Genomic DNA, 54336 nt, shown 5'->3' on the forward strand with positions numbered 1-54336 from the left:
CCGATCCGCCGCGGATCGGCGGAGAACCGAAACTATAGCCCGGTCGAGTCGGAAGACGGAGAGTGAAATGTCGTGGTATCTCCTGTTGCTCGCCGGACTGTTCGAAATCGGCTGGGCGGTCGGACTCGAGTACTCCGACGGACTCACGAAACCGTGGCCCACGCTCGGAACCGTCGTTTCCCTCGTTATCAGTATGGTTCTGCTGGCACAGGCCGTCAAGGACCTCCCCGTGGGCACGGCCTACGCAGTGTGGACGGGCGTCGGTGCCGTCGGAACCGCGTCGCTCGGGATCGTCCTGTTCGACGAACCGGCGACGCTCGCTCGGGTGGCGTGTATCGGCGTGATCGTCGTCGGTATCGTCGGTCTCCACCTCGCGTCCGGCGGCCACTGACCCGTTGCCGGCGCAGTCTGTGCGCCGAATTTCGGGGCCGATACGTTCTCGCGCGGTTCCGCGCTCCCGCTCGGCGTTCCACGATCTCGAGTCCGCCGCTCGCGCCGACCCCCGTTCGAACGGAGCCGTGACCGTTCGTCCGTTCTAGAGCTCTTTTCCCGTGGTATGAGTACCCATCTCTCGCAGGGAACCGCTTTATTCCCGCAGCTATGGGAGGGAGTCCCGAACCGACATGGTGTCACAGCACAGTACGGTCCCGACGGCGAGACGGGGTGAGCGGGCGCGATGACCGCAGACGAGGAGGGCGGTCCCGAGGACGAGCCGTTTCACCCCTTCGGGGAGGCCGCCGAGGAGGAGTACCGGGCCATGCTCGAGGAAACCGACTACGACGCGGATCTCGGGATGGCGATGGCCGAGGACGCCCTGCGGGTCACCAAGGGGGAGCTCTCGGAGGCCGAGTTCCACGAACGGTACCACGAGGACGTCCTCGCGGAGTTCGGCGAGGACGAGCGCCCGACCAAGGAGGCCTACGAGAACGCGATGGGGGAGGCGAAGGGGACGCTCGGGGGGATGCTCGAGCGCTTCGCGGGCGACGGAACGGGATCGCGCCGCGAGACCATGAAGAAGATGGGCGTCGGTGCGGCTGCGGTCGGCCTGGGCGCGTGGGGGACCGCCGAGGGCGGCGACGAGCCCGATCCCGCCCCGGCCGTGGCGGAGGAGGAAGCCGAGGACGAGGAGGGAACCCAGTGGGGGATGACCCTGGATCTCGAAGTCTGCGACGGGTGTCTCTCCTGCGTGGTCGCGTGCAACCAGGAGCACAACTGGAACGAGGGGGCGAACTGGATGTACATCCTCGCGTACGACGACGGCACCGTCGAGTCGCCCGATACCGACGACTTCGAGGACACGCGCGATTTCAACATGCTGATCCGCCCCTGTCAGCACTGCACGGACGCCCCCTGTGAGAAGGTCTGTCCGACCACGGCCCGTCACACCCGCGAGGAGGGCGGGCTCGTGCTCACCGACTACGACGTCTGCATCGGCTGTCGGTACTGCCAGGTCGCCTGTCCCTACGGGGTCAACTACTTCCAGTGGTCGGAACCCGAGGTCGACGCTCCATCGGAGGATCTCGGGGAGGACATGATGTACGACGAGCGCGGGCGCTGGGTCAGCGGCCGCGGACCGCGCGGGGTGATGGAGAAGTGCATCTTCGACCCGGCCCGCCAGGACGGCAACCGGGGCGAGGAGTTCGTCGGTCGCACGGCCTGCGAGGACGCCTGCCCGCCGGGCGCCATCCAGTTCGGCGACATGAACGACCCCGAGAGCGATCCCCAGCGCTACGCCGAGAACGTTCCCCTCGCACGCGCACTCGAGGCCGATCCGGACGACGAGGAGCTCCAGGAGGCGATCGCGGTCCTCGAGGGCGACCAGGAGCCCGCCGAGGAGGAGGGCGGCGACGGACTGACCGAGGACGAGGCCGAGCAGCTCCTGCGGGGCGAGTACGGGGACGCCGAGTCGACGTTCAAGCTCCTCGAGGACTACAACACCGATCCGAACGTCCTCTACATCGGCAACGAGCCCGGACCGGAAGCCGAGCAGGTCCCGGGGCCGGTCGCCTACGAGGACGTCGGCCAGCTCGACGTCCGCAAAGACGCCCTCGACGACGGGACGTTCGGCGGCTCCGACCTGTCGCTGTGAGCGACGACGGCCCCTCGCGGTCTCCGGTGCGATCGAGATAACCTACCTTCATACCGCTCGAGCGCGATCGCCCGGTATGGAGCTCCGTCAGCGACTCGTCGTCGGGACGCTCTGGATCGGCGTCGCGGCGCTGATCGCGTCGACGCTGTTTCCGATCTCGTCGATCTCGGTCGGTGCGGCGGCCCGGCTGTTCGTCGTCGTCCTCGCGCTCTTTCTCGCGGGCATCTACCTGTTCGACCCCTGGGGCGTGCTCGATCGACAGCCGTTTCACTGAGCCCCGGATCGGAACGGAGCCGGAAAATCGGAACCGGAGTCAGTCGTCAGCGGGCGCGAGCGGCTGCGCGTCCCGCCCGAGCAACCGATCGAGCGCGTCGACCATCGCCTCGACGCTCGCGCGCGTGATGTCGGCCTCGCTCCGGGCGACGGTCACCGAGCGGTCGTTTCGGACCATCGTCACCTCGACGGTGACGACGGCGTCGGTCCCGCCGGTAACGGCGTCGACGTGGTAGGACTCGAGTTCGGCGTCGGCCATCGACCCGAGCGCCTCCCGAACCGCGGAGACGGCGGCGTCGACGGGTCCGGAGCCGGTGCCGCTGGCGACCCGTTCCTCGCCCTCGACCTCGAGGCGAATGCTCGCGGTGGGGACGGCGCCGCCGCTGGTGGCGTTCAGATCCAGCAGTTCGACGACCCGCTCGCGGTCGTCGCCCGTGACGTCCTCGGCGATGGCGAGCAGGTCGGCGTCCGTAACGCGGCGACCCCGGTCGCCGAGCTCGGTGACGCGGGTCGCGATCTCGGCGACCTCGTCGGGGTCGGCCTCGACCGCGTGTTCCTCGAGGGTCGCCGCCACGCCGGCCCGGCCCGTGTGCTTGCCAAGCGCGAGCCGTCGCTCGCGTCCGACCGTCTCGGGCGCGTAGGGCTCGTACATCTTGTCGTCCTTGAGGGTACCGTCGGTGTGGATCCCGCTCTCGTGGGTGAAGGCGTTCTCGCCGATGACGGCCTTGTTCGGCGCCAGCGGCACGCCCGTCGCCCGCGAAACGCGCTGTGCGAGGTCGTACAGCTCCTCGAGTTCGACCGTCTCGACGCCGTAGACGTGCTCGAGCGCGATCGCGACCTCCTCCAGGGCGACGTTGCCGGCCCGTTCGCCGAGCCCGTTGACGGTGCAATGGACCAGATCGGCGCCAGCCGACACCGCCGAGACCGCGTTCGCGACGCCCAGTCCCAGATCGTCGTGGGTGTGGGCGCTGACGGGACCCAGTTCGGCGAGCCGGGAGACTGCCTCGGCGGTACGCTCGGGACCGGTGTGGCCGACGGTGTCGGCGAAGCAGGTTCGGTCGGCGCCGGCCTCGAGGGCGGCGCCCATCAGCTCCTCGAGGTAGTCCAGGTCGGCCCGGGAGCCGTCCTCGCCGATGACCTCGACCCAGAGGTCGTGGTCGGTGGCGTACTCGACGAGCTCCGCGGTCTTCGCGAGGTTGTCCTCGCGGGAGGTGCCGACCTTCCCCTCGACGTGGCGGTCGCTGGCGGGGACGACGATATGGACGCCGTCGACGTCGCACTCGAGCGCGAGGTCGACGTCGCCTTTCATCCCGCGACAGAAGCTCGTCACGCGAGCGTCGAGATCGAGGTCGGTCACCCGCGAGATCGCCTGTCGCTCGCCCGCGCCCGTACAGGCGCTGCCGGCCTCGATGACGGCGACGCCGGCTCGCTCGAGCCCGCGGGCGATCTCGACCTTCTCGTCGGGCGACAGGGAGACACCCGGGGCTTGTTCGCCGTCGCGAAGCGTCGTATCGAGAAGGCGCACTGTACGGTCGGCTGCGATCGTCTGCTCCGGAGTCGTAGTCACGAAGGAAGGGCTATCTCGGCCCTGGAATTTCGCGCCCAGCCGGGTTGCCCCGACTTCCTCTATCCTCGGACTCCGGCGTTGAGAACGAATCTCGTGCCATCGTATCCCGACCTATTCCGACGGGGCGACTTAACCTCGCCGGTGTCGGCATCTTCTGCGGCCGAACGCGCTCGAGGTGGAAAGGTTACGTCCGCTCGAGAACCAGCTCGTCGCCGGGTTCGACGCCGTCGGCCGCCCCCGCGGGTAGCTCGAGCAGCAGGTCGGCCCGCTCGCGGGCGATCCCCCGCCAGGGCCGCAGGCGCTCGACGCGCCGTACGACGCCCTCTTCGACCCAGATCACGTCCAGCGGCACGAACACGAACAACATGTGGACGTCGCGGGGCCGCGCCGACCCGAACCGGAAGGCGAGCGCGTACCCCTCGGGCAGCGAACGGCGGAAGGTGAGTCCCCGGAGCTGAGCCAGCGCGGAGTCGGCCGTCTCCACGGTCGCGGCCAGTCGGCGGGCGACGCCGGATTTCGGGTAGTGGCGCAGTTGCACGCCCTCGAGTGCCCGCCGAGACGGGAAAAGCTTCCCGCGGAACTCGAGCGGTGAGTTCGAATGGGCGAGGGGTTGAAACGTCGCGCTCGCCAACGGGACGGCGATGGAGAAAACGCCGCGAGGAACGTCCGTCGGCGTCGACGACCCCTACGCGTTCGCCGGCGTCTGCGACCGCTGTACCGACGACGGACGGTGTCGGTACGCCTTCGAACGGTCCGACGACGACCCGGAGTTCGCCCGCGAGCGGGCGGCCGAGGAGTACGCCTGTCCCGTCCACGATCCCGACCGCGAGGAGACGCCGGCCGACTGCCCGCACTTCCGGTCGCGAAACCGCGATCGGGAGTGTGTGCGCTGCGGTCTCGAGGAGAAACGGCTCGCTCACGACGACGAGCGCCCACTGCTCGAGGAACACCACCTCTCGTACGCCGACGGGAACGAGTCGGCGAGCGAGGAGAGCGACGAGCTCTCCCACGAGATCACGGTCTACCTCTGTCGGTGGTGTCACTCGAAGGTCCACAACTCGTGGGCCCGGATCACCGACGACGTTGCACCAGAGCCGCAGGCGATCGCCGAGCTCGAGGGCCGACGCAGCCGCGAGCGAACGGAGCTGGGGTTCGAGTCCGCGGCGACCCGCTACGGGGACGACGCGTAGCCGTCGCTGCCGACCGGGACGCGGACTCCGCGAGGATCCGAGACGCGTAGCCGTCGGACGCGTCAGTTCTTCGGGAGGATGTCGCCGACCCGTCGGGGCTCGCCCTGCAGGTTCGGCTGGTCGGCGACGATTTTGAGTACCTCGTGGTCGGTCACGTCGTAGTAGGACTTCTCCGTGGCCTCCTCGATGAGTTCGCGCTCGAGGCGGAACTCGGTCCCTTCGTACACGACATCGACACCCTCGTCGTCGAACGCAAGCGTCGTCATGGCCGACCGTAGGCGATCCCCCGATAAAAACCGGACGGCTGTGCTCGCGCGGTCGACGACCGTCGCCGCGCCCGCCGTCGAATCGCGCGAGGTTTATTAGCCGGCGCTCACATTGGTTGCGAACGTGGCGTTTCGCAGAGATCCGCTCGACGAACTCGTCGTTCCCGACGGGACCGAAGCCAAGGAGGTCGCCCTCGAGACCGACGGGGACGTGCTGGTCGGCGCCCGCTCGTCCGTCGAGTTCGGCGTCCGCGGCCGGAACGTCCTCGCGGGCGAGAGCGTCGAGTTCGGCGGGGACATCGAGGCCGAGGGCGACTGTCGGCTCGACATGTGGTGTGACGTCGCCGAAAACGTCCTGGTCGGCCAGGACGCCTACATCGGCGAACGCGTCCACATCGGCGGCGAGATGAAAGTCGCCGGCGACTTAGACATCGGCGACGACGTCGAGATCGACGAGGGGTTCGAGGCCAACGGCTGGATCGTCATCCGGAACCCGATGCCGACGATCGTCTTCCTCTTTGTCTATCTCAAACAGCTCCTGTTGATCGGCGAGGAAGACGCCGCCCAGCGGCTCGTCTCCGAGTTCGTCGACGAGGACGAGGACGAGGAGGAGCCGACCGCCAAACCGCTGATCGTCCCCCGCAACGCGACGGTGAGCGACGACGCCTGGCGGGTCTCGACGCCCGCGACGATCGGCGACGGCTGTCGGCTCCACGGCAACATCCGCGCCGAGTCGATCGACGTCGGCGAGGACTGCAACGTCTTCGGCAGTCTGCGGGCCCGCGAGGACGTCTCGGTCGGCGAGGGGACCCGCATCCACGGCGATCTGACGACCCGCAGCGGCGACGTCACCGTCGAGCCCGGGGCTCGAGTCCTCGGCGACGTCTCCTGTAGCGACCTCGACCTCGGCCCCGGCGCCGAGGTCGACGGCTCGATCCGCGCCGACGGCGAGATCACGATGCGGACGACCGAGCGCGACCTCGAGTAGGACGCGTTCCCGGGCCGTACGGATGCGTTCTCGACCGCCGGCTCGTCCGAGCGAGATCGACTCGGTCGCCTGGGGCGGCGAGTCGAACCGTCCCGACGGTTTTCGGCCCGCTCGGCCATCCGTGCCCCGCGTATCGATCGCGCACCCGATCGTTCTCTCTCACGGCGATTTTCACCCGCATCCTTAATAGTGTCAGCTCCGTTAGAACCACTCGAGTATGGTTCGCGTGAGCAACTACCAAAGAGGGGTGAGATCGTGCGATCGATCGTGTTGACGAAGGGTGTGCCGGACTTCTCGGAGGGTGCAGTCTCCTTCGACGAGGACGGCCACCTCGAGCGGGGGAAGACGCCGACGGTGATGAACCCCAACGACGCGTTCGCGCTCGAGGCGGCCCTCCAGACGCGGGTGCGCCACGGCGGCCACGTCAGCGCGATGAGCATGGGGCCGCCCGGGTACGGCGACGTCCTGCGGGAGGCGATGGAGTCGGTGTACGCCGACGATACCTATCTGCTCTCCGACCGGGAGCTCGCCGCCTCCGACACCTGGGCGACGGCGATCACCGTCAGTTCGGGGGTCGAGAAGTACCGCGAGGAGGTCGCCGACGTCGACCTCGTCTTCGCGGGCTTCAAGACCGCCGACGGGGAGACCGGCCAGACCGGACCCCAGACCTGCTGGGCGCTCGAGTGGCCGATCGTCACCCACGTCATTGCGCTCGACATCGACCCGGACGAGCGCCGACTGCGGGCGAAGCGCCTCGTCGAGGGCGACGTCGACGAGATCGAGACCGTCGAGGCGCCCCTGCCCTGCATGGTCGTCACCGATCCGGAGTTCGAACCGACCTATCGGAAGGCCGCCCACCGGCTGACCCACAAGGAGCTTCGGGCCGAAACCCAGGAACGGGCCGCCGACCACGACGAGCACCTGACGACGTGGGATCACGTCGACTTGAACCTCGATCCCGACTACATCGGGCTCGACGGCTCGCCGACGATCGTCTCCTCGGTCGACCCGATCCCGAAGGCGCCCTCCGAGCGGGAGGCGACGATGATCGATCCCGACGACGGCGCGGCGATGGAGCCCGTCCTCGAGGAACTACAACCGTTCGCGGGAGGTGACTGACGATGGCGCTCGATCCGAACGAGTACACGGCCGACGAACTGGGCGAGGAACTCGAGACGCTCGAGGACGTCGAGGAACTGCAAGCGGTGCTGGAAGCCGAACAGGCGGGCAAGGACCGCAAGACCGCCCGCGAGGCGCTCCACCGTCGCCTCGAGGAACTCGGCGAGACGGGTATCGGCGAGGGCGTCGAAGAGGGGACCGAGACGGAAGGCGAGTACGAGGAGACGAAAGAGGAGGTCGGCGACGAGGCGGAGGGCGAAGAGGTAGACGAGATCGACGATGACGGCGGAGACGCGGACGGAGCCGACGAATCGGCGACCGAGGACGACGGCGACGGAGACGAGTCGGGGGGAGAGGAGGACGCGGACGACGAGCTCTCGCATCCGACGCGGGACAAGAAACACGTCCGGGCGCTCGAGGACGGCGAGTACGCCGACGTGTGGGTGTTCTGCGAGACCCAGCAGGGCGAATTGCTCGAGGTCTCGCGGGAGATGCTGGGCAAGGCCCGGGAGCTGATGGACGGGTTCGAGGCGGAGTACGGCGAGGACGAGCGCGTCGTCGCCTTCCTGATGGGCGACGACTGCGAGGGACTGGCCGAGGAGTGTGTCGCCTACGGCGCCGACGTCGCGGTCTACCACGACGACGACCGCCTCGAGCGATTCCTGCACGAGCCATACACGGAGATCGCGGCCCACATGGCCCGCGGCGAGGGCACCGTCGAGAGCACCGACTGGCGCGAGTACGACGAGCCCCGCTACATCCTGTTCCCGGCGACGAACAACGGGCGGGACCTCTCGGCGAAGGTCCAGGCCGAACTGGACTCCGGGCTCGCCTCGGACTGTTCGGACCTCTACATCGAGGACGAGGAGGTCTCGAACCCGGTCAAGACCGGCGAGCCGGGCGTCAAGAAGACCTTCGAGAAGGTCCTGCATATGAAGCGGCCCGACTTCTCGGGATTCGAGTACTCGACGATCCTCTGTCTGGATAATCCGGGTCGGGACTTCCACCCGCAGGGAGCCTCGATCATCCCCGGTAGCTTCGACCCGATCGAGGCCGATTACGACCGCGAGGGGCTCGTGATCGAACACGACATGGAGCTCGAGGAGGACTGGTTCCGGGTCGAGATCACCGAGCACGACCGGCTCGAGGCCGGGATCGACCTCGCCGGCCACGACGTGATCGTCTGTCTGGGGCGGGGGATCGCCGACGACCCGACCCGCGGGATGGAACTGGGGCTCGAGCTCGTCGACGCCTTCGAGGACGCCGAACTGGGCATCACGCGGGGGATCGTCACCTCGGCCTACCAGTTCGAGGGCCACGTCGAGGAGTACTCGAAGGAGGAGCGCCAGATCGGCGAGACCGGACAGGTCGTCGCTCCCGAGATCTACATCGCCGCGGGCGTCTCCGGGGCGGTCCAGCACAAGGTCGGGATGGACGAGTCCGACACCGTCGTCGCGATCAACACCGATCCCGACGCGCGGATCCGGGACTTCAGCGACTACTACGTCGAGGGGGACCTCTTCGAGGTCCTCCCCAGACTTACGGCGGCGGTCGAGTCCGGCGAGACGCGACTCGAGGCGGTCGCCGACGGAAGCGGGGGTGAGGACCGATGAGCGCGAACGGGAGCCACGAGAACGAGTACGAACACTACGAGGCGGTCGTCGTCGGCTGCGGTCCCGGCGGAGCCGCCGCCGCAGCAAGACTGGCCGAACACGGCGTCGAGACGCTCGTCCTCGAGCGGGGCGTCGAAGCGGGCGCGAAGAACGTCTCCGGCGGGCTGATCTACGCCGAGGACTCGGCTCCCTACACGATCGACGACCTCTTCGAGGGCTTTCGAGAGGCGGCCGCCGAACGTCCCGTCACCGACTACCGGATCCACAACATCGCCGGGGACAAGGTCAAGACGTACGATCTGACCGACCTCCACGAGCACGACACCGACTGGTGCGACGCCGTGCTCCGCCGGAAGATGGACTCGTGGCTCCAGCGACGGGTCCACGAGAAGACCAGCGAGACGGGCGGGGGCGTCCTGACGAACGTGCGGGTGAACGGCCTCCTCCGAGAAGATAGCGAGGGTCGCGTGCGACCCTCGGAACAGTCGAGCGGGCGAAGCCCGCGAGACGGAGAGATCGTCGGCGTCACCTGCGACGAACTGGACCCGATCGAGGCCGATCTGATCGTCGCCGCAGACGGGGTCAACTCCGAGCTGGCCCGCGAGGCGGGTCTCATGGACTGGGAGGAGCCCGACGAGTGGTTCCAGGGCGTCAAGGCCGTCGTCGATATGGACCCCGACGCGGTCAACCACCGGTTCGGGATCGACGACGACGAGGGCGTCGCCCACCTGTTCTCGGGCGACCTCTTCGAGGACGTTCGCGGCGGGGGCTTTCTCTACACCAACGAGGAGTCGCTGTCGATCGGGACCGTCTTTCACCTCGACAGCCTCGTCGCGGAACAGGCCGAACCCCACGAGCTGCTCGACGCCCTGCTGACCCACCCAGTGCTGGCCCACTGGACCGGCGACGGGTACGACGAGCGCGAGTACGCCGCGAAACTCGTCCCCGACTCGAAGAAGGTCGCCCACCGCGAGCCCTACCGGGATCGCCTGGTGCTGGTCGGGGACGCAGCCGGCCAGATGCAGGCCCAGGGGCCGATCATCAAGGGGATGAACCACGCCGTCACGGCCGGGGCGCTGGCGGCCGACGCCTTCGCGATCACGCGGGGCAACGCCGACCCCGAGGCCGCGGGCCGGCGCTACGCGAAGCTGCTCGAGGACTCGGGGACGATGGCCAAGCTCCGCCCGAAACAGTACGACCTCGCCCGAACCGTCGCCGAGCGCGACGCCGTCACGAACGTCGTGGATGGCGTCCTCGAGTCGCCGATCGGCCGCGTCGCGCTCGGGAACCCGCTGGCCGACCGCGTCCTCGAGCGGGCGTACAACTCGCCGCTTGTGGTGTCGATGCTGCCCGACACCCGCACCGGGTACACGACGGTGCCGACGGTTATCGGCGAGGCCCGCGGGAAGAGTATCCGCTGGAAGAACGACGCCGAGCCCCCCAGCCTCGAGGAACGGATCGGCGACCTCACCTACGACACGGACGTCGGCAACCCCCACATCGAACTGCGCGACGACTCCGCCGAAGCGAGCGGGGCCGCCGTCTACGCCTGCCCCGTCAGCGCCGAGGCGTTCGGCGGGGGCTGTTACCGCACGGAGCAGGTGAAGACGAACGGCGACGAGGAGACGGTCGTCAGCCTCGACACCCAGCCCTGCGTGGAGTGTGGCACCTGCGCGATCGTCGCCGACACCGCCTGGGAACACCCCCGCGGCGGGAAGGGCGTCGAGTTCCGCGAGGGCTGATGAGCCGGTACGGACCCAGGATCGCCGCGCTCGCCCGACGGGCCGAACGCGACCGGGCGGCCCTCGATGGCGCCGATTCGGCCGCCGACCCCGAGGCCGCCCGCGAGTACCTCCGCGAGGGCGCCGGGCGGGCGATCTGGTGGTACGTCGAGGCCCGAACCGGCGGACGGCTCGTCGCGTTCTCGGAAGCCGAGTTCGCGGCCATAGAGCGGGCGATGAACGACTGGCTCGAGTGTTACACGCGGTGTCACGGCGTCGAACTCGAGGCCGACTTTACCGTCCGACAGGCCGCCGAACTGTTGCTCGAGACGCGAAACGTCGTCGACACCGCGCAGTTGCTGACGGGCGTGCCCGAGCGCGAACGGCAGGGGCGAGTCAGTAGATGAGTTCGTCGTCGTTCTCGACCATGTACAGCGTGCGAGCGGCGATGTTGACCGCGTGGTCGCCGACCCGCTCTAGGTCCCGGATCGTCAACAGCAGCCGCGAGACGTCCTGGAGGATCTGCTCGACCTCCTTGGGGGAGTCGAGTTCGCGTTCGATCAGATCCCGGACGACGATCTCGCTGGCTCGCTCGGCGAAACGATCGATCTCGTCGTCGCGCTCGGCGAGTTCCCGGCAGCCGTCGGTGTCCTCGGTGTCGTAGGCGATCATCGCGTCCTCGACCATCTCGAGGGTCAGTTCGCCCATCGCCTGCACGTCGACGTCGGGGAACCGGTCGTGTTCGGCGTCGTGGGTGTACTCGCCGAGATTCACGGCGAGGTCGCCGATCCGTTCGAGGTCGGTGATGATCTTGAACGTCGAGGCGATAAACCGCAGGTCGCTCGCGACGGGCTGCTGGAGCGCCAGCAGCTCGATGCAGTCCTGCTCGAGTTCGAGGTAGAGCTCGTTGACCTCGCTGTCGCCTTCCATCACTTCGGTGGCGAGGTCGGTGTCTTTCTGCTCGAGCGCGGACAGTCCCATGCGAAGCCGCTCCATGACGACCTCGCTCATGTAGAGGACGTCCTCGCGGACCTCCTCGAGTTTCTCCTGGTACGACTTTCTGGCCATGGTGCAGCCACCTGTGCGGGCAAAGATATACCTTGTGCTCGGACGAGCCGGCCGTTCGACGTCCCGCGACGCGCGCTTCGGCTTAGAGCTCGGGTGCGACCTCCCGGCCGAGCCGTTCGATCGACTCGCAGAGCGCGTCCGTCCCGATTCCGGGACAGTACGACCGAAAGATGACGTGGACGTCGTCGCCCAGTCGCTCGCGGTAGGTCGCGAGCTCCTCGCGGACCTGCTCGGGGGTGCCGACGATCGCGTCCTCCCTGAGTTCCGCCTTCTTCTCCTCGGAGAGCCCGTCGCCGACGTCCTCGTCGCCCATCCACTCGGCGTATTTGCGTTGCTGGTAGAAGTAGCCCTCGCGCATCCGCTCCCAAGCTTCCGCCTCGGAGTCGCCGACGAAGCCGTAGCGGATCACGTACGTCGTGAACTCCCCGTCGATCCCCTCCTCCTCGCGGACGCGTCGGATGTCGGCCATCCGGGTCTCGACGTCCTCGAGCGAGAGCATCTCGTTGGCACACCAGCCGTCGGCCATCCGAGCCGCGCGCCTGACGGCGGGCTTGGCGAGCCCGCCGAGGACGATCGGCGGCGCCTCGTCCGGGGTCGGCGTCACCTCGGTCCCGGGATCGACCGCGTGGTAGTCGGGGTCGTACTCGAGCGGACCGGGCTCCCAGGCGTTTCGCAGCACGCGGATCGCGTCCTCTGTCCGGTCGGTTCGTTCGTCCTTGGGCACGCCGAAGTTCTCGAACTCCCGGTCCCAGTAGCCGATCGAGAGCCCGAGAGTCAACCGTCCGCCCGACAGGGCGTCGATCGTCGCGGCGTCCTCCGCGAGCCGGACCGAGTCGTAGAAGGGGGCGAGCCCGACGGCCGACCCGACCGTGATCTCGTCGGTGCGGCCAGCGAGGGCCCCCAGCGTCGGCACGGTCCCCGAGAGGTACCCGTCGTCGGTGAAGTGGTGTTCCGAGGTCCAGACGCTCTCGAGGCCGGCCTGGTCGGCGGTCTCGGCGATCGTCAGGAGGTCGTCGTACACCTCGGTCGTCGATCGGTCGTCGTCCGGGCGCCGCTGGGCGGTCAGCAGTCCGAGTCCGATATCCATACGGACGACGTCGGTCCCGAGGCGTGAAAGCGGGCGGCCTGAATACGGCGGCCCGACGGCCGATCGCGGTCGTCGGAACGGCCGGGTTACGAGCCGTCCTGCTGGTACCGGTTCCGGATGAGGATCGCGACGGAGTTGATCGACAGCAACACGACCAGCAGCGTCACGACGCCCGCGGCGACGACGCCGTACTGGAACTCCGTCTCGGGGTACGACGACCAGTTGTAGATCTGCAGGGGCATCGCGCTCACCTTGCTCAGGAAGCTGTTGGGAACGCCGAAGACGGTCGTCGGGGCCGCGATCATGATCAGCGGCGCGGTTTCGCCGATCGCCCGTCCGAGCGCCAGGATCGTTCCGGTCATGATCCCCGGCATCGCTCGCGGGAGAACGACGTTTCGGATCGTCTGCCACTTCGTCGCGCCCATCCCGTAGGACGCCTGCCGCTGGGAGTCGGGGACCGATCGGATCGCCTCCTGGGCCGAGATGATCACGATCGGGAGGATGAGCAAGGCGACGGTAAACGCCGCGACGAAGATCGTCCCGTAGCCGAGATCCAGCAGAGTGACGAACAGCCCCAGCCCCAGCAGGCCGTAGACGACCGAGGGAACCCCGGCGAGGTTCGCGATGTTGAGTTCGATGAACTTGGTGAGGTAGCCGTCGCCGGCGTACTCCTCGAGGTAGATCGCGGCGCCGACGCCGAGCGGAAACGTGATCAGCGCGATCAGGAGCATGATCGCGATCGAGCCGACCAGCGCCGGCAGGAATCCGGCCTCGTACGGGTCCGGGTGGGGCGGGCTCGTGAGGAAGTCCCAGTCGAGCCAGCCGACGGCGTCGACGGAGACGTTCGCGAGCAGGGCCGCCAGCGAGACGATCCCGACGAGCGTCGCCGCCAGCGCGAGCAGGCGGAAGGCGGTGTCTTTCGTGCGACTGACCCGCCCGAACTCGGAGTCGGCGGCCTCGGACGTATCGGCCGCCATCAGCGGTACACCTCCCGGTAGCGCGACGCGACGAATTCACTGATGAGATTCATGACGAACGTGATGACGAACAGGGTGAGTCCGACCGCGAAGAGGCTCTTGTAGGCGGGGCCCTGGCCGACGAGGTCGCCCGTCCCGATCTGGACCATCGCCGCGGTCATCGTCTGGATCGAGTTCAGGAACAGGCCCGCGGGATCGGTCACGTCGATGAGCCGTGGCGTCTGGCCCGCCGCGATGGCGACGATCATCGTCTCGCCGATCGCCCGCGAGAGCGCGAGGATGAACGACGAGAAGATGCCCGACAGCGCCGCGGGGACCACGACCGAGGTGGAGACGGTGAACTTCGTCGCGCCCAGCCCGTAGCTGGCCTGGCGCAGCGAGTCCGGCACCGCGCTCATCGCGTCCTCGCTGATCGAGGAGACCATCGGAATGATCATGATCCCGACCATGATCGACGCCGAGAGCGCGTTGAACGTCGAAAGGGGAAGAAACGCATCCAGCGCCGGCGTGACGTAGACGAGCGCGAAGTAGCCGTAGACGACCGTCGGAACGCCCGCCAGGACCTCGAGCGCGGGCTTGAGGTACGACCGCTGGCGCTCGGAGGCGTACTCGCTCAGGTAGATCGCCGTCAGCAGTCCGATCGGGAGCGCGACGAGCGCCGCCCCGACCGTGATGACCAGCGTCCCCGAGATCAGGGGCAACACGCCGAACGAGACCGGCTCGTTCGTCGGGCTCCACCGCGTGCCCGTGAGGAACTCGACGAAGGAGACGTCCGAGAAGAAATCGACCGCGTCGACGAGCAGCGTCGCCACGATCGCGACGGTCGTCAGGATCGACAGCAGCGCACACAGCATGAAGAGGTACCGAAACGCCGTTCCGCGGGCGGTTCGGGCCCCGTCGTGGGAGAAGTCCGGCTGGCTCATCCGTTCACCTCCGCGACCTGTTCTTCGAGGCGCTCGAGGTTCTCGTCGCGCTGGTCCTCGGTGATCGGGACGTAGCCGACGTCCGAGACGAGGTCCGTCGCGGCCCGTTCCATGTAGAAGCGAGCGAAGTCACGGACCGCGGAGTCGGCGAGCGACTCCTTGGCGACGTAGATGAAAAGCGGTCGCGAGAGGGGAGTGTACTCGCCGGACATCGCGGTTTCGGTCGACGGCTCGACGCAGCCGTTGCCGTCGTCGATCGAGACCGCCTTGATCGAATCCGGGTTCTCGCTGTAGTAGGAGAACCCGAAGTATCCCATCGCGTACTCCGAGCCCTGAACCCCCTGGACGATCGTTCGGTCGCGCTCGGTCGCGTAGTAGTCGCTCTTGTGGTTGATATCTTCCCCGAGGACCGCCTCGTTGAAGTAGTCGAACGTCCCCGAGGTCGTCGCGGCGCCGTAGAGCTCGAGTTCCTCGTCTGGCCAGTCCTCGTTGATGTCGCTCCAGCGCTCGGCGCCGTCGGCACGCCAGATCTCGCGGAGTTCCTCGACGGTCAGACAGTCGATCCAGTCCGCCTCGGGGTTGACCACGACCGTCAGCGCGTCGGTCGCGACCGTGAACTCGAGCGGCGTGATGTCGTTGTTCCCGCACTGGTCGATCTCGGCGTCGGCGATCTCCCGGCTCGCGTTGTTGACGTCGGTTCGTCCCGCACAGAAGAAGTTCCCGAACCCCCCGCCGGTTCCGGTCTTACTGATCGAGACGTTGACCGTCGGGTGCTCCTCGGAGAACGCGGACCCGATCGCCTCGGTCACGGGGAAGACGGTGCTGCTCCCCGCGATGTTTACCTGGTCGTCCTCCGCGGCGAAGACGCTGCTACACCCCGCCAAACTACTGGAGAGGCCGACACCCGCCGCGGCAAGAAGAGTACGCCGACTGACACCGGTCGGCAGCGACGCCGTGGTTTCTCTCGCCATCACGGGATAGAAGCCGTATCGGAGGTAAGTATACTACTATGATTGCTATATAGAGATATATATCCTCGGTCGGGCGCTCTCGAGCCCCGGTTCTTCTCGGCGGGAGCCGCTACGACGCTACAGAGCGATACGTACTCCGAACGAATCGACGACGGACGGCCTAATCGGTGTTCGGTAACGAATGCCGATCGAAAATATATAGGACGCTCGCGGAACTGGGGGACGAAGGGTCGGAGGGACGCGGTCGGTTCATCGTCGAGTTCGGCGGTTGAACGGCTACGCCGCCCGCGACGCGGCGGCGGTTACCCGAACTTGCCGGTGATGTAGTCCTCGACGCGATCGCTCTCGGGGTTCTCGAAGATCTTGTTGGTGTTGTCGAACTCGACGAGGTTCCCGCCGGTGAGGAAGACGGCCGTCTTGTCGGAGATGCGGGCCGCCTGCTGCATGTTGTGGGTGACGATCGCAACCGTGTACTCCTCGGCGAGGTCCTCGATCAGGTCCTCGATCTTCGAGGTCGCGACCGGGTCCAGCGCCGAGGCCGGCTCGTCCATCAGGATGACCTCCGGGTCCGTGGCGATCGCCCGCGCGATACAGAGTCGCTGCTGTTGTCCGCCCGAGAGGTCGAGTCCGCTCTCGTCGAGCTGGTCCTCGACCTCCTCGAGCAGCGCCGCGCGCTCGAGGGCCGTGTGGACCCTCTCGTCGACGTCGTCGTCTTTCCCCTGGACGCGCAGCCCGTAGGCGACGTTGTCGTAGATGCTCTTCGGGAAGGGGTTGGGCTTCTGGAACACCATGCCGATCTTCCGACGCAGGGCGACGGGGTCGACGTCCTCGTCGTAGATGTTCTTGCCGTGGAAGTAGAGGTCGCCCTCGACCCGGGCCACGTCGATGAGGTCGTTCATTCGGTTGATCGACCGCAGGAACGTCGACTTCCCGCAGCCCGAGGGGCCGATGAGCGCCGTTACCTGCTTCTCGGGGATGTCCATGTTGATCCCGTTCAGGGCTTGCGTGTCGCCGTAGAAAACGTCGAGATCCCGAGCCTCGATGACGGCGTCGTCAACTCGAGGCGATCCCAACGGCCTGTCGGCGCTCGACATGTCGACGTCGGCCGACGACGAAGTCGCCGTCCCCTCGCGCTCCCGACTCTCGACCGCCGTGGATTCGCCGGTGTTCGCAGTCATGCCGGTTGCCTCAGCATTCGGGCTGAGCAAGTTACCTGTTGCGAAACGCCCGTCCGCGGAACCGATCGATGCGAGTTGCGATCGCAGTCCGTCGAGCCGGCCGTTCGTCTCGTCGCTCATTACCTCTCTCGAGGTGAGATCCGCCTAAATACCATGCTATGTCTCCTATATAGACCTATATACTCGTCTCCGACTGGTCGTCTCCCGGATCATTCGGACGACGCCTCGGTCCCGGCGGGCCGCCGAGGAACGCGGCGTTCCGCGAGCGGACCGCTGCGAGTCCCCGGCGTGCGTACGACATCGTACCGGGGTCTCGCGATGCCTCCGGACGGCTCAATAGTGCAACTAGGAACCGATATGTATCGACCCGTCGTCGAGACGACCATGCGCGAACTCTCGAGCGAGGACGAGGCGAGCAGCGAGCGAGCGAGCGACCCCGCGCCCTCGGCGCCGGCGTCGACGTCGCTCGACAGCGCCGTCGTCAGCTACGAGGATCGGGCGGACCGCCGGACGGTGTTTCCCGCGGACTGTCCGGACGAGCGGAAGCTCACGGCCTGGTTGAGTGCGAACGCGACCGCGTTCGTCGACCTCGAGGAGCGTCGCTGAGCGAGCGGTCGTCTCGCCGGCGTCGCGGAAAACGGTTCGACGGTCGGGAACTACTCGAGGAGAACGGCGTTGACTTGCCCGGTCTGGCCGGGGCGGGACGTCACGCGGGCCTGCCCTTCGGACGTCTCGATGACGGCGCCTTTCGTGATGATGTTCCGTCGGACGTAGTTCGGGTTCGCGTCGTTCTCGACGACGTCTTCGATCTCGGCGGTGACGGTCTCGCCGCCCTCGTTGACGTTTGCAACGTTAGTCGCGAGCGCGCGGGTCTTCGTGTCGGTGCCGCGGACGTCGACGACGCGGAATCGGGGCTCGCCGACCTGGGTCTCGGTCGGGAGTCGACCGAGCTCGTTCTTGCGGCGCTTCCGGACGTTCTTCAGTCGACCACCGGTTCGCTTGCGCGTGGAGCGTCCCTGGTTTTGCATACTCGGACAACGTCCCGGCGGCTACTTGAATCCACGCTTTCGGATCGCCCCGCGATTTCGCACGGTTGCGGGTCACTCGTCGGGAACGAGGCAGTAGGCGTGGCCCGGCTCCTCGAGGGTCGTCTCGACGTCGTCGTCCCAGTAGTTCGAGAAGACGCCCCGCTCGGCGTAGTAGATCCGGCCGTCGCGGGGGACCGGCGCGCTCGAGACGTGGCCGCGGTTCTCGACCCGCCAGCGCCGGTCTCCGGTCTCCTTGTCCAGCGCGTACAGGTGCGAGTCGTAGGAGCCGACGAGGACGGCGTCGGCGGTGACGGTCACCGCGCCGATGATCGAGCCGTTGACGTCGGTCGCCCACAGCTGCTCGCCGGTCTCGCAGTCGATCGCGTAGACGTGGTCGTCGTTGCTCCCGGTGTAGACGACGTTCTCCTCGGGATCCAGCGCGGGGTTGGCCATCGACCGGTTCTCGAACTCGAAGGTCCACTCCTCGGTCCCGTCCTCGAGGTCGATGCAGTGGAACCGTTCGTCCCAGGAGCCGACGTAGCCGTAGCCGTCGTGAGCCGCGATCGTCCCCTTGATCTGGGCGCCGAGGTTGAACTCGCCGCCGGCTTTCTCCTCGCCGTCGGGGCCGTCCTCGCCGCCGGTCTGGTACGTCCAGGCGAACTCGAGGGAGGGGAACTCCCAGCAGTAGACGACGCCGTCGTTCGAGCCGGCACAGAGCCGCCCCGCCTCGAGGTCGATCGTCGGCGAGGGGTGGGCCTGGCCCCAGATGCGGTCGTCGTGCCAGGTCGGCTCGCCCGTGGTGGCGTCGAACGTCCACAGCGCGCCCGAGGAGGGGCCGCCGTACTCGGCGATCACGTACAGCGTGCCGTCGTAGTAGGCGGGGCTCGAGCCGATCGCCAGCGTCCCCTCGAGTTCGTGGGATGGGGTGTGCCAGACGATCTCGCCGGTTTCGACGTCGATCGCGTACAGGTCCCCGTCGTAGCCGCCGACGTAGGCCGTGCCGTCGACGATCGCCGGCGAGCCGTGAAATCCGAGGTCGGTCGCACCGGTCTCGGTCAGCCAGCGGGGTTCGCCCGAGGGCTGGACGCCGTGGACGAACCCGGTGTCGCCGGCGATCACGATCGTCTCGCCGTCGGGCGTCGGCAGCGGGCTCGACTTCGCGGCGGTGTGGCCCACGTTGTTGATCGGGAACGACCAGTTGACGCTGACGGAGTCGGGCACGCTCTCGTCGGGGTAGTAGCCCAGGCGGCGCAGTCCGCGGCGAAACATCGCCACGTCGTCGTCGGGGTGGCTCGCGTACGACGAGACGTCGTCGGCGACGTCGGGGTCGGGGTCATTACCGTCGGCGCCGTTTTCCTGGTCCGTCGGCTCCCACAGGGTACAGCCCGCGAGTCCCGCAGTCGCGGCGACCCCGGTGGCGCGAAGGAACCGTCTGCGGTGCGCGTCGGTCGGTGCGGCGGAGTCGGCGAACGGGGGCTGAGATCGATCTGGCATATCGGGAGGTCCGTGAAAATTCGACGGAACGTATCCACAAAAGAATCCCGGTGTCCGTCGATCGCGCCCCGTTTCGGCTCCGGGCCGGCGGGGAGTCGCCCTCGGTCTACTCCTGTTGAGCGTCGACGACCGCCACGCCGGCCAGGTTCACGATGTCCTTGACCTCGTCGCCCCGCTGGAGGACGTGGACCGGTTCGTCCATGCCCACGAGCATCGGTCCGATCGCCTCGGCGCCGCCCAGCCGCTGGAGCAGCTTGTAGCCGATGTTGCCCGCCTCGAGGTTGGGGAAGACGAGCACGTTCGCGGGTTCCTCGAGCTCCGAGAAGCCGTAGGTTCCCTCGAGGATGTCCTCGACGACGGCGGTGTCGGCCTGCATCTCGCCGTCGACGGGGAAGTCGACCTCGGGGTCGTCCTGGAGCTGTCGGGCCGCCCGTCGGGGCTTTCGGGTCCCCTCGTTGTCGACGCTGCCGAAGTTCGAGTACGACAGCAACGCGGCCCGGGGTTCGACGTTGAACCGTCGGGCGAGCTTCCCGGTCTGTTTGGTTACCTCCGCGAGGACCTCCTCGTCGGGGTTCTGGTTGACCGTCGCGTCGGCGACGAAGATCACGCGGTTCTTGAAGGTGAGCATGTAGACGCCCGCGGCGTAGTCGACGTCGTCGGCGGTGCCGATCACCTGCAGCGGCGGCCGCAGCGCCGAAGGATAGTGATGAGAGAGCCCGGTCAGCAAGGCGTCGGCGTCGCCGCGTTCGACCATCACGCTCCCGAAGTAGTTCGAGTCGGTCTCGACGAGTTCGCCCGCCTCGGTTCGCGTGATCCCCTTGCGCCGGCGCAGTTCGTGGAGTCGGTCGGCGTAGGCGTCGTAGTCGCCGACCGCCGGGTCGGCGACCTGCGGTTCGAAGTCCAGGCCGAGGTTCGCGGCGGTCTGGCGGATCTCGCTTTCGTCGCCGATCAGGATCGGCGCGGCGACCCCCTGCTCCTGGATCTGGTAGGCCGCCCGGATCATCTTCTCGTTTTCGCCCTCCGCGAGCGCGACCCGCTTGGGGTCGCTCTTGGCCTTGTTCAGCACGACCCGCATCATCTCGCGGGACTTTCCGAGGCGAGCTTCCAGCTGTTCTTCGTACTCCTCGAGGTCGATCTCGGTGCGGGCGGCGCCGCTTTCCATCGCCGCCTCGGCGACGGCGGGCGCGACCCGGAACAGCACGCGCGGATCGACGGGCTTCGGGATGATGTAGTCGGGGCCGTACTGCAGGGGTTCGTCGCCGTAGGCCTTGACGACGGCGTCGGGAACGTCCTCGCGGGCAAGTCGGGCCAGCGCGCGGGCGCAGGCGACTTTCATCTCCTCGTTGATCTCGGTCGCGCGGACGTCCAGCGCACCCCGGAAGATGAAGGGGAATCCGAGCACGTTGTTGACCTGATTGGGGTAGTCCGACCGACCCGTGGCCATGATGACCGTATCGTCGCGGGCGGCTTTCGCCTCCTCGTAGCCGATCTCGGGGTCGGGGTTGGCCATCGCGAAGATGATCGGATCCTCGTTCATCGAACGGACCATCTCCTGGGAGACGATTCCGCCCGCCGAGAGCCCGACTAGCACGTCGGCGCCCGCCATCGCGTCCGCGAGGTCGCCCCCGGGCAGGTCGCGGGCGAACTCCCGCTTGTACTCGTTGACGTCGCCGGCCTCGGCCCGGCGCTGGGTGATGATCCCCGTGGAGTCACACATCGTGATGTTCTCCTTGCGGACCCCGAGCGAGACGTAAAAGCGGGCCGTCGCGATCGCGCTCGCGCCCGCCCCCGAGAACACCACCTCGAGGTCCTCGAGTTCCTTGTCCGCGACGTCGGCGGCGTTGACGAGCGCGGCCCCGGAGATGATCGCGGTGCCGTGTTGGTCGTCGTGGAACACGGGGATGTCCATCTCCTCGCCCAGTCGCTCCTCGATGGTGAAACACTCCGGCGCCTTGATGTCCTCGAGGTTGATCCCGCCGAAGGTCGGCCCCATCATCCGCACGGCGTTGATGAGTTCTTCGGGATCGGCCTCGTCGAGTTCGATGTCGAAGACGTCGATGTCCGCGAAGCGCTTGAACAGGACGCCTTTCCCCTCCATTACCGGTTTCGACGCCTGCGCGCCGATGTTACCGAGGCCCAACACGGCCGATCCGTTCGAGACGACGCCGACGAGGTTTCCCTTCGCCGTGTACGAGTAAGAGTCGTTTTCGTCCTCGGCGATCTCCATACACGGCGCGGCGACGCCCGGCGAGTACGCGAGCGAGAGATCCCGCTGTGTATTCGTCGGTTTCGTGGTCGATATTTCGATCTTACCCGGCGGATCGGTCCGGTGATACTCCAGTGAATCCTCGTCGAGTCCCATACGGGAGCCACTGCGGGATACCACTAAAAACAATGCGAAAGGGACAATCGACGATCGTCGAATTCGGTACGAACGGAAGCACTGACGGAGTCGACCGTTTTATACGCGCCGCTCCAGTGGATGGAGTATGGACGTCGCGCTTGGTGGGACGTTCGACCCCGTTCACGACGGCCACCGCCGGCTGTTCGAACGGGCGTTCGAACTCGGGGACGTAACCGTCGGACTCACGAGCGACGGGCTCGCGCCGAAGACTCGCCACGTCGAACGCCACGTTAACTCCTTCGCAAAGCGAAAGGAAACGCTCGAACGCGAGCTCGAGCCCCTCGCCGAGGAACACGACAGGGCGTTCGAGGTCCGAAAGCTCGAGGACCCGACCGGGATCGCGACCGAGCCGCAGTTCGATTACCTGGTCGTCTCCCCCGAGACGATCGAGGGCGGCAAACGGATCAACGAACTCCGCCACGGGCGCGGGCACGACCCCCTCGAGATCGTCGTCGTTCCGCACGCGCTGGCCGACGACGGCGAGATCATCTCGAGTACTCGAATCGTCAACGGCGAGATCGACGAGCACGGCACCGTTCTCGAGACCGACGCCGAGACGGAACGGCACTGATTGAGTCGGCCGGCGGGAACGTCCCACGACGTTCGATCAGCGATCCGATCGTTCGCTCCGGTTTCGGCACGATATCGTACACTTACGCGAGAGCGCTGCGGTGAAACGTACCGCCCGACTCACCACCGCGGCGGCTCGAGTCCCGCTTCCTCGAGCAGATCCTTCCACCGCGACTGGATCGAGAGCCGGGAGACGTCCGCCGCCTCGGCGACGGCGCTCTGGGTGCGGCCGTCGCCGGCGACCAGCGAACCGGCGTACAGACTCGCCGCCAGCGTCGCCCGCTTCGATCGGTCGGCGTCCGGGACGTCGAGTAGGAACAGCTCCGCGGCACACGAGCGGGCCTCGCTCGAGAGCTCCAGTCGGTCGGCGGCCCGCTCGAGTCGCTGCAGCCAGGGTTCGTACTCGACGCGATCCCGGGCGCTGTGCATACGGTTCCTATCCCGTCAGCCGAAATAAACCTACGGCCCCGCGACGGTCTCGCCGCGCGGGCGGTAATCGCGTTCGGAACGGATCGATACGGGTTCCAATACGCGGCTAGGCACGGCAACATTCAGCTACGAACGACTCACCGAATCGGCCCTTCGCCGCGGATTTCACTAGGATACGACTACTAAAGCACCGCTCCGCCGAACCTCGGATCGACGCCCGTCGCTCCAATCGAGCCGGCGGTCCTCCCCTCATGAAAGAACCAACCTGCAAGCTGGTGTGTACCGGATGCGGCCTCGAGATGCCCTACCGGGATCGGTCCCTGGCCGAGCAGTCGGCCGAACTCCACCAGCTTCGGGACTCGGAGCACGTCACCTTCATCGTTCCGCCGGACTGGTCGCCCGAAGAACCGGTCAAACACGAGTAAACCGGATCGACAGGTTCTTACTCGATTCGCGAAAACCAGGGAACGAGCGCGGGTAGCCAAGCTAGGCCAACGGCGCAGCGCTTAGGACGCTGTCCCGTAGGGGTCCGCCGGTTCGAATCCGGTCCCGCGCATTGCTGTCNGGGTAGCCAAGCTAGGCCAACGGCGCAGCGCTTAGGACGCTGTCCCGTAGGGGTCCGCCGGTTCGAATCCGGTCCCGCGCATTGCTGTCGTGAGCAAACTCGCGAGCGACAGCAATCGTACGGCCGATTCGAACGAGAGAGGACGCGCGCAGCACTGCGAGCACGTCCTCGCGTGGTTCGAATCCGGTCCCGGTTGGCCACACCTCGAGCCGACGTTCCCTCGAGACGAACCCGTTCCGCAGCGTACGAAAACCACACCGACGGCTGCCGGGTCCGATACTCCGAACGACCTTCCGTGCCACGCGTTGGCAAGACGGTCGTCAGACAGTCCACAACGCTTATTCGCGCGGGAACGGCTTATACGAGCAATGGCCGGGTTAGACGATGTCTTCGGGGACCTCTTTTCGAACGTCGACGGCGTCGCGCTGTTCTCACCGAGCGGCTCCTACTACGAGCGCTTCGCCGACCTCGAGGACGTCGAGGTGATCGTCGTCGGCACCGAGAACGACGTCGGCGCGAGCACGTTCGTCGAGCTCCCCCTCGAGTTCGAGGACATCTCGGATCGGATCCGATTCGGGCTCGAGGGCGCGCTCGATCAGGAGATCATCGACGACGGCGACACCCTCGCGTGTGCGACGAGCGTCTTCGGCGACGACATCGACACCGTCTCGCGGGTCCGGGCCGACGCGGACAACCACACCGGTATCTACGATCTCTTCGCTCGCTCTCGCGCCGATCCGGAGGTCGTCAAGTCGGTCCTCGAGCTGGCGATCGAGCTGGGACAGAAGGGCCAGAAGGGCAAACCCGTCGGTGCGCTGTTCGTAGTCGGCGACGCGGGGAAGGTGATGAACAAGTCTCGACCGCTGTCGTACAACCCCTTCGAGAAGTCCCACGTCCACGTCGGCGACCCGATCGTGGACGTAATGTTAAAGGAGTTCTCGCGGCTCGACGGCGCCTTCGTGATCTCCGACGCGGGCAAGATCGTCTCGGCGTACCGCTACCTCGAGCCCTCGGCCGAGGGCGTCGACATTCCGAAGGGGCTGGGCGCCCGGCACATGGCCGGCGGCGCGATCACGCGGGACACGAACGCGATCTCGATCGTGCTCTCGGAGAGCGATGGTCTCGTTCGGGCGTTCAAAGCCGGCGAGATCATCCTGGAGGTCGATCCGGAGGCGTACTAGCATGGACTGGCAGACGCTCATCGACGAGCCGGCGGTGATAGCCGCGGCGGTACTGGTTCTCGGCCTCGTCGTCGGCTACCTGGTCGGGCGGCTCAACGAGGAGCTGCTGACGGCCTCCGGCGTGCCCGAAGCCGTCGAGGGGACCCCCTTCGAGCGCACCGCCCAGTCGCTCGGTACGTCGACCGTCGAGATCGTCGCTCGGCTGAGCGCGTGGTTCATCTACGGGATCGCCGTACTGACGGCGATCCACATCGCACAGCTGCTCGACACCGACGCGTTCTGGCTTCGAGTGACCGAGTTCATCCCGCAGGTGTTCGTCGCCGTACTCGTGATGATCGTCGGCTTCATCGTCGCGGACAAATCGGAGCTGACCGTCGGCGAGTACCTCCGCAGCGTCAAACTCCCGCAGGTCGCGCTGATCCCGAAACTCGTCAAGTACTCGGTGCTGTACGTCGCGCTGGTCGTCGCGCTGGGACAGGTCGGCGTCCACGTCACCGCGTTGTTGATCCTCCTCGCGATCTACGCCGTGGGGATCGTCGCCGTCGGCGCCTACGCGTTCAAGGACTTCCTCGTCTCGAGTGCAGCCGGCATCTACCTGTTGCTCAACCAGCCCTACGGGATCGGCGACCGGGTCCGGGTCGGCGACCAGACCGGGATCGTCCAGGAGGTCGACCTGTTCGTGACGAAGATCGAGGACGACTCCGAGGAGTACATCGTCCCGAACCGCAAGATCTTCGAGGACGGGATCGTCCGGGTTCGCGACTAACGTCGCGGGGTCGAGACGACCGCTTCGACGACGGGTTCAGTCCTCGAGCGAGAGCCCGGCGTGCCAGCGGTCGACGCCGGCCTCCCGTTTCTTCTCGTCCATCCTCGCGAGCAGATGGGTCGCGAGCGTGGCGGTCTCGGCGGCCCGGGACTCGCCCTCGGTGCTGAACTCCCCGCCCTGGCGGTCGGCGTAGACGGTACAGACCGCGCCAGCCCGCAGCCCGTAGACGCTCGCGAGCGTCATGATGGCGCTGGCTTCCATCTCGATGTTCTTGACGTTCGCTTCCGCGAGTTGCTCGACCAGATCCGTGGAGCCGGCGGCCTCGAACCCCTCGAAGCCGGGCCGGCCCTGGCCGGCGTAGAAGGAGTCGGCGCTCATCGTGACGCCGGTGTGGTAGTCGTAGCCCAGCCGCTCGGCGGCGGCGATCAGCGCGCTGACGACCTCGTGGTCCGCCGCGGCGGGGTAGTCCTCGCGGACGTACTCGTCGCTCGTGCCCTCCTGGCGGAGCCCCCCGGTCGTGATGACGAGGTCGCCGACGTCCATCTCGGGCTGGACGGCCCCGCAGGAGCCCACGCGAATGAACGTGTCGCTCCCGACGCGGGCGAGTTCCTCGACCGCGATGGCCGCGGAGGGACTGCCGATCCCCGTCGAGGTGACCGAGATCGGCGTCCCCTCGTAGCTGCCCGTCGCGGTGCGGTACTCGCGGTGGTGGGCCCGGATCTCGTGGTCGTCCCAGTAGTCGACGATCACCTCGAGCCGTTCCGGATTTCCGGGCAGGAGGACGGTGTCGGCGACATCCTCGCTCGCGACCTCGAGGTGATACTGTACGTCGGCGTTCGGATCTTCGCTGTCTCCCGGCATTCGGCTCCGCGGTTCGCGCCCGCGGTGTATATAAATGCCGGGCTTCCGTAGCCCCGGTATGGCAGACGGAACCCTCGCGGACACCTACGTCGCCGCGATCCAGCACGATCTGGCCGACCTCCCGCCAGGGGCGACCCGCGTCGGCGTCGTCCGGCGGCCGGCGCCGTGGTTCCACGCCGCCGTCGACGAGAACGTTCCCGATCTGGGACCGCCCGCCGACCTCCTCGAGGAGATCCGGACCGTCGAGGACGACCTCAAGATCCAGGGGCTCTGCGAGGAGGGAGCCCACAACGCCGCCTGGGACCAGGTCGACTTCGGCGAGCGCTACCGCGCGTACCTCGAGGCGTCTCCCGAAGCCCGGGCGGCCCTCGAGGCGCTCGCCGAGCGGCTCGCCGACGGGGAGTCGCTGGCGCTGGTCTGTTACGAGAACACCGAGAAGAAGCGGTGTCACCGGACGGTTCTGCGGGAGCGACTCGAGGATCGCGACTGAGAGCGAACGGCCTACTCGAGGGTCTCCTGAGTGATCGTATCCGGCAGCAACTCCCCGAGCGTGTACTCGCGAACCGACGGGGCGCCGTCCTCGTCGCCCAGATCGCAGTAGACGACGAGGTCGTCGTCGCAGAACTCGGCCAGCGTCTGGCGACACATCCCGCAGGGGGTGACGCCGTCCTGGCGGTCCGAACTCACCGCGAGCCGAGAGAAGTCTCGGTGGCCCTCTTTGACGGCCTCGGCGATCGCGACCTCCTCGGCGTGGAGGCTGTTGCTGAAGTTCGCGTTCTCGAGGTTGCAGCCGACGAACACCTCGCCGTCGGCCGTCTCGAGGGCGGCGCCGACGGCGTACTCGGAGTAGGGGACGTGTGCGCTCGCCCGAATCTCGCGGGCGGCGTCGATCAGTTCGTCCATACGCCCGATAGTCCGACCGGGCGCAAGAAGGCACCGACCCGCGGCGACGGCGCGGCTACTCCTCGTCCCCGTCGTAGGGCTCGCCGGCCGCCTCCGGCAACTGGGTCTTGCCGACGAACACGAGGACGACGATCACCGTCGCGTAGGGGATCGTCCGGATGAGCTCCGTCGGGACGGCGTAGCCGAGGTTCTGGAGCTGGATCTGCATCGCCTCGAGGCCGGCGAAGAGGAACGAGCCGCCAAGCGCCCCGATCGGGTGGTAGTTCGCGAAGAGGTAGGTCGCGATGGCGATGAACCCGCGGCCGCCGATGGCGGTCTCGCCGCCGCCGGCGAACGTACCGAGCTGGCCCAGCGCGAAGCCGGCGCCGCCGAGGCCGGCGAAGATCCCCGACAACAGGACGGCGGCGTAGCGGACCCTGCGGACGTCGACGCCGGCGGTGTCCAGCGCCTTCGGGTTCTCGCCGCTGGCGACGACCCACCGACCGAACGCCGTCCGGTTGAGGAGGTACCAGCCCGCGGCGGCCGCTCCGAGCATGATGTAGACCTGCGGCGGCGTGTCGAACAGCAGGTATCCCAGCAGCGGGATCTCCGAGAGGATCGGGACCGTAACGTTCTGGAACCGACCCACGCCCGCCGTGTTCGGACTGTCGAAGACGATCCGCGAGGCGAAGGGCGCGAGCCCGAGCGCGATCAGCCAGACGGCGAGCCCGGCGATGATCTGGTCGGCCTTGAAGTCGATGCAGACGACCGCGAAGATCAGCGCGAACAGCGTGCTCGCGAGGACGCCGACCGCGAAACCCCACCAGTGGTGAGAGAGCGCCAGGGTCGACCCGCCCGATCCCAGCCAGAAGGTGACGATGATCGAGGAGAACGCCGAGACGATGAGCAGCCCCTCGATCCCGATGTTGATCACGCCGCTTTTCTCGGCGAAGATGCCACCGATCGCCGCCAGCGCGATGGGAACCGCGAGTCGGAGCATCGCCGTGTGCGTGCTCGGGCTGGCCGCGATCGACAGCAGGGCGCCCGCCCAGGAGTCGGGGAAGGCGAGGCCGGCCACGAGCCACAGCACCGCGAGCGCGCCGACCGCACCCAGCACCGTCCGCCGGGAGAGTCCGCTACTCATCGGCACCACCTCCCGCGGCCCGCGCCGGGGCGGCGTCGGTATCGACGAACCGACGGCCGATCATCCGGAAGAACTCGGGCATCGCGACGAACAGGATCAACAGCCCGGAGAGAACGCCCACGAGCTCCGGGGGGACGTCCGTCGAGGTGTTGATCGAACTCGAGCCGCTGTCGAGCACACCGAACAGGAACGCGGCAGCGCCGACCCCCAGCGGGTTGTTCCCCGCGAGAATCGAGACGGCGATCCCGTCGAAGCCGAGGTCGGGGACGTTCTCGAGCCAGCGGCCGTGTTGCATCAACACCCAGAACGCGCCCGCGACCCCGCCGAGCGCTCCCGAGAGCGTCATGCTCGCGACGGTCATGCGCTTCTCGTCGACGCCGCCGTAGGCCGCGGCCTCGGGCTGGATACCGGTCGTCCGGAGCTCGTACCCGAAGGTCGTCCGGGCGAGCAGCCAGGCGATCGCGATCATGAGCGCGACCGCGAACCCGAGCGCGAGCAAGGAGAAGTCCATCCGCCCGCTGAATCCCACGCCGGGAAGGGTCGGGATCTCGGCGTACTCGGGAACGGCACGGGTTTGCGGGTTGGCGCTGTTGGGGTCCTGGAACCACCGGGAGAGCAGCGTCGCGGTGACGCCGGTGGCGATGAAGTTGAGCATGATCGTGGTGATCACCTCGTTCGCGTCGGCGTAGGCCTTGAGCGCGCCCGGGATTGCGCCGTAAAAGCCGCCACCGAGCGCACCCGCGAGCACGCCGAGGGGAACCAGCAGGACGGTTCCGACGAAGCCGCCGGGAAGGTACGGCGCCGCGAACAGCACCGTCACCGCCGTCACCAGCCCGCCGACGACCAGCTGGCCCTGGGTTCCGATGTTGAACAGTCCCGCACGAAACGCCACCGCGACCGACAGCCCGGCGAAGATCAGCAGCGTCGTCTGTCGGAGCGTCGTCGCGAGGCTGTAGTTCATCGGACTCCAGCCGCCCTCGAGCGGGTGGCCGAGCGAGCCGAGGAACAGCTCGTAGTAGACCTGCATCGGGTTGTAACAGAAGGTGACGCCGGCGATATCGAGCCCCGCCCGACAGGAGGCGAACGCGCCGGAGACGAAGACGAGCACGCCCCCGACGAGGATCGCCGCCACCAGCGCCGCGAGGCTGATGACGAGGCGCTCGAGGACCGACGCGTGGACGAGGCGCTCGAGCAGCCGCTCGAGGTCGTCCCGCATCAACGCTCACCCCCGTCGGCGGGGTTGCTCGCCGGGCGCTCCCGCGACCGGTCGTCCGGCTGCTCCCCCGCCATCAGGAGGCCGAGCTCCTCCTCGGTGACCGCGGCGGGATCGGTGACGTCGACGAACTCGCCCTCGTAGATGACCGCGAGCCGATCCGACAACCCCCGGACCTCGTCGAGGTTCGAGGAGACGAGCAACACGGCTTTGCCCTCGCGCCGCAGCTCGAGCAGCCGTTCGTGGATGAACTCGGTCGAGCCGATGTCGACGCCCCGGGTCGGGTGGGTCGCGACGACCAGCTCGGGGTCGCGCTCGAGCTCGCGTCCGACGACGAACTTCTGCTGGTTCCCCCCGGAGAACGATTCGGCGTCGGCGTCGGCGTCGGGCGGGCGAACGTCGTAGGTGCCGATGACGTCCTCGGCGTGGTCGCGAACGCCGGCCCAGTCGATGCGGCCGCCGCGGGCGAACCGCGGCGAGCGCTGGCTGCCCAGCACGGCGTTCTCGACGAGGTCGAACGGCATGACCAGTCCCTGCTCGTGGCGGTCTTCCGGGATGTGGGCCATTCCGGCCTCGATGCGCTGGCGGCGGGACCACGCAGAGACGTCCGTCCCGTCGAAGGAAACTCGCCCCGCGTCGGGCGTCTGCAGCCCCGTGATCGCTTCGATTAGCTCGCTTTGACCGTTGCCGTCGACGCCCGCGACGCCGAGGATCTCGCCGGCGCGAACCTCGAGGTCGATCCCCGAGACGAGCTCGACGCCGCGATCGTCCTCGACGACCACGTTCTCGGCCTCGAGGATGGGGCGTCCGGTCTCGACGGGCTCGCCGCCGGTCTCGAGCAACACCTCACGGCCGACCATCAGTTCGGCGAGATCCTCGCGAGTCGTCCCCGCCGGATCGACCGTTCCGACGGACGAGCCGTCCCGGAGGATGGTGATTCGGTCGGCCGCGTGCATCGCCTCGCCGAGCTTGTGGGTGATGAAGATGATCGTCTTCCCCTGCTCGGTCAGCTCCTCGAGGACGCCGTAGAGGTCCTCGACTTCCTGGGGTGTGAGCACGGCCGTCGGCTCGTCGAGGATGAGCACGTCGGCGCCGCGGTACAGCGCCTTCAGGATCTCGACGCGTTGCTGGGCGCCGACGCTTAACTCCTCGATCGTCGCCGACGGATCGACGTCGAACCCGTACCGATCGCAGAGGTCGGCGATCTCCCGGTCGATGCGGTCGCGGTCGACCGCCAGTCCGCCCCACTTCCGGGGTTCGTTGCCCATCGCGATGTTCTCGGCGACGGTCATCGGGTCGACCAGCATGAAGTGCTGGTGGATCATTCCGACGCCGGCGTCGATCGCGTCCCGTGGCCTGTCGAACGCTCGCTCCCGGCCGTCGACGACGACCCGACCCTCGGTGGGCTCGTAGAGCCCGTAGAGAACGTTCATCAGCGTCGTCTTTCCCGCGCCGTTCTCGCCCAAGAGCGCGTGAACGCTCCCGCGTTCGACGCGGAGATCGACGTCGTCGTTCGCGACGACGCCGGGGAACCGCTTCGTGATCCCGTCGAGGTGGACCGCGAGGTCCCGCTGCGATCGTGGGTTTCGGTCGTTCCCCGAATCGTTCATGCGAAACTCACAGTTCCTGTGGGACCTCGATCTCGCCGTCGATGATCGCCTGTCTGGTCGTCTCGACTTCCTCCGTGATCTCGTCTGGAATCTGATCGCCGATCGACTGCCCGTAGACGGTCTCGACGCCGTCTTCCTCGAGGCCGAGCCGTTCGGTCTCGCCGCCCTCGAACTCGTCGTTGATGACGGACTCGATCGCGGTGAACACCGCCTCGTCGACGCGTTTGACCATGCTCGCCAGGATGACGTCGGCGTAGTCCTCCTGGCTCACGGACTGGTCGTCGTCGACGCCGATCGCGAACCGCCCCTCGGCCTCGGCGGCCTGGAAGACGCCGACGCCGGTTCGACCCGCCGCGTGGAAGACGATGTCCGCGCCGTCGTTGTACATCGAGCGGGCCGTCTCCTGACCGCTCGCGGTGTCGTTGAAGTCGCCGACGTAGCTCGAGAGGACCTCGACGCTCGAGTCGACGTGCTCGACGCCGGCCTCGAAGCCGGCCTGGAACGACTCGATCAGCGGCGACTCCTCGCCGCCGACGAACCCGACGACGGACTCGTCGGGGTTGGTCTCGCCGTTGCCCGCCGCGAACTCGGTACCGGTCAGCAGCGCCGACAGGGTCCCGACCAGAAACGAGCCCGCGGGCTCGTCGAAGTTGTAGCTGCGGACGTTGTCCGATTCGACGGCCGCGTCGACGATAATGAAATCCTGGTCCGGATACTCCTCGGCGTTCCCGGAGAGCGCGTCCGCCTGCGCGAAGCCGATGCAACTGACTAGGTCGTAGTCCCCCGACGCGGCGAAGTCCCGCTGTGCGCCCTCGAACTCGCCGACGGATTCGGGTTCGGCCTCGTCGTAGGTGATGTCGAACTCCTCGTCGGCCTGTTGAACCCCCTGCTGGGCCATGTCGTTGAACGAGTCGTCGCCAGTTCCGCCGGTCGCGTACACCATCCCCACGGCGGCGTCCGTCTCGCTTCCCCCCTCGCCGAATCCGCCGACGCAGCCGGCCATCGTCGCGAGCCCCGCCGCGCCCGCAGCGCGCAAGAAGCGCCGTCTGTCTCGTGCCATAGTACCGGGTAGTGCACGATACCGGGTTAAATGATGTGGATTCGCCCGCTACACCGACCAGATACGCGTTATATCAGATTCCGACCACTACGCCGACGCGGGCCGGCGGGCGATCGGGCCGCTACCGCGACGCCTCGATCGCCCGCTCGATGACGGTCTCCGCGTCGTCGATCAGCTCGTCGACGGCGTCGCTCTCGGCGTAGAGTCGGACGTAGGGCTCGGTGCCGCTGGGGCGAACGAGCAGCCACGAGGCGTCCGCGAACTCGAGGCGGACGCCGTAGTCGGTGTCGACGCTCGCTTCGGGAAACGCCGCGGGGAGCTCGGACTCGAGGCGGGCCATCGCGTCGGCCTTGAGCCGATCCGGACAGTCGACGCTGACCTTCCGGTAGGGGCGTTCGGTAACCGGCTCCCGGAGGCTCGCGACGTCCCCGGACTCGTCGACGAGCGCGGCGACGACGGCGGCGCTGGCGACCCCGTCGATCCAGCCGCCGAAGGGGACGTGGATGTGCTTCCAGGGTTCGGCCGCGAAGACGACCGCGGCGTCCTCGCCCGCCCGCTTGCGTTCCCGCGCGATTCCCTCGTGGAGCGCGCCCAGACGGACCCGCTCGACGCGTCCGCCCGCCTCCCGAACCCGCTCGTCGATCCGGGCCGAGGCGTTGGGCGTGGTGACGACGACCGGGTCCTCGACGTCGCTTTCCCCCGCGTAGTGTTCGGCCGCGACCGCGAGGACGGTGTCCTCGTGGACGACCGACCCGTCGGGCTCGAGGACGACGAGCCGATCCGCGTCCCCGTCGTGGGCGAGCCCGAGGTCGAACGAGCCCGCGGCGAGGAAGTCGCTGAACTCGGTCAGGGTCTCCGGGGTCGGTTTGCTCTCTCGGCCGGAGAAGTGACCGTCGACGTTGGCGTTGACGCCGACGACCTCGGCGCCGAGGTCGTCGAGCACCTGCGGCGTCGCCAGCGCGCCGACGCCGTTTCCGCAGTCGACCGCGATCGACAGCCCCGAAAGCGGGGCCTCGCTCTCGAAGCGGGTTCGGACGTAGTCCGCGACGGCGTCGCGGTACTCGCCGAGGACGTCGGCCCGCTCGGAGCGACCCCACTCCTCCCAGGCGGCCAGCCCCGACCCGTCGGCGCCGACCTGCTCGTCGATCAGCGCCTCGGCGTCGCTGTCGTACTCGACGCCGTCGGCAAACAGCTTGATCCCGTTGTCGCTCGGCGGGTTGTGACTCGCGGTGAGCATCACGCCGCGTCGTCCCTGCGACGCGAACGCCAGCGCCGGCGTCGGCACGCGGCCGACCCGACGGACGTCGGCACCGGCGCTCTCGAGGCCGGCCTCCATCGCCGCGGCCAGCGCCGGCCCCGTCTCCCGTCCGTCGCGCCCGACGACGAACGCGGTGCCGGGCTCGCCCGCGGCCTGACCGACCGAGAGCGCAAGCGTTGGCGATACGTCCTCGACTGGGCCCCGGATCCCCGCGGTCCCGAACAGTGTCATGGTGGGCCGTTCCGCGAGGAGCTACTTATTCGCCTCGAAGGGGCGCGCTAGGCCTCGGGGAGGTCGTCGATCAGGACGACGGCCTCGCCGTCGACGACGGTTTCGTCGTCGTCCTCGTCGCGGACGACCGTCTCGAGGCGGTACTGCTCGTTGCCCAGGTCCTCGACGATCTCGACGCGGGCCGAGACGCGGTCGCCGATCCCGACCGGGCCGGCGAACTCCAGATCCTGGGAGAGGTAGATCGTCAGCCCCGGTAGCCGAGCCAGCGCGGCGCTGATCAGCCCCGAGACGAGCGTGCCGTGGACGATGCGGCCGCCGAAGCGGGTCTCGGCGGCGAACTCGTCGTCGAGGTGGAGACGGTTCGTATCGCCGCTGATCTCGGCGAACGCCCGGACGTCCTCGTCGGAGAGGGCCTTCTCGAAGGTGACGTGGTCGCCCGGACCGAGCGCCGTCGGATCCTCGACGCTGCGCTCGAACGTCCAGTCGGGATCGGCGTACTCGAGCGAGGGGATCGAGGCGTCGGCGCACTCGCCGTTCGGTTCGGTTCCGGCCGAATCCATCGCGGCGATCGCCGCGCGGTTGGCCGCGGTCGCGCTCCGGAGGACCGATCGAGTCGCGGTGGACCAGGCGTTGGCCAGGGCGCCAAACCCGTTCTCGCCGGCGTTCTGGTGGGACATCTACTCCCGCTATAGGGACGAGGCCATTATACCTCTTTGGTCGCACAATGCGGGGTTATCCGCGGGGGCGACGGGACAGTAACCGACGCTTTCGACCGACTGCGGCGCGGGCTCGATCGGAAAATCACACGACGGGGCGACGATGACCCCCAATATGCAGCTGAAACCACTCAATGGCACTCGATGGTACAGAGCGGAAACGCTTATGAGGCCGGAGCGCGTTGACACCAGTGATGACGGACGACTCCGACCGATCGCCCTGGTTTCCGCCGTCGATGTTCGCCGAGCAGATGCAAAGCGCCGGCGAACAGGTCGCCGAATCCCAGCAGGAGATGCTGAAGCAGCTGTTGGAAGCCGGCTCCGCGAACCCCCTCGAGAGCGCCTCGAGCTTCGGGCCGATGAACATGGGGACGGCGACGTTCAAGGCGCGGGTCCAGAGCGGCGGTCGGATCAGCATTCCCGAACCCGAACGGGAAGCCCTCGACATCGAGGAGGGCGATATCGTCCAGACGATCGTCGTTCCCGTCAAGCGAAACCGCGAGGAAGACCAATGACACAGAACCCACTCACCGCCATGTTTACCGCACAGCGCACCGCCATCGAACAGAGCCAGCAGCTCACCCACGACGCCCTCGAGGCCCAGAAAACCTCCTTCGGCGCCGTCGTCGACGCCGTCGAGTCCTCGAGCTCGGCCGTCGAGACCAACGCCGAGTTCACCAAGGGCGCCGTCGCGGCCTACTTCGACGCCGTCGAGGCGTCGCTGCCCGAGGACGGCCCCGACCTCGAGGAGTTCCGCGCGCAGTTCGAGGAGAACGTCGACGCGATGACCGACGCCCAGCAGGAGTCGCTGTCGGCCGTCGCCGAGGCCCTCCAAGAGTCCGAGGCCGCCTACGACGAGTTCGCCGCCAGCTACGCCGAGGTCGTCGACACCAGCTTCGAGGCCGTCCTCGAGGCCCACCAGCAGGCCGAGGAGAACGCGTCGGCGATGACCGAGAACGTCGACGCCGTCGCCGAGGAGTTCGACGTCTCGGCGTAACGACCACAGCCTTTTGATCACACGCCCCCTCTTCCCACACAATGACAGACACACCGCCGCAGTCACAGAACTGGAACGCGTTCGCCGAACAGTGGAACGAGCAGTTCCTCGAGGCCTTCGAGAACAACGTCGAGGCCCAGGCTCGATTCGTCGAGAGCTGGGCCGAGACGGTCGGCGAGATGAGCGACGACGCCGAGCTCTCCGAGGGCGTGGAGGGCTACGCCCGCGCCTACGAGGCCTGGATGAACGCCTCCCAGCAGATGGTCGAGCGAGCGAACGACCAGCTCGAGGGCGAGGACGTCGAGCTCGATGAGTTCCGCGACGTCTGGCTCAACACCGCGAACGAGGCGTTCAAGGAGGTCATGTCGACGACCGCCTTCGCGAAGATGACCGGCGAGACCGTCGGCGACGTCCTCGAGCTCCAGCAGGAGGCCGACGAGGTCGCCGAGGAGACGCTGCACTCGCTTGGCTTCCCGACCGAGAGCGACGTCGTCGAGGTCGGCGACCGCCTGGTCGAGCTCGAGCGCCGCCAGCACGCCGTCGAGGAGAAACTCGACCGCGTTCTCGAGCACATAGAGGAGCAATGAAGAACCCGTACGCGACCGCCCTGGAGATGCAACGCCAGGCCTGGGAGGGCGCCGCCGACCTCGCCGAGAAGAGCCAGGTCGCGCCCGACCGAACCGAGACCCTCGAGAACGTCGAGGTCGGCCAGACCCCCAGCGAAGTCGTCTACGAGGAGAACAAACTCGAGTTGCTCCACTACGAGCCAAAGACCGAGGAGCAACACGACATCCCGATCCTCATCGTCTACGCGCTGATCAACAAGCCCTACATCCTCGACCTGCAGCCCGATCGCTCGGTCGTCCAGACGCTGCTCGAGGCCGGCTTCGACGTCTACCTGATCGACTGGGGCGAGCCCTCGAAGCTCGACCGCCAGCTCGGGCTCGACGACTACGTCAACCGCTATATCGACAACTGCGTCGACGTCGTCCGCGAGCGCTCGGGCCAGGACGCGATCAACGTGCTCGGCTACTGTATGGGCGGGACGATGTCGGCGATGTACGCCGCTCAACACCCCGAGAAGGTCGAGAACCTCGCCCTGATGGCCGCCGGCCTCTGCTTTGCGGGCGACGGTGGCGTCCTCGAGCTGTGGGGCGCCGAGGACTACTACGACCCCGAGAAAGTTACCGAGACCTTCGACAACGTCCCCGCGGAGTTCTTAGACGTCGGCTTCGCGCTGATGGATCCCGTCGCCAACAACGTGACGAAGTACGTCCGCTTCTACGACAACATGGAAGACGAGGACTTCGTCGAGAACTTCGGGCGGATGGAGCGCTGGCTCGACGAGGGGATCGACGTCGCGGGGAAAGCCTACGAGGAGTTCATCCGCGACATCTACCAGGAGAACAAGCTCGTCGCGAACGAGCTCGAGCTGGGCGGCGAGGCGATCGACGTCTCGAACATCGACATGCCCGTCCTGCAGATCGTCGCGGAGTACGACCACCTCATCCCGCCGGGTGCCTCGAAACCGTTCAACGAGGCGGTCGCCTCCGACGACACCGAGGTCATGGAGTTCGCGACCGGACACATCGGGATGTCGGTCTCCTCCCGGAGCCACGCCGAGCTCTGGCCCGACGTCTGCGACTGGTTCGAGGCCCGCTCGACGGTCGAGACCGAGGCCGAGCCGGAGACGCCCGAACCCGACGAGCCCGACGCGGGGCTGGCCGAGGACGTCGAAGGCGACGAGACCGGCCTCGACGAGTTCTCGGAGGAGGCCCTCGAGGAGACGGCGGTCGACGACCTGACCGAACTCGACGGCGTCGGCCAGTCCTACGCGAACGACCTCGCCGCGGTCGGCATCACCACCTTCGAGGAACTCGCCGAGGCCGACGCCGAGGAACTCGCCGACGAGACCGACATCGCCGTCGCTCGCCTCGAGGACTGGATCGACCAGGCCGGCGAGCAGTAACGCCCGCTGACGCCCCGACGCGACCGCGTCGGCGCCCTCCCGACCCCGGGTCGGACGCTGCCGATTTTATTCACTTCACCAAGGGACGAAACCCAACAGGTCGTTATATAACAATCGGTGGCACAGTGTACACTAACGATGTCCATGGAGGGACGTACCTGTGTCATTACGGGCTCGGCGCGAGGTATCGGGCGCGGGATCGCGGAACACCTCGGCGAGGAGGGGGCGAACGTCGTCATCAACTACCGGTCGTCGGAGGGGGACGCACACGAAGCCGTCGACGCGATCGAGGACGCGGGCGGGCGAGCCGTCGCCGCCCAGGCCGACGTCTCGGTCCCCGAGGACGTCGAGCACATGCGCGACGTTTGCCACGAGGCGTTCGGCCCGGCCGACGTCCTCGTTAACAACGCCGGGATCACCGCCGACAAGCAGTTCACCGAGATGTCCCGCGCGGAGTGGGATCGGGTGATGGACGTCAACCTCGGCGGGATGTTCAACTGCACCCAGACGTTCTACGACGACATCTGGAACGCCGACGAGGGGCGACTGATCAACATCTCGAGCGTCGTCGGCAAACAGGGCAACTTCGGACAGGCCAACTACGCGACCGCGAAAAGCGGGATGTTCGGGTTCACCCGGACGATCGCCCTCGAGTTCGCCCAGGGCGGTTCGACGGCCAACTGCGTCGCGCCCGGCTTCACCCGGACCGACATGGTCGAGAGCGTTCCGGACCACGTTCTCGAGCGGATCATCTCGGGGATCCCCCTCGAACGCCTGGCGGAGGTCGAGGACATCGCCGCCGTCGTTCGCTTCCTCGCGAGCAGGGAGTCGTCGTACATCACGGGCGAGGTGATCGACGTCAACGGCGGAATGGACCTCTGAGCCCGCCGTAGTGTCCCGTTTTTTCGATCCGACTCCGCGGCTCGGCGGGAGCCCGACAGCGCCTCCTCCCGGCCGCCGGCGGGGAGAACACGCTTCGAGCAACCTGGCGTCGACTTCCCGAAGCGGAGCGGACGAACGCGGCGGTTCGCGGTTTACCGGTCGGTTCGGCTCGAAGATTTCGGACTCCGTTCGATGTATTTGAGTGCGAAGTTATTTACTTTATTATGAAAAGTACTATATTATATTATAATATAATGATATTCGAATGGTGGAAAATAACGGCGGAGCTGATTACTCGAGAACGAGCCGTCGATCGATCCTTCGGGCGACTTCCGGCGCCGTCGCCGGCGTCGGACTCGCGGGCGTCGCGACGGCCGATTCCGGCGAGAGGCGCGAGGTCAACGTCGGGTTCGAGAACGACCGCGGTCGCAACGCCGCGGCGGAGGCGGCGACCGACGTCCGACGGGAGTTCGCGTTCGACGCGATGACGATCACCGTCCCGGAGCGAGCCCTGAACGGCCTCCGGCGGAACCCGAACGTCCGATACGTCGAGCGGAACGGCGAGATGCACGCGTTCGAGCAAACCACGCCCTGGGGCGTCGACCGCGTCGACGCGCCGGTGGCACACGACGCCGGCGAGGGCGGATCGGGAGCGGACGTCGCGATCATCGACACGGGTGTCGATTCGACCCACGAGGCGCTGCAAGACGTACTCGGCGAGGGGGCGGCGTTCACCGGCTGCGGCGGGTTCGCCTGCCTGTTCGGCGGTAACGGAAACGACTGTAACCGGTCGTGGGACGACGACAACGACCACGGTACGCACTGCGCCGGAACGGCCGTCGCGCCGGACGACGGCACCGGCGTCGTCGGCGTCGCGACCCGATCGACCCTCCATCCAGTCAAGGTCCTCGACTGTCTCGGCAGCGGCACGAACTCGGACATCGCCGCCGGAATCGAGCACACGGCCGAGCAGGGCTGGGACGTCGCGAGCCTGAGCCTCGGCGGGGCCCAGTCCGATCTCGTCTCCGACGCCTGCGCATACGCCCACGACAACGGCGTCCTCGTCGTCGCGGCCGCAGGCAACGACGGCGAGTGCACCGACTGCGTGAGCTATCCGGCCGCGGAACCGAACGTGATCGCGGTCAGCGCGACGACCGAATCCGACGAGATCGCGGCGTTCTCGTCGACGGGCCCCGAAATCGACATCGCCGCACCGGGCGAAGGAATCTACTCGACGGTCGCCGGCGGCTACGATACCCTCTCGGGAACGTCGATGGCCTGTCCGCACGTCGCCGGTGCGGCGGGACAGCTCATGTCCAACGGCTACACCAACGAGGAGGCTCGAGCCAGGCTCCAGGAGACGGCGGAGGACATCGGCCTCGAGGAGGCCGAACAGGGACACGGACTCCTCGACGTCGCCGCCGCGCTGGACGCGTAACTCCGAGTCGAGTCCGCGGGGCGCTCAGTGCGTTCGTTTCTCCTTCTCGAGCACTCGGACGTTTTCGATCCCGGTGTCGGGATACTGGCCCTCGGCGTCCTTCTCGACGGCCTTGACCATGTCCCAGACGACGTTCAGGCCGGTCGTGACGCCCTCGAGGGCCTCCATCTCGCAGCCCGTCTTTCCGGTGGTCTCGACGGTGACCTCGCACTCGACCCGGTCCTCGCGCAGTTCGAAGTCGGTGTCGACGTTCGTGATCGGGATCTGGTGGCACATCGGGATCGTCTCCCAGGTGTGTTTCACGGCCTGGACGGCGCCAACCCGGGCCGTCGCGAGGACGTCGCCCTTGCCGATCTCGTCTTCGCGGATCGCCTCCACGGTCGAGGGCTGCAGGCGGATCTCGCCGACCGCGACTGCCCGGCGCTCGCTGTCGGGTTTGTCGCCGACGTCGACCATCTGGACGTCGCCCTCCTCGGTGGTGTGCGTGAGTTCCTCGGCGCCCGAATCGTCGCCGCTTCGCGGATCCGGGTTCGATCCCGCCGCGGGGGACGGATCGTCACTCATCGTCACCACCCCACAGCGTCGGGGGAAGCTCCTCGAGCAGTTCCGACGCCAGAAAGCCGTGTTCGTGGCACTCGGCGAGGCGTTCGCCCGCGAGGCCGTTGACGTGGGCGCCCGCGGCCGCGGCGTCCACCGGCTCGGCGCCCTCGAGCAGGGCCGCAACGATCCCCGCGAGCGTGTCCCCGGTTCCGCCGACTTTCATCCCGACCGTTCCCGAGCGGCTGATCCGCGTGCGCTCGCCGTCGGAGATCACGTCGTTTTCGCCCTTCGCGAGGACGACGTGGCCAAGCTCCGCGGCGAAGTCCTCGATCTCGTCGGCGACCGCAGCCAGGTCGTCGGCATCGGGCCCGCCCATGCGGGCGAGTTCGCCGCGGTTCGGCGTACAGACCAGCGTCGCGTCGGTCTCGACCTCCGGGACGACCTCGAGGGCGTCGGCGTCGACGACCGCCCGGCCGTCGTACCCCGAGAGGAACCGCCGCGCGGCCTCGAGGGTCTCCTCGTCGGTGCCGAGCCCGGGACCGATGACGACGACGTTGTCGTACGACGTCGCGGTCTCGAGGAGATCCTCGGCGACCTCGGGGGTGAGGATCTCGCTCTCGTACGGTTGGACGATCAGGTCCTCGGCGTACCCCTGGATCTCGCCGGCGACGGCGTCGGGCGCCGCGACGAAGGACAGCTCCGCGCCGGTTCGCAGGGCGGCCTGGGCGGCCAGCGCCGGCGCACCCGTGTAGGGGCCGCCGCCGATCACGTAGGCTCGTCCCTCGCGGCCGTCGGGCTCCGCGAGGGAGACGTCGCCGGGACCGACGTCTCGTTCGGCTGCCGCGGGGATGCCGATGTCGGCGACCGCGAGCTCACAGTCGAGCTCGGCGAGTCCGGGTTTCGCGTCGTGGAAGGTGACGACCCGATCCGCCTCGACGGCGTTGTCGGCGACCGCGCCCGCGTCGGCGTCGAACCCGGAGGGGACGTCGACGGCGACGACGGTCGCGTCGGCCGCATTGATCGCCTCTGCCGCGGTCGCGGCGGGCTCGCGGAGCTCGCCGCTGATCCCGGTGCCGAGCATCGCGTCCACGACGACGTCGCAGTCGGGGAGTTCGAACCCGCTCGAGTCCGCGATCTCGTGGGTGTCGTAGCCCGCGTGCTGCAGGGCCTCCCAGTTCTCACGAGCGATTTCGGTCCCGATATTTTCGGCCGGTCCGAGCAGGAGCGTCGTCACGTCGTAACTCTCGAGAAAGCGGGCCGCGACGAACGCGTCCCCGCCGTTGTTTCCGCGCCCGGCGACGACGGCGACGCTCGAGCCCCGATCGGCGACCTCGCGGACCGCCCGCGCGACCGCGTTCCCGCTCGACTCCATCAGCTGTTTCTGCGAGACGCCGAGCGCCGCGGCGTTCTCGTCGACGGCGGCCATCCGTTCGCCCGTGATCATGGCCGTGCGTTCGCGGGGGGCGCCGTTGAAGATTGCGGACGAAACGCTCAATCGGATCGCGTCCCAACCGCGTCCGTGAACGTCTTCTGGCTCGACGAGGACCCCCGGCTCGCCGCCCGATATCACTGCGACGAGCACGTCAACAAGCTGTTGCTCGAGGCCGCGCAGGTGCTGTGTACCGCGGCCCGCGAGAACGGCCGCGACGACGACTTCCTCTACGCGGCGACCCACACCGGCCATCCCGTTACGGAGTGGGCGACCGAGTCCCGGGCGAACTGGCTGCGGCTGCGCGAACACGCCGCGGCGCTCAACGCCGAGTTCGTCGAGCGCTACGAGAAGGAAACCGACCACGCCAGCTGGGAGGTCATCGAGCGGATCGACCCCGACGGGATCGACTTTCCGTCCGACGAGCCGACGCCGCGCCCGCAGGCGATGCCCGAGGAGTACGAACGACCCGGCGACCCCGTGGAGGCCTACCGGGCGTACTACGCCGGCGAGAAGGCCGAGTGGGCGACGTGGGCTCACACCGAGGAGCCGCCGTGGCTCGAGGAGTACCTCGACTCCCCGGACGTCCGCGCCGAGGATTGAGTCAGTACCGGATCTCGAACCCGTCTTCGCCCTGGGGTGGCTCGTACTCGACCTCGACGCCGTCGACGTCGGCCGCGGGACTGCCCTCGTGGCAGAACTCGACCATCGACTCGACGGCGTCCTCGGGTCCCTCGAACGCCGCCTCGACCCGACCGTCCTCGAGGTTCTTGACCCAGCCGTCGACGCCCTCCTCGCGGGCCGTATCGCGAGTGGTCGCGCGGTAGTAGACGCCCTGTACCGTGCCGGAGACGTAGACGTGTGCGCGCGTTCGGTCCGTCACGTGCGTGGCGTCGTCGGTGACCGGGAAAAATCCAGCCGTCCGACCCGCGGGTCGTCGCCTCGAACCGATATCGAAAGAACCCTCGAGCGACAACCGCCACTCGGAGATGGGTCCCATCGAACGCTTCGAGGAAGAGTATCTCGACGTCTCGAGCAGCCGTGCGACCGTTCGGGAGCTGCTCGAGCTGTTCGTCGGATCGATCCTGTTCGTCATCGCGGCCTGGGCGCTGACGCGGTATCTTCTGGGGGAGACGATCGCGCTGTACGTCACGGGGGGACTGTCCGTCGCGTTCGCGATCACGATCGTTTCACAGACGTACTGGGCGATTACCGGGCGGGAAGATTACGAGTGAAGAGAGAAAACGAGTAATGAACCGTTGTGAACGGATAACTCGAATCAGTCCCGCGTTCGCAGGTGATGGAAGACGTACGTCTGGGCGTAGCCCGCGTACTCGCCGCCGAAGCGCTCGCGAAGCGCCCGCGAGGTCGCCGCGTACGACCCCCGGTCGCAGTCGGGGTAGTGCTCCTCGATCGCCGTCTTGAGCCACGTATCGAGCGGAACGGCCTGATCGAATCCCAGCGAGAACAGCAACACGCAGTCGGCGACCTTGTCGCCGACGCCGACGAATCGCTTCAGGAACTCTCGGGCGTCTTCGTACTCGAGCTCGCGAGCCTCGGCGGGGTGGGCCTCGCCGTCGGCAACCATCTCCGCGGTGCGAACGACGTAGGGGGCGCGGTACCCCAGCCCCAGTTCTCGCAGTTCGCCCTCGGTGGCCGCCGCGAGCCGCTCCGGGGTCGGAAACGCGTGGTACGTCGCGCCGTCGAACGCGACGGGTTCGCCGTACTGGCGGGCCAGCGCCGAGACCATCCCGTGGATGCGATCGACCCGCATCTGGGCCGAGCAGATGAACGAGATCAGCGTTCCGAACGGCGGGTCGTCGACAAGCCGCATCCCGCGGTGGGCCGCGTAAGCCTCGTCTAACAGCGGATCGTCGGGTGCGGCCGCGACGATCGCCTCGAGGTCGTCCTCGAGGCGGAGCAGCCGGCGCACGAGCGGGTCGGCCTCGATCGACGACTCCCACTCGAGGACGCCGTTCCGGCTTCGGACGCGAACGACGGCGCCGTCGACGACGGTGTAGTACCACTCGTCGGGAGCCGGCGCGCCGCCGTACATCGCCCCGTCCGTTCGCCGCCAGAGGTAGGTCTGTCCGCTCTCGAGGGTGCGGTACAGGTCGAGCCCGCCGGACAGCGCCTCGAGATCGACTTCGCCGGAGTGCATCTGTCCCACCCTTCGGGAGCGCGGGCTTGGGACTTTCGGACCCGCCACGAAGGGACCCACGCGCCGGGACGGAGCTCGGGGCGAACCTTGATACTGTAGGCGACGGTACGTTTTCGTATGGACTGCAGGGTTGTCGTCGAGGCTGCCGTTCCGGTGTTCGACGTCGAGACGGAAGACGAGGCGATCCGCATCGCCATCTCGAAGACCGGCGAGATGTTGAACCCTGACCTGAACTACGTCGAGATCAACATGGGCGAGCGAACCTCGCCGGAGGGGGAGGAGCTGCCGCCGGCGTTCATCGCCGCCGACGAGGCGCTGGTCGCACTCGAACTCGAGATGACCGTGTTCAACGTCGAGCGCGAGGAACACGCCTCCCGGATCGCCCGCAAGGAGATCGGCCAGCGCCTCGAGAACATCCCGCTCGAGGTACTCGAAGTCGAGCTGATCGAAGAAGACGAAGAGGGCGAAGACGAACGGACGCCCGAAAGCGAGGACGACGGATCCGAATCGGATTCCGAAACCGACTCCGAAGACGACGAGATTCTCCCCGAGTTCGAGGACCTGGTCGAGTAACGCCTCCGGACGACGCCGATCAGTTTTCGATCGTTCGCGCCGATCGCCCGACTTCCGCTCAGTTTATCCCGTTTTGACGGACCGAAGCGACGAGGGACGGTCTCGCCAGTAAGGAGTAGCGATCGAAGGAGACGTTCTGACAACTAGTCTGCGGTAGCGGCGACGGCTTCCTGTTCGTCCTCGCGCATGTTCGTCGTGATTCCGCCGGCGAGGGCGAATACGGCGGCCTTGTGGTCGGTTTTTGATTTGTGGATCGATGTCGGCCGAATGCCGCGAGACTCATACTCCTCGAGGTCGATCTGACAGTTCTCCCACTCCGCGCACTGGTTCGATACCTCCGCAAGAAGGCCGTGAAGGTGAATGAGCTCCTGTTTCTTCATAACCATGCATTCCTATCCGCTGCAGGGTTATATTATTATCTTGAGTCGCGTTAGCACAGACACCGGATCGAATTCGACGCTTGTCACGTTCGAAACCGAAAACAACGACGATATTACTCGGACGAAACCCTACGAAGGGGTCGGCTACAACGATCGATTAGCCGGGTAAGCGGGCGTTTCTGTTCACCGTTATTCATATACCGTACTGATTACTAAAATCTCAATATTACAATTATGTATGCTCGAGAAAGAACGAGCCGATAGGATCGGCGTCGCCGGCTAGCCGAGTTGTTTCAGCGTCTGGAGGTCGCGGTCGGTCCGCGTGAACTCGGCGGTCCGTCGGGAAGCGTGACAGTTCGGACAGTGGAACATCTCCGCAGGGGTCGGGAGTTCGCCGGGAGAAACCTGCCAGTCCTTGGCACATTCGGGACACAGCAACTGAACGGTCGTTTCGTCCATGCTATACTGTTCCACACCCGAGGTGAAAAGCTTTGTCGCAGTCCTATTCCGGGTCGGGAACCGACCGACCGAGCGATGCCGACGGCTCGGCGACAGGATCGAGACGAGAGAAAAGCCGAGAGAAACCGCTCCCAACGACCGCGTTACGCGGGCGCCGCCGAACCCGAGGCCTCGAGCAGCTCCTTGTACCGGTTCCGAATGGTGACTTCGGAGATGCTGGCGACCTCGCTGACGTCGTTCTGGGTGACCTTCTCGTTGGTGAGCAGGGCCGCGGCGTAGACCGCGGCGGCCGCGAGCCCGACCGGGGACTTCCCCGAGTGGACGCCCNCTGACGTCGTTCTGGGTGACCTTCTCGTTGGTGAGCAGGGCCGCGGCGTAGACCGCGGCGGCCGCGAGCCCGACCGGGGACTTCCCCGAGTGGACGCCCTCCTCGCGGGCCGAATCGAGCAGGTCGCGGGCCATCCGTTCGGTCTCGTCGGAGAGGTCGAGGTCGCTGACGAACCGCGGCACGTAGCTCTCGGGGTCGGCGGGCTGGACCTCGAGACCGAGTTCCCGGATGATGTACCGGTACGTGCGGGTCAGCTCCATCTTCTCGACGCGGCTGACGGCGGAGATCTCGTCCAAGCTGCGGGGGGTGCCGGCCTGGCGGGCCGCCGCGTACAGCGACGACGTTGCGACGCCCTCGATCGACCGTCCCGGCAGCAGGTCCTCCTCGAGGGCGCGGCGGTAGATCACGCTGGCGGTCTCGCGGACGTTCTCCGGGAGTCCGAGCGCGCTGGCCATGCGGTCGATCTCGCCCAGAGCCTGCTTCAAGTTGCGCTCCTTGCTGTCGCGGGTCCGGAAGCGCTCGTTCCAGGTCCGCAGACGCTGCATCTTCTGGCGCTGGCGGCTNNTCATGTTCGTCGTCGGCGCGCCGACGCGGGACTTCTCGTCTTTCTCGGCGGCGTCGAACGCGCGCCACTCGGGACCGCGGTCGATCTCGTCTTCCTCGACGACGAGTCCGCAGTCCTGACACACCGTCTCGGCGTGCTCGGTATCCGAAATCAGGCGTCCGCCACACTCCGGACACTGTTCCTTTTCACCCTGTTCCGTCTGGGTTTCCTCCTCGGTCGTTGCTTCGTCCTCTCGGGTGTAGGTTCGAATGTTTTCTGTCATCGTTGGGATGGTTACTCGGGGCTACCGGGTGGGGGAACCAGAAGAAACCCGGTCGCCTCAGCTAACATATTGTAAGACCGTAATCCATATAAAGCTTTCGCCTACCTTATAAACTAACCGGGTTTTCTGTTATATATGTTTCGGATACATAGTGATTAATCGTCTGAGACTCGGACTACTCGACGGTGAACAGGTGTCCGTCGGTCGGGACCTCGAAGAGCCCGATCCTGGCCCCCGCGTCCAGCCAGGCGTGACCGTACGAAAACGACGCGAGCGCGTTGACCGGGTCGTTCCGCTCCCGGAAGTGACGCCCGTCCTCGAGATAGGAGCCGGCCATCTCGTAACAGTCCTCGGCGGCGTCGGCCATCGGCGTTCCCTCCCGCGGTGCGATCGACGCCGCCTCGAGCGCCTCCGCGAGCAACTCGCCGTACCGATCCGTCTTCTCCTCGAGGTCCGCGGCCATACCCGGTTCTCGTCGCTCGAGACCGTAAATCCGTCGGCGAAGCGCGACGGTCGCCGGCGGAATCACCACGCATTTAGCGACGGACTCGAAAGGGCTCCCGAATGCGACTGCTCCAGGTGCTCGTTCCCGAGGAGAGACGGAGCGAGACGCTTCGGGTTCTCGACGACGAGGGACTCGACTACGTCCGAACGAGCGAGTGCAGCAACGAGATCGACGCTGAACTCGTTACGCTCCCGGTTCCGACCCAGGCGGTCGATCACGTGCTCACCTCGCTTCGGGAGGTCGGTATCGAGGAGGAGTTCATCATCGTCTCGTCCATCGAGACCGCTCGCACGCCACGGATCGACGAACTCGAAGAGCGGTTCGTCAACGGGCAGGAGGAAGACGACAGCATCACCCGGGAGGAGATCCGGACGAAGGCCCTGAACATGACCCCGGGGCGGGTTACTTACTACGCGATGACCCTGCTGAGCGCGATCGTGGCGACGGCCGGACTGTTACTCGACTCCCCTGCGATCGTCGTCGGCTCGATGGTGATCGCGCCCCAGATCAGCGCGGCGATGACCGGAACCGTCGGGCTCGTCCTCGACGACCGTCGGATGTTTCTCGACGGCGTGTTCTCGATGGTGCTCGGGCTCGTCGTCGCGATGGTCGGCGCGTTCGGGTTCGCCTGGCTGATTCGATCGGGCGGAGTCGTCCCGGTCGCCATCGACATCACGGCCATCGAACAGGTACAAAACCGAATCTCGCCCGGCCTGCTCGCGATTATCGTCGGCGTCTGCGCCGGCGCCGCGGGCGCGTTCGGACTGGCGACCGCGATCCCCGTCTCGCTCGTCGGCGTGATGATCGCCGCCGCGCTCATCCCGGCGGCGGCTGCGGTCGGGATCGGCGTCGCCTGGGGAAACGTCGGCGTCGCGCTCGGCGCGTTCGTCCTGGTCGCGGTCAACGTCACGTCGATCCTGCTCGCTGGACTCGCCGTCCTCTGGCACCTCGGATACCGTCCCGAAGGGTGGACCACCGGAGCCGTCCGGCCGAACATCTCCCGGGACAACCTCGAGACGATCGCCGTCGTGATCGCGATCAGCGCGGTCGTTCTGACCGGTGCCGGGGTCGTCCTCGGTCAGCACGTCACCTTCGAGAACGAGGTCAACGAGGAGGTCAGGACCGTGCTCGACGACGACGAGTACGCCGAACTCGAGCTGGTCGAACTGCAGACGGAGTTCCACGACGGGGGCACGATCAGCGACGAGACGGAGGTGACGATCTCGATCCGTCGACCCGCGGATACGGCGTACCCCACCCTCGCGACGGTGATCGAACGCTCCCTCGAGGAGCGGACGGACCGCGACGTCTCCGTCGTCCTCGAGTTCGTCGAAGGGGCGACTTCCGGGGGGTAGACGGACCGTACGCGGCGATCGGTGCTGAGAACGCAAGGGGTTTAGGTCCAGTTTCCTAACATCGGAGTATGAGCGAGCAGCCACGCGTCGAGATCTACACCAAGACGCAGTGTCCTTACTGCGAGAAGGCCAAGGACCTCTTCGACAGCAAGGGCGTCGAGTACGAGACCTACAACGTCACTGGCGACGACGACCTGTTCGAGGAGATGGTCGAGCGCGCCGAGGGCCGCAAGACCGCTCCCGAAGTGTTCATCGACGACGAGCTGATCGGCGGCTGGGACCAGACGGCCGCGCTCGAGGAAACCGGCGAGCTCGACGAGAAGCTCGGACTCGTCACCGACGGGGGATCGGAGGTCGAACACCGCAAACTGATCATCGCGGGTACCGGTATCGCCGGCCTCACCGCCGCCATCTACGCGGGACGGGGCGACAACGATCCGCTGGTCATCGAGGGCGACGAGCCCGGCGGTCAGCTCACGCTCACCACCGACGTCGCCAACTACCCGGGATTCCCGGAGGGGATCAGCGGTCCCGACCTGGTGAACAACATGAAAGAGCAGGCCAAACAGTTCGGCGCCGAGCTCAAAAACGGAATTATCGAGTCCGTCGATGCGGACCAGCGTCCGTTCCGCGTCGAACTGACGAACGGCGACGTCTACACCGCCGACGCCGTCATCGCCGCCTCCGGCGCCTCGGCTCGCACGCTGGGTGTCCCGGGCGAGGACGAACTGATGGGCTACGGGCTCTCGACGTGTGCGACCTGCGACGGCGCGTTCTTCCGGGGCGAGGACATGCTCGTCGTCGGCGGCGGCGACGCCGCCATGGAGGAGGCGACCTTCCTCACGAAGTTCGCCGACACGGTCTACATCGCCCACCGCCGCGAGGAGTTCCGCGCCGAACAGTACTGGGTCGACCGCGTCCACGAGAAGGTCGAGGACGGCGAGATCGAGATCATGAAGAACACGGAGCTGACCGAGATCCACGGCTCCCAGGAGGAAGGCGTCGATCACGTTACTCTCGTCGAGAACGAGCAGGGCCATCCGACCGACCGCCTCGACGACCCCGAAACGAACGAGTTCGAGTTCGACGTCGGCGCGGTCTTCTACGCCATCGGCCACACGCCCAACACCGACTACCTCGAGGGCACGGGCGCCACGATGGACGACGAGGGCTACCTGCGCACCCAGGGCGGCTCCGGCGGCGGCCAGACCGAGACCGACGTCCCCGGCATCTTCGGCGCTGGCGACGTCGTCGACTACCACTACCAGCAGGCGGTGACCGCCGCGGGGATGGGCTCGAAGGCCGCGCTCGACGTCGACGAGTACCTCGAGGATCTCGAGCGCGCCGAGTCCAGCGCCGAGACCGAGGCTGCCGCGGCCGACGACTGAGGCGGCCTGCCGGAACCGTTCCCGGCACACCGCGGGTCGGGGTACGCCGGAACGGAGTGACAGCAGCCGGTACGAGGCGAGCACACTCGAGTCAGGAACTGTTTTCCAAGCGGTCCGCGAACGGCGCCGCGATCACGACTCCGGACGGAAACCGGAGGACGTACTCGGCAGGCGCTCTCCGAAGACGGCGACGAAACCGACGGCGATGACAACCCCGTTCGCGAGGCCGACGGCGAGCATCTTCGAGGTCCGATCCCGTTCGGTCGCTACTGGGTGTGAACTCGACGGCGAATTGAGCGTATTGATCGTCTCGAGGACTCGAGACAGTACGGTTCGTTTCGCCCAGAGCGTGCTCCGGGAGTGAACGACCGAACGAATCCGCGGGGGTGGACGTGAAACGGTCCGTCCGGAAGGATAGAACGCAGTGAGGTGTCGCTTGAGCGACCCCGTTCGGACCATCACGTACCACTCGGCTACGAGTAGACGCCAGGAGCGTCTGCTGGGACGCGTCGCCACTTCGCGGCGTGACGGGCGAAAGAAAAACGGGATGTCGCAAGGCCGGACGGAGTCCGGTAGTTAGTCGGCGTTAGTTCTGACGGCGGGTCGCGAGCATGGCGGCGCCGAGAAGCGCGACGATCGCGACGGCGACACCGAAGCCGGGCACGGTCTCGTCGTCGTCCTGCTTGTCGTCGCCGTTGTTCTTCTCGTCGTTGTCGCCGTTGCCACCGTTGGCGCCGTTGTCGCCGTTGCCACCGTTGGCACCGTTGTCGCCGTTAGCGCCGTTGGCGCCGTTCTCACCTTTCACCTTGTCGCTGACGGTCAGCGTTCCGGAGTCGCTGTCGTCGCCGGTCTCGACGGACCAGTCGACGTCACCCTCCTCGCTGGTGTCGAACTCGAAGGATTCGGTGGTGGACTCGCCGGTGTCGAGCTCGAGCTCCTCGGTGTACTCCTCGTCACCGATGGTGACCTCGAGCGTCGCGTTGCCGGCCTCGTCGTTGTTGTTGACGACGGTCACGTCGAGCGTGGCGTTGTCGTCGACGTTGACCTCGGACGGGGCGGAGGCGTCGAGCTTGAAGCCGTCCTTCTTGTCGGGCTGGTCGTCGCCGTCGGCGGAGACGAAGACGCCCTCGGCCTCGTGTGCGGGCTCGTCGCCAGCGGTCACGCGGAGGGTCTGGATCTCGTCGCCCGCCTCGTGGCCGCTGAGGTTGAAGGTGGTCGTCAGCACGCCGTCGCCGTCGATCTCGGCGTCGGAGGTGTAGACCTCGGAGGTCGTGCGAAGGCGGAAGTCGCCGTCCGTGCCGGGCGCGAGGTTCGTCTCGGCGGTCAGCTCGGACTCGTTGCTGTTGTCGATCTGGAAGCGGTCGTCCTCGTCCTGGTCGCCGACGAGTTCGACGAAGGCTTCCTCGACGCTGAACTGCGTCTCGACGGTTTCCTCGTCGTCGACGTAGTCGTTGGTCTCGCTGACGGAGAACGTAACGTTCCAGGTCTCGTCGATCTCCTCGTCGTCCTCGTCGACGACCTCGTCGGCGTCGACGACGACGAAGAATCGGTCCTCGTCCTCGTCGACGATGACCTGGTCGTTGCTGATGTTCTCCAACTTGAAGCTGTCGGCATCGCCGTAGCGCGGCTCCTCGGTGTCCTCGAACTTGAGCTTGAGGGTGTCGTCGCCGACCCAGTTCCCGTCGTCGTCGAGAGCGTAGCCGTAGATGCCGGACGCTTCGACGCCGACGACGAGGCGGTCCTCGTCGGCGACGGTGTCGGTGGAGACGGCGGAGTCCTCGACGTCCTCGAGGTCGACGTCCGCGGCGTCGAAGTCGTCGCCCGCGAGGGCCCACGTGTTCATGTCGCCGGTCGATCGCTCCTCGAGCAGGAGGACCGCGGCGTCGGTCTCGTCCTCGGTCTCGTCCGCGGTTCCGGGGAAGACCTCGAGCTCGTAGTCGCCGGGGAGGAGTCGCTCGTCCTCGCCGAGCTGGTTCTCGTCGTTCTCGAGCTCCTCGGTGACGGTCACGTTGCTGTCGTCCAGCGCCTCGCCCTCGTCGTCGAGGACGGTGACGACCTCGTCACTGTTGCCCTGGCCGGCCTCGTACGTGTTGTACTGGACCGTCACGTTGTCCTCACCCTCGACACCGGTGATCTCGATGTCGGCGGTGTAGAACTCTTCCTCGTCGGTCATGTTGACCGTGAGGTTGTCCGTGCCGTCGTGTTCGATCTCGAACTCGGCGACGTCGCCGACGTTCTCCTCGTAGGTGGACTCGTCGAACTGCGCGTCGGTCTCGGGTTCCTCGCCGACCGTGATCTCGGCCGTATCCTCGGCCGTCGTGTCGGTCACGTCGACGGTGAACTCGTAGTTACCGGTGTCCTGCTCGGAGAAGTCGGCTGCGATGTCCTCACTGAGGTTACTGATCGCGACCGTGTCATCCTCGTCCTCGACGGACTCGCCGTCGGGGAGGATGCTCTCGAGGTCCTCCTGGCCAACCGTCTCGTTTCCGAGTTCGGCGGTCACGTGGACCTCGACGTCGCTGTCGTTGCGAGGCTGGTCGCTGGTGTCGTCGTAGTTGAGGGTCGTGCTGTCACCCTGCTCGACGGAGCTGTCCTCGAAGTCAACGTTGACGTTGTGTTCGTTGACCCAGAAGACGCCGGTGGAGTTGTTGTCACCGTGCTTAACGAAGTACCGACCCTCCTCGAGGTCGCTCGTGTCGACGGTTGCGCTCCTATCGTTGACGCGGAGGTTCTGGACCGTGTCGCCGTCGTGACTCAGGTCGGCGGGCGAATTCAGATTGCTGATCTCTACTTCTTGTCCGATCCATACGTCTTCTTCGTTGATATCGTCCGCGTCCAGGGTCTCGTCCTGCGCGGCGACGGCGCCCGGGAGGGACGCTGCCATCGCGAAGACGGACATGACCACCAGCGCGGCAAGGAACGCTGCACGTCCCTTTTCGCGGAATGAATTTTCGCTTGTCATTTGTTGTTGTTGTCTTGTTGGTTTGCGCGCGATCGAGCGGAGAGCGAGCCAACCGACAGCCGCCTCGCAGCCGACTCGCCCCGGGTAGGGGTAATCGCCACTTTCGGGAAGTCTGTAATAAGCTTTCTGACCAATATATACGTTTCTCGATGTGTTCGATACGCCACGATAGCCCGGCTGTACCGGATTTAAGCCCGCTTTCCGAATTCAGTAAACTTGCTCTGGAAAGTACGAATCTGCTTATTCTACCGAATGAGCGTACATGTTTTTGAGTTATAGGTATCAGATAGATCTAACTCCAGATCTGGATAGTTTAGTTGGATATCGGCAATCAGTTACGGGTCCGTACTCGAGTCGCGTGCCGTCCGCTCGAAGTGCGAGCAGGAAGCGCCCGGGAGCGTTCGACCGCCGGTTCCTACGGCGTCTCCGCTCGAGAATCGCGGTACCGACCGAAGGCCCACACCGCGACGGCCGCGAGCCCGGCGACGAGCGCGGGCCAGCGATCGCTGCTCAGGTAGAGACCCCCCGCAGGCGGACGGTACTCGAGGAGCGGCCAGAGGACGGCGTAGGCTTCTCCCGAGGGGGTGATGAGCGCGATGTCGAGGACGTGGTGGGTGGCGGCGCCGACGAGAAAGAGCGCCAGCGCCCGCCGGCGGTACTCGGGCGCGAGCAACAGCACTGTCAGCAGGCCGACCGCGATCGTTCCGCCGAGGGTGTGCAGGGGAGCCCAGGCGAAGGGGATTCCTAGGAGGTACTGCATCAGCCCGTCCGGGAGGAAGATCTCGGCTTTCACGAAGTCGGGCGAGAGCGCGCCGACGGTGACGACCGTGACGTGTGCCGGCCCCATCCAGTCGTAGCGGAAGGCGAGCACCGTCCCCAGCACGTAGCCCGTCAGCACGTGCGTGAGGACGTCAGTCACCGCGATCACCTCTCGCGGGGGCCTCGAGGCCGTCGTCGGTCCGCGCACGACCGCCCTCGGAACGGGAGTCACCGCGCGAGCGTGCACGCTCGCGCGGGACGAACGCGAGGCGTCCGAGATCGAACCGCCAATCCCGAAGCACGCGGCCGACGACGAACAGCCCGCCGACCAGCGAGACGAGCATCATGTACCGGGTCTCTCCGGAGTTTTGGACCGTGATCCGCTCCGCGGCGAGGGTCTCTTCGTCCTCGAGGGTCCCGTAGGTCGTCACCCAGTCGTCCGGCTCGAGGTCGCCGTCGACGTTCCGGTCGGTATCGCCGTCCTCGGACACGGTAAACCGACCGTAGCCGCTCGCTTCCGTCGCGATGACGAGAGGATCGGTCTCGACGACTTCGCCGCCGAGGATCACGCTCTCGCCGACGTAGCTGGCGCGGTCGGGTTCGACCTCGACGTCGTTGGGCGGCTCCTGTTCCATCGGTTCGACGGGGCTGGCGCCGGTCCAGATCACGAGTCCGCCGATAGCCGCGAGGAGAAGTACGATCCCGAGGAGGCGAACGCCCTGGCCGAACGGCTCCCGACTCGTCATTCGATTCACCCGGAGAGGCGAGCGGACATAGGCGTTGTGCTCTCGTCGCCGAGCGGGACGGAACCCTCGAGGAAAGCGGGCGGAGCGACGACGTCCCCGCGAAGCTGACCGACTCCGTTAGAACGGGAACAGCGACTCGGGGTCGGGGTCGCGCTCGAGCAGCTCGATTTCGTGGCCGTCCTGGTCTTTCGTGAAG

The 54336-nt window shown here is 67.0% G+C and carries 58 protein-coding genes, 2 tRNA genes and 1 pseudogene (1 of these 61 running past the window's edge); 28 read left to right on the forward strand and 33 right to left on the reverse strand.

Features of this window, described 5'->3' with window-relative positions; translation table 11 throughout:
- Positions 1–67 precede the first annotated feature (67 nt).
- The 3 genes from sugE to C492_RS17610 all read left to right on the forward strand — a co-directional run bounded on the left by sugE (position 68) and on the right by C492_RS17610 (position 2363).
- A complete protein-coding gene (gene sugE / locus C492_RS17600) occupies positions 68–391 on the forward strand; it encodes a quaternary ammonium compound efflux SMR transporter SugE (RefSeq protein ID WP_008426101.1) in 324 nt (107 codons plus the stop codon).
- A 285-nt stretch (positions 392–676) separates the two neighbouring features.
- A complete protein-coding gene (locus C492_RS17605) occupies positions 677–2089 on the forward strand; it encodes a 4Fe-4S ferredoxin N-terminal domain-containing protein (RefSeq protein WP_008426104.1) in 1413 nt (470 codons plus the stop codon).
- A gap of 76 nt (positions 2090–2165) precedes the next feature.
- Complete coding sequence (locus tag C492_RS17610) at positions 2166–2363, forward strand: hypothetical protein (RefSeq protein WP_008426106.1); 198 nt, start codon at positions 2166–2168, stop codon at positions 2361–2363.
- 39 nt (positions 2364–2402) lie between these two features.
- Here the strand turns inward: C492_RS17610 and C492_RS17615 are convergent, their stop codons facing one another.
- Positions 2403–3929 carry a (R)-citramalate synthase gene (locus C492_RS17615; protein ID WP_083898870.1) on the reverse strand — a complete coding sequence of 509 codons (1527 nt, stop codon included), beginning with the start codon at positions 3927–3929 and terminating at the stop codon, positions 2403–2405.
- 184 nt (positions 3930–4113) lie between these two features.
- Positions 4114–4467, reverse strand: coding sequence for a DUF192 domain-containing protein (locus C492_RS17620; protein ID WP_008426110.1), 354 nt, complete (start codon positions 4465–4467; stop codon positions 4114–4116).
- A gap of 103 nt (positions 4468–4570) precedes the next feature.
- On the opposite strand from C492_RS17620, the gene C492_RS17625 reads away from it, so the two are divergent.
- The gene (locus C492_RS17625) at positions 4571–5119 is read left to right on the forward strand and encodes a DUF7097 family protein (RefSeq protein ID WP_008426112.1); all 549 of its coding nucleotides are present in this window, start codon (positions 4571–4573) and stop codon (positions 5117–5119) included.
- Between the two features lie 62 nt (positions 5120–5181).
- Here the strand turns inward: C492_RS17625 and C492_RS17630 are convergent, their stop codons facing one another.
- Complete coding sequence (locus C492_RS17630; RefSeq protein ID WP_008426114.1) at positions 5182–5385, reverse strand: DUF5800 family protein; 204 nt, start codon at positions 5383–5385, stop codon at positions 5182–5184.
- Between the two features lie 124 nt (positions 5386–5509).
- Between C492_RS17630 and C492_RS17635 the strand changes: the two genes are divergently transcribed.
- The 5 genes from C492_RS17635 to C492_RS17655 all read left to right on the forward strand — a co-directional run bounded on the left by C492_RS17635 (position 5510) and on the right by C492_RS17655 (position 11233).
- Positions 5510–6373, forward strand: a complete 864-nt coding sequence (locus C492_RS17635) for a polymer-forming cytoskeletal protein (protein WP_008426116.1) — start codon at positions 5510–5512, stop codon at positions 6371–6373.
- 255 nt (positions 6374–6628) lie between these two features.
- Positions 6629–7492 (forward strand): electron transfer flavoprotein subunit beta/FixA family protein, encoded by an 864-nt coding sequence (locus C492_RS17640; RefSeq protein WP_049893164.1) that lies wholly within the window; start codon positions 6629–6631, stop codon positions 7490–7492.
- Between the two features lie 2 nt (positions 7493–7494).
- Positions 7495–9105, forward strand: a complete 1611-nt coding sequence (locus C492_RS17645; RefSeq protein ID WP_008426120.1) for an electron transfer flavoprotein subunit alpha/FixB family protein — start codon at positions 7495–7497, stop codon at positions 9103–9105.
- Positions 9102–10847: an NAD(P)-binding protein gene (locus C492_RS17650; RefSeq protein WP_008426121.1), complete on the forward strand. Its 1746-nt coding sequence runs from the start codon at positions 9102–9104 to the stop codon at positions 10845–10847. Before C492_RS17645 ends, C492_RS17650 begins: the two co-directional genes overlap by 4 nt.
- A complete protein-coding gene (locus tag C492_RS17655; RefSeq protein WP_008426123.1) occupies positions 10847–11233 on the forward strand; it encodes a hypothetical protein in 387 nt (128 codons plus the stop codon). Before C492_RS17650 ends, C492_RS17655 begins: the two co-directional genes overlap by 1 nt.
- Here the strand turns inward: C492_RS17655 and phoU are convergent.
- The 6 genes from phoU to pstB all read right to left on the reverse strand — a co-directional run bounded on the left by phoU (position 11223) and on the right by pstB (position 17030).
- The gene (gene phoU, locus C492_RS17660; RefSeq protein WP_008426124.1) at positions 11223–11894 is read right to left on the reverse strand and encodes a phosphate signaling complex protein PhoU; all 672 of its coding nucleotides are present in this window, start codon (positions 11892–11894) and stop codon (positions 11223–11225) included. The genes C492_RS17655 and phoU overlap by 11 nt on opposite strands.
- An 82-nt stretch (positions 11895–11976) precedes the next feature.
- Positions 11977–12981 (reverse strand): LLM class flavin-dependent oxidoreductase, encoded by a 1005-nt coding sequence (locus C492_RS17665; RefSeq protein ID WP_008426125.1) that lies wholly within the window; start codon positions 12979–12981, stop codon positions 11977–11979.
- Positions 12982–13067: 86 nt separating this feature from the next.
- Positions 13068–13958 (reverse strand): phosphate ABC transporter permease PstA, encoded by an 891-nt coding sequence (gene pstA, locus C492_RS17670; protein ID WP_008426126.1) that lies wholly within the window; start codon positions 13956–13958, stop codon positions 13068–13070.
- On the reverse strand, positions 13958–14881 hold the full coding sequence (gene pstC, locus C492_RS17675; protein WP_008426127.1) for a phosphate ABC transporter permease subunit PstC: 924 nt from the start codon (positions 14879–14881) through the stop codon (positions 13958–13960). Before pstC ends, pstA begins: the two co-directional genes overlap by 1 nt.
- On the reverse strand, positions 14878–15852 hold the full coding sequence (locus C492_RS17680) for a PstS family phosphate ABC transporter substrate-binding protein (protein WP_049893165.1): 975 nt from the start codon (positions 15850–15852) through the stop codon (positions 14878–14880). The genes pstC and C492_RS17680 overlap by 4 nt, the downstream gene beginning before the upstream one ends.
- Positions 15853–16154: 302 nt before the next feature.
- Positions 16155–17030 (reverse strand): phosphate ABC transporter ATP-binding protein PstB, encoded by an 876-nt coding sequence (pstB, locus tag C492_RS17685; RefSeq protein WP_049893166.1) that lies wholly within the window; start codon positions 17028–17030, stop codon positions 16155–16157.
- A 384-nt stretch (positions 17031–17414) separates the two neighbouring features.
- Here pstB and C492_RS17690 point away from each other — a divergent pair, with 384 nt between their 5' ends.
- Positions 17415–17636 carry a DUF7511 domain-containing protein gene (locus C492_RS17690; RefSeq protein WP_152424945.1) on the forward strand — a complete coding sequence of 74 codons (222 nt, stop codon included), beginning with the start codon at positions 17415–17417 and terminating at the stop codon, positions 17634–17636.
- 50 nt (positions 17637–17686) lie between these two features.
- On the opposite strand, the gene C492_RS17695 is transcribed toward C492_RS17690, so the two are convergent.
- The 3 genes from C492_RS17695 to C492_RS17705 form a co-directional block, all read right to left on the reverse strand.
- Positions 17687–18058, reverse strand: a complete 372-nt coding sequence (locus C492_RS17695; RefSeq protein WP_008426131.1) for a 30S ribosomal protein S8e — start codon at positions 18056–18058, stop codon at positions 17687–17689.
- 72 nt (positions 18059–18130) lie between these two features.
- Complete coding sequence (locus C492_RS17700) at positions 18131–19552, reverse strand: outer membrane protein assembly factor BamB family protein (RefSeq protein ID WP_008426132.1); 1422 nt, start codon at positions 19550–19552, stop codon at positions 18131–18133.
- 106 nt (positions 19553–19658) lie between these two features.
- Positions 19659–21914: an NADP-dependent malic enzyme gene (locus C492_RS17705; RefSeq protein ID WP_008426133.1), complete on the reverse strand. Its 2256-nt coding sequence runs from the start codon at positions 21912–21914 to the stop codon at positions 19659–19661.
- 127 nt (positions 21915–22041) lie between these two features.
- On the opposite strand from C492_RS17705, the gene C492_RS17710 reads away from it, so the two are divergent.
- On the forward strand, positions 22042–22527 hold the full coding sequence (locus C492_RS17710; protein ID WP_008426135.1) for a phosphopantetheine adenylyltransferase: 486 nt from the start codon (positions 22042–22044) through the stop codon (positions 22525–22527).
- Between the two features lie 119 nt (positions 22528–22646).
- Here the strand turns inward: C492_RS17710 and C492_RS17715 are convergent, their stop codons facing one another.
- The gene (locus tag C492_RS17715) at positions 22647–22955 is read right to left on the reverse strand and encodes a transcription initiation factor IIB family protein (RefSeq protein ID WP_008426138.1); all 309 of its coding nucleotides are present in this window, start codon (positions 22953–22955) and stop codon (positions 22647–22649) included.
- Positions 22956–23206: 251 nt separating this feature from the next.
- Here C492_RS17715 and C492_RS24760 point away from each other — a divergent pair, with 251 nt between their 5' ends.
- The 5 genes from C492_RS24760 (at position 23207) to C492_RS17735 (ending at position 25467) form a co-directional block, all read left to right on the forward strand.
- Entirely contained in the window at positions 23207–23380 is a 174-nt protein-coding gene (locus C492_RS24760) for a hypothetical protein (RefSeq protein WP_169333458.1), read from the forward strand.
- A 46-nt stretch (positions 23381–23426) separates the two neighbouring features.
- Positions 23427–23511, forward strand: a tRNA-Leu gene (locus C492_RS17720).
- Between the two features lie 9 nt (positions 23512–23520).
- Positions 23521–23601 (forward strand) — tRNA-Leu (locus tag C492_RS17725).
- A gap of 287 nt (positions 23602–23888) precedes the next feature.
- Positions 23889–24701, forward strand: coding sequence for a diadenylate cyclase DacZ (gene dacZ, locus C492_RS17730; protein WP_008426141.1), 813 nt, complete (start codon positions 23889–23891; stop codon positions 24699–24701).
- Between the two features lies 1 nt (position 24702).
- Positions 24703–25467, forward strand: coding sequence for a mechanosensitive ion channel family protein (locus C492_RS17735; protein ID WP_008426143.1), 765 nt, complete (start codon positions 24703–24705; stop codon positions 25465–25467).
- Between the two features lie 36 nt (positions 25468–25503).
- On the opposite strand, the gene C492_RS17740 is transcribed toward C492_RS17735, so the two are convergent.
- Complete coding sequence (locus C492_RS17740; protein WP_008426145.1) at positions 25504–26328, reverse strand: nucleoside phosphorylase; 825 nt, start codon at positions 26326–26328, stop codon at positions 25504–25506.
- 58 nt (positions 26329–26386) lie between these two features.
- Between C492_RS17740 and C492_RS17745 the strand changes: the two genes are divergently transcribed.
- Positions 26387–26818: a DUF488 family protein, N3 subclade gene (locus C492_RS17745; protein ID WP_008426148.1), complete on the forward strand. Its 432-nt coding sequence runs from the start codon at positions 26387–26389 to the stop codon at positions 26816–26818.
- 11 nt (positions 26819–26829) lie between these two features.
- On the opposite strand, the gene cdd is transcribed toward C492_RS17745, so the two are convergent.
- From cdd to C492_RS17780, 7 genes are all read right to left on the reverse strand, one after another.
- The gene (gene cdd, locus C492_RS17750; protein WP_008426150.1) at positions 26830–27231 is read right to left on the reverse strand and encodes a cytidine deaminase; all 402 of its coding nucleotides are present in this window, start codon (positions 27229–27231) and stop codon (positions 26830–26832) included.
- A gap of 55 nt (positions 27232–27286) precedes the next feature.
- Positions 27287–28354: an ABC transporter permease gene (locus C492_RS17755; protein WP_008426152.1), complete on the reverse strand. Its 1068-nt coding sequence runs from the start codon at positions 28352–28354 to the stop codon at positions 27287–27289.
- Positions 28347–29570, reverse strand: coding sequence for an ABC transporter permease (locus tag C492_RS17760; protein ID WP_008426155.1), 1224 nt, complete (start codon positions 29568–29570; stop codon positions 28347–28349). Before C492_RS17760 ends, C492_RS17755 begins: the two co-directional genes overlap by 8 nt.
- Positions 29570–31177, reverse strand: a complete 1608-nt coding sequence (locus C492_RS17765) for an ABC transporter ATP-binding protein (RefSeq protein WP_008426158.1) — start codon at positions 31175–31177, stop codon at positions 29570–29572. Before C492_RS17765 ends, C492_RS17760 begins: the two co-directional genes overlap by 1 nt.
- A 7-nt stretch (positions 31178–31184) precedes the next feature.
- Complete coding sequence (locus C492_RS17770; protein ID WP_049893167.1) at positions 31185–32237, reverse strand: BMP family lipoprotein; 1053 nt, start codon at positions 32235–32237, stop codon at positions 31185–31187.
- 121 nt (positions 32238–32358) lie between these two features.
- Positions 32359–33726: a phosphohexomutase domain-containing protein gene (locus C492_RS17775; protein ID WP_008426162.1), complete on the reverse strand. Its 1368-nt coding sequence runs from the start codon at positions 33724–33726 to the stop codon at positions 32359–32361.
- Positions 33727–33773: 47 nt separating this feature from the next.
- Complete coding sequence (locus tag C492_RS17780) at positions 33774–34403, reverse strand: MaoC family dehydratase (RefSeq protein ID WP_008426164.1); 630 nt, start codon at positions 34401–34403, stop codon at positions 33774–33776.
- Positions 34404–34636: 233 nt separating this feature from the next.
- On the opposite strand from C492_RS17780, the gene C492_RS17785 reads away from it, so the two are divergent.
- The 6 genes from C492_RS17785 (at position 34637) to C492_RS17810 (ending at position 39728) form a co-directional block, all read left to right on the forward strand.
- Entirely contained in the window at positions 34637–34957 is a 321-nt protein-coding gene (locus C492_RS17785; RefSeq protein ID WP_008426166.1) for an AbrB/MazE/SpoVT family DNA-binding domain-containing protein, read from the forward strand.
- Positions 34954–35439 carry a hypothetical protein gene (locus C492_RS17790; protein WP_049893168.1) on the forward strand — a complete coding sequence of 162 codons (486 nt, stop codon included), beginning with the start codon at positions 34954–34956 and terminating at the stop codon, positions 35437–35439. The genes C492_RS17785 and C492_RS17790 overlap by 4 nt, the downstream gene beginning before the upstream one ends.
- A gap of 41 nt (positions 35440–35480) precedes the next feature.
- Positions 35481–36026, forward strand: coding sequence for a poly(R)-hydroxyalkanoic acid synthase subunit PhaE (locus tag C492_RS17795; RefSeq protein ID WP_008426171.1), 546 nt, complete (start codon positions 35481–35483; stop codon positions 36024–36026).
- On the forward strand, positions 36023–37408 hold the full coding sequence (gene phaC, locus C492_RS17800; RefSeq protein ID WP_008426172.1) for a class III poly(R)-hydroxyalkanoic acid synthase subunit PhaC: 1386 nt from the start codon (positions 36023–36025) through the stop codon (positions 37406–37408). The genes C492_RS17795 and phaC overlap by 4 nt, the downstream gene beginning before the upstream one ends.
- A 138-nt stretch (positions 37409–37546) precedes the next feature.
- Positions 37547–38290 (forward strand): beta-ketoacyl-ACP reductase, encoded by a 744-nt coding sequence (locus C492_RS17805; protein ID WP_008426174.1) that lies wholly within the window; start codon positions 37547–37549, stop codon positions 38288–38290.
- A gap of 265 nt (positions 38291–38555) precedes the next feature.
- Positions 38556–39728 carry a S8 family peptidase gene (locus tag C492_RS17810; protein ID WP_083898871.1) on the forward strand — a complete coding sequence of 391 codons (1173 nt, stop codon included), beginning with the start codon at positions 38556–38558 and terminating at the stop codon, positions 39726–39728.
- 24 nt (positions 39729–39752) lie between these two features.
- On the opposite strand, the gene moaC is transcribed toward C492_RS17810, so the two are convergent.
- Complete coding sequence (gene moaC / locus C492_RS17815) at positions 39753–40292, reverse strand: cyclic pyranopterin monophosphate synthase MoaC (RefSeq protein WP_008426177.1); 540 nt, start codon at positions 40290–40292, stop codon at positions 39753–39755.
- Entirely contained in the window at positions 40285–41712 is a 1428-nt protein-coding gene (locus C492_RS17820) for a bifunctional ADP-dependent NAD(P)H-hydrate dehydratase/NAD(P)H-hydrate epimerase (protein WP_049893169.1), read from the reverse strand. Before C492_RS17820 ends, moaC begins: the two co-directional genes overlap by 8 nt.
- A 75-nt stretch (positions 41713–41787) precedes the next feature.
- Between C492_RS17820 and C492_RS17825 the strand changes: the two genes are divergently transcribed.
- Positions 41788–42300 (forward strand): hypothetical protein, encoded by a 513-nt coding sequence (locus tag C492_RS17825; RefSeq protein WP_008426182.1) that lies wholly within the window; start codon positions 41788–41790, stop codon positions 42298–42300.
- Position 42301: 1 nt separating this feature from the next.
- Here C492_RS17825 and C492_RS17830 read toward each other — a convergent pair whose 3' ends face one another.
- Entirely contained in the window at positions 42302–42580 is a 279-nt protein-coding gene (locus C492_RS17830) for an acylphosphatase (protein WP_049893174.1), read from the reverse strand.
- Positions 42581–42686: 106 nt separating this feature from the next.
- Between C492_RS17830 and C492_RS17835 the strand changes: the two genes are divergently transcribed.
- Complete coding sequence (locus C492_RS17835) at positions 42687–42932, forward strand: hypothetical protein (protein WP_008426186.1); 246 nt, start codon at positions 42687–42689, stop codon at positions 42930–42932.
- A 44-nt stretch (positions 42933–42976) separates the two neighbouring features.
- On the opposite strand, the gene C492_RS17840 is transcribed toward C492_RS17835, so the two are convergent.
- The gene (locus tag C492_RS17840) at positions 42977–43858 is read right to left on the reverse strand and encodes a DNA-3-methyladenine glycosylase family protein (RefSeq protein ID WP_008426187.1); all 882 of its coding nucleotides are present in this window, start codon (positions 43856–43858) and stop codon (positions 42977–42979) included.
- Positions 43859–43975: 117 nt separating this feature from the next.
- Between C492_RS17840 and C492_RS17845 the strand changes: the two genes are divergently transcribed.
- The gene (locus tag C492_RS17845) at positions 43976–44431 is read left to right on the forward strand and encodes a DUF555 domain-containing protein (protein ID WP_008426189.1); all 456 of its coding nucleotides are present in this window, start codon (positions 43976–43978) and stop codon (positions 44429–44431) included.
- A 143-nt stretch (positions 44432–44574) separates the two neighbouring features.
- On the opposite strand, the gene C492_RS17850 is transcribed toward C492_RS17845, so the two are convergent.
- The 4 genes and pseudogenes from C492_RS17850 to C492_RS17865 form a co-directional block, all read right to left on the reverse strand.
- Complete coding sequence (locus tag C492_RS17850; RefSeq protein WP_005555888.1) at positions 44575–44811, reverse strand: UPF0058 family protein; 237 nt, start codon at positions 44809–44811, stop codon at positions 44575–44577.
- 279 nt (positions 44812–45090) lie between these two features.
- Positions 45091–45270, reverse strand: a complete 180-nt coding sequence (locus C492_RS17855) for a DUF7836 family putative zinc-binding protein (RefSeq protein ID WP_049893170.1) — start codon at positions 45268–45270, stop codon at positions 45091–45093.
- A 143-nt stretch (positions 45271–45413) separates the two neighbouring features.
- Positions 45414–46425, reverse strand: a pseudogene (locus C492_RS17860) (transcription initiation factor IIB).
- A gap of 175 nt (positions 46426–46600) precedes the next feature.
- Entirely contained in the window at positions 46601–46888 is a 288-nt protein-coding gene (locus tag C492_RS17865; protein WP_008426195.1) for a DUF357 domain-containing protein, read from the reverse strand.
- Between the two features lie 101 nt (positions 46889–46989).
- Between C492_RS17865 and C492_RS17870 the strand changes: the two genes are divergently transcribed.
- Both C492_RS17870 and C492_RS17875 read left to right on the forward strand, forming a co-directional pair.
- Positions 46990–48285, forward strand: coding sequence for a TIGR00341 family protein (locus C492_RS17870; RefSeq protein WP_008426197.1), 1296 nt, complete (start codon positions 46990–46992; stop codon positions 48283–48285).
- A 68-nt stretch (positions 48286–48353) separates the two neighbouring features.
- Positions 48354–49673: an FAD-dependent oxidoreductase gene (locus tag C492_RS17875; protein ID WP_008426198.1), complete on the forward strand. Its 1320-nt coding sequence runs from the start codon at positions 48354–48356 to the stop codon at positions 49671–49673.
- A gap of 586 nt (positions 49674–50259) precedes the next feature.
- Here the strand turns inward: C492_RS17875 and C492_RS17880 are convergent.
- From C492_RS17880 to C492_RS17895, 4 genes are all read right to left on the reverse strand, one after another.
- Positions 50260–52635 (reverse strand): BGTF surface domain-containing protein, encoded by a 2376-nt coding sequence (locus C492_RS17880; RefSeq protein ID WP_083898872.1) that lies wholly within the window; start codon positions 52633–52635, stop codon positions 50260–50262.
- Positions 52636–53050: 415 nt separating this feature from the next.
- The gene (locus C492_RS17885; protein ID WP_008426201.1) at positions 53051–53563 is read right to left on the reverse strand and encodes a metal-dependent hydrolase; all 513 of its coding nucleotides are present in this window, start codon (positions 53561–53563) and stop codon (positions 53051–53053) included.
- Positions 53547–54140 (reverse strand): hypothetical protein, encoded by a 594-nt coding sequence (locus tag C492_RS17890; protein ID WP_008426202.1) that lies wholly within the window; start codon positions 54138–54140, stop codon positions 53547–53549. The genes C492_RS17885 and C492_RS17890 overlap by 17 nt, the downstream gene beginning before the upstream one ends.
- A gap of 117 nt (positions 54141–54257) precedes the next feature.
- Positions 54258–54336 carry the end of a VOC family protein gene (locus C492_RS17895; RefSeq protein WP_008426207.1) on the reverse strand. It continues 716 nt past the right edge of the window, so the window shows 79 of its 795 coding nt (coding positions 717–795); the start codon falls outside the window, past its right edge; its stop codon occupies positions 54258–54260.

The organism is Natronococcus jeotgali DSM 18795 (genome assembly GCF_000337695.1).
Taxonomy (GTDB): domain Archaea; phylum Halobacteriota; class Halobacteria; order Halobacteriales; family Natrialbaceae; genus Natronococcus; species Natronococcus jeotgali.

What these genes read in the sequence shown, in the direction of transcription:
- phoU (WP_008426124.1), bottom strand. Translation starts at nt 11,894, where the DNA reads ATGGCCAGAAAGTCGTACCAGGAGAAACTCGAGGAGGTCCGCGAGGAC.
- C492_RS17710 (WP_008426135.1), top strand. Translation starts at nt 22,042, where the DNA reads ATGGACGTCGCGCTTGGTGGGACGTTCGACCCCGTTCACGACGGCCAC.
- pstC (WP_008426127.1), bottom strand. Translation starts at nt 14,881, where the DNA reads ATGAGCCAGCCGGACTTCTCCCACGACGGGGCCCGAACCGCCCGCGGA.
- C492_RS17795 (WP_008426171.1), top strand. Translation starts at nt 35,481, where the DNA reads ATGACAGACACACCGCCGCAGTCACAGAACTGGAACGCGTTCGCCGAA.
- C492_RS17650 (WP_008426121.1), top strand. Translation starts at nt 9,102, where the DNA reads ATGAGCGCGAACGGGAGCCACGAGAACGAGTACGAACACTACGAGGCG.
- C492_RS17805 (WP_008426174.1), top strand. Translation starts at nt 37,547, where the DNA reads ATGTCCATGGAGGGACGTACCTGTGTCATTACGGGCTCGGCGCGAGGT.
- pstA (WP_008426126.1), bottom strand. Translation starts at nt 13,958, where the DNA reads ATGGCGGCCGATACGTCCGAGGCCGCCGACTCCGAGTTCGGGCGGGTC.
- C492_RS17790 (WP_049893168.1), top strand. Translation starts at nt 34,954, where the DNA reads ATGACACAGAACCCACTCACCGCCATGTTTACCGCACAGCGCACCGCC.
- C492_RS17740 (WP_008426145.1), bottom strand. Translation starts at nt 26,328, where the DNA reads ATGCCGGGAGACAGCGAAGATCCGAACGCCGACGTACAGTATCACCTC.
- C492_RS17780 (WP_008426164.1), bottom strand. Translation starts at nt 34,403, where the DNA reads ATGTCCCACCAGAACGCCGGCGAGAACGGGTTTGGCGCCCTGGCCAAC.
- cdd (WP_008426150.1), bottom strand. Translation starts at nt 27,231, where the DNA reads ATGGACGAACTGATCGACGCCGCCCGCGAGATTCGGGCGAGCGCACAC.
- C492_RS17610 (WP_008426106.1), top strand. Translation starts at nt 2,166, where the DNA reads ATGGAGCTCCGTCAGCGACTCGTCGTCGGGACGCTCTGGATCGGCGTC.
- C492_RS17835 (WP_008426186.1), top strand. Translation starts at nt 42,687, where the DNA reads ATGGGTCCCATCGAACGCTTCGAGGAAGAGTATCTCGACGTCTCGAGC.
- C492_RS17690 (WP_152424945.1), top strand. Translation starts at nt 17,415, where the DNA reads ATGCGCGAACTCTCGAGCGAGGACGAGGCGAGCAGCGAGCGAGCGAGC.
- C492_RS17855 (WP_049893170.1), bottom strand. Translation starts at nt 45,270, where the DNA reads ATGGACGAAACGACCGTTCAGTTGCTGTGTCCCGAATGTGCCAAGGAC.
- C492_RS17695 (WP_008426131.1), bottom strand. Translation starts at nt 18,058, where the DNA reads ATGCAAAACCAGGGACGCTCCACGCGCAAGCGAACCGGTGGTCGACTG.
- dacZ (WP_008426141.1), top strand. Translation starts at nt 23,889, where the DNA reads ATGGCCGGGTTAGACGATGTCTTCGGGGACCTCTTTTCGAACGTCGAC.
- C492_RS17845 (WP_008426189.1), top strand. Translation starts at nt 43,976, where the DNA reads ATGGACTGCAGGGTTGTCGTCGAGGCTGCCGTTCCGGTGTTCGACGTC.
- C492_RS17840 (WP_008426187.1), bottom strand. Translation starts at nt 43,858, where the DNA reads ATGCACTCCGGCGAAGTCGATCTCGAGGCGCTGTCCGGCGGGCTCGAC.
- sugE (WP_008426101.1), top strand. Translation starts at nt 68, where the DNA reads ATGTCGTGGTATCTCCTGTTGCTCGCCGGACTGTTCGAAATCGGCTGG.
- C492_RS17755 (WP_008426152.1), bottom strand. Translation starts at nt 28,354, where the DNA reads ATGAGTAGCGGACTCTCCCGGCGGACGGTGCTGGGTGCGGTCGGCGCG.
- C492_RS24760 (WP_169333458.1), top strand. Translation starts at nt 23,207, where the DNA reads ATGAAAGAACCAACCTGCAAGCTGGTGTGTACCGGATGCGGCCTCGAG.
- C492_RS17770 (WP_049893167.1), bottom strand. Translation starts at nt 32,237, where the DNA reads ATGGCACGAGACAGACGGCGCTTCTTGCGCGCTGCGGGCGCGGCGGGG.
- C492_RS17630 (WP_008426114.1), bottom strand. Translation starts at nt 5,385, where the DNA reads ATGACGACGCTTGCGTTCGACGACGAGGGTGTCGATGTCGTGTACGAA.
- C492_RS17665 (WP_008426125.1), bottom strand. Translation starts at nt 12,981, where the DNA reads ATGGATATCGGACTCGGACTGCTGACCGCCCAGCGGCGCCCGGACGAC.
- C492_RS17745 (WP_008426148.1), top strand. Translation starts at nt 26,387, where the DNA reads ATGGCAGACGGAACCCTCGCGGACACCTACGTCGCCGCGATCCAGCAC.
- C492_RS17705 (WP_008426133.1), bottom strand. Translation starts at nt 21,914, where the DNA reads ATGGGACTCGACGAGGATTCACTGGAGTATCACCGGACCGATCCGCCG.
- pstB (WP_049893166.1), bottom strand. Translation starts at nt 17,030, where the DNA reads ATGACTGCGAACACCGGCGAATCCACGGCGGTCGAGAGTCGGGAGCGC.
- C492_RS17865 (WP_008426195.1), bottom strand. Translation starts at nt 46,888, where the DNA reads ATGGCCGCGGACCTCGAGGAGAAGACGGATCGGTACGGCGAGTTGCTC.
- C492_RS17890 (WP_008426202.1), bottom strand. Translation starts at nt 54,140, where the DNA reads ATGACGAGTCGGGAGCCGTTCGGCCAGGGCGTTCGCCTCCTCGGGATC.
- C492_RS17875 (WP_008426198.1), top strand. Translation starts at nt 48,354, where the DNA reads ATGAGCGAGCAGCCACGCGTCGAGATCTACACCAAGACGCAGTGTCCT.
- C492_RS17700 (WP_008426132.1), bottom strand. Translation starts at nt 19,552, where the DNA reads ATGCCAGATCGATCTCAGCCCCCGTTCGCCGACTCCGCCGCACCGACC.
- C492_RS17735 (WP_008426143.1), top strand. Translation starts at nt 24,703, where the DNA reads ATGGACTGGCAGACGCTCATCGACGAGCCGGCGGTGATAGCCGCGGCG.
- C492_RS17625 (WP_008426112.1), top strand. Translation starts at nt 4,571, where the DNA reads ATGGAGAAAACGCCGCGAGGAACGTCCGTCGGCGTCGACGACCCCTAC.
- C492_RS17655 (WP_008426123.1), top strand. Translation starts at nt 10,847, where the DNA reads ATGAGCCGGTACGGACCCAGGATCGCCGCGCTCGCCCGACGGGCCGAA.
- C492_RS17760 (WP_008426155.1), bottom strand. Translation starts at nt 29,570, where the DNA reads ATGCGGGACGACCTCGAGCGGCTGCTCGAGCGCCTCGTCCACGCGTCG.
- C492_RS17645 (WP_008426120.1), top strand. Translation starts at nt 7,495, where the DNA reads ATGGCGCTCGATCCGAACGAGTACACGGCCGACGAACTGGGCGAGGAA.
- C492_RS17785 (WP_008426166.1), top strand. Translation starts at nt 34,637, where the DNA reads ATGACGGACGACTCCGACCGATCGCCCTGGTTTCCGCCGTCGATGTTC.
- C492_RS17775 (WP_008426162.1), bottom strand. Translation starts at nt 33,726, where the DNA reads ATGACACTGTTCGGGACCGCGGGGATCCGGGGCCCAGTCGAGGACGTA.
- moaC (WP_008426177.1), bottom strand. Translation starts at nt 40,292, where the DNA reads ATGAGTGACGATCCGTCCCCCGCGGCGGGATCGAACCCGGATCCGCGA.
- C492_RS17870 (WP_008426197.1), top strand. Translation starts at nt 46,990, where the DNA reads ATGCGACTGCTCCAGGTGCTCGTTCCCGAGGAGAGACGGAGCGAGACG.
- C492_RS17765 (WP_008426158.1), bottom strand. Translation starts at nt 31,177, where the DNA reads ATGAACGATTCGGGGAACGACCGAAACCCACGATCGCAGCGGGACCTC.
- phaC (WP_008426172.1), top strand. Translation starts at nt 36,023, where the DNA reads ATGAAGAACCCGTACGCGACCGCCCTGGAGATGCAACGCCAGGCCTGG.
- C492_RS17605 (WP_008426104.1), top strand. Translation starts at nt 677, where the DNA reads ATGACCGCAGACGAGGAGGGCGGTCCCGAGGACGAGCCGTTTCACCCC.
- C492_RS17880 (WP_083898872.1), bottom strand. Translation starts at nt 52,635, where the DNA reads ATGACAAGCGAAAATTCATTCCGCGAAAAGGGACGTGCAGCGTTCCTT.
- C492_RS17820 (WP_049893169.1), bottom strand. Translation starts at nt 41,712, where the DNA reads ATGATCACGGGCGAACGGATGGCCGCCGTCGACGAGAACGCCGCGGCG.
- C492_RS17850 (WP_005555888.1), bottom strand. Translation starts at nt 44,811, where the DNA reads ATGAAGAAACAGGAGCTCATTCACCTTCACGGCCTTCTTGCGGAGGTA.
- C492_RS17715 (WP_008426138.1), bottom strand. Translation starts at nt 22,955, where the DNA reads ATGCACAGCGCCCGGGATCGCGTCGAGTACGAACCCTGGCTGCAGCGA.
- C492_RS17810 (WP_083898871.1), top strand. Translation starts at nt 38,556, where the DNA reads ATGGTGGAAAATAACGGCGGAGCTGATTACTCGAGAACGAGCCGTCGA.
- C492_RS17680 (WP_049893165.1), bottom strand. Translation starts at nt 15,852, where the DNA reads ATGGCGAGAGAAACCACGGCGTCGCTGCCGACCGGTGTCAGTCGGCGT.